Annotated in this window: 54 protein-coding genes; 37 read left to right on the top strand and 17 right to left on the bottom strand. The window is 71.6% G+C overall.

The genetic code is table 11. The annotated features are described in order from the left end of the window. The 17 genes from ACWC2T_RS39685 to ACWC2T_RS39605 all read right to left on the bottom strand — a co-directional run. Nucleotides 1-780: DUF317 domain-containing protein (locus ACWC2T_RS39685; protein WP_450675182.1), on the bottom strand; the 780-nt coding region annotated here is incomplete at its 3' end. Between the two features lie 33 nt (nt 781-813). Beyond that, nucleotides 814-1,443: an HAD family hydrolase gene (locus tag ACWC2T_RS39680; RefSeq protein WP_450675181.1), complete on the bottom strand. Its 630-nt coding sequence runs from the start codon at nt 1,441-1,443 to the stop codon at nt 814-816. Further along, nucleotides 1,440-2,507, bottom strand: a complete 1,068-nt coding sequence (locus tag ACWC2T_RS39675) for an MFS transporter (protein WP_450675189.1) — start codon at nt 2,505-2,507, stop codon at nt 1,440-1,442. The genes ACWC2T_RS39680 and ACWC2T_RS39675 overlap by 4 nt, the downstream gene beginning before the upstream one ends. Before the next feature lie 71 nt (nt 2,508-2,578). Continuing rightward, complete coding sequence (locus tag ACWC2T_RS39670) at nt 2,579-3,787, bottom strand: ATP-grasp domain-containing protein (RefSeq protein WP_450675188.1); 1,209 nt, start codon at nt 3,785-3,787, stop codon at nt 2,579-2,581. A gap of 93 nt (nt 3,788-3,880) precedes the next feature. Next, nucleotides 3,881-4,201 carry a hypothetical protein gene (locus tag ACWC2T_RS39665; protein WP_450675180.1) on the bottom strand — a complete coding sequence of 107 codons (321 nt, stop codon included), beginning with the start codon at nt 4,199-4,201 and terminating at the stop codon, nt 3,881-3,883. Nucleotides 4,202-4,233: 32 nt separating this feature from the next. Next, complete coding sequence (locus ACWC2T_RS39660; protein ID WP_450675179.1) at nt 4,234-5,487, bottom strand: MFS transporter; 1,254 nt, start codon at nt 5,485-5,487, stop codon at nt 4,234-4,236. Beyond that, the gene (locus ACWC2T_RS39655) at nt 5,484-5,969 is read right to left on the bottom strand and encodes a hypothetical protein (RefSeq protein WP_450675178.1); all 486 of its coding nucleotides are present in this window, start codon (nt 5,967-5,969) and stop codon (nt 5,484-5,486) included. Before ACWC2T_RS39655 ends, ACWC2T_RS39660 begins: the two co-directional genes overlap by 4 nt. After that, entirely contained in the window at nt 5,966-6,817 is an 852-nt protein-coding gene (locus ACWC2T_RS39650) for a winged helix-turn-helix transcriptional regulator (RefSeq protein ID WP_450675177.1), read from the bottom strand. Before ACWC2T_RS39650 ends, ACWC2T_RS39655 begins: the two co-directional genes overlap by 4 nt. A gap of 40 nt (nt 6,818-6,857) precedes the next feature. After that, nucleotides 6,858-7,268 (bottom strand): hypothetical protein, encoded by a 411-nt coding sequence (locus tag ACWC2T_RS39645; protein WP_450675176.1) that lies wholly within the window; start codon nt 7,266-7,268, stop codon nt 6,858-6,860. A 13-nt stretch (nt 7,269-7,281) separates the two neighbouring features. Continuing rightward, on the bottom strand, nt 7,282-7,734 hold the full coding sequence (locus ACWC2T_RS39640; RefSeq protein WP_450675175.1) for a hypothetical protein: 453 nt from the start codon (nt 7,732-7,734) through the stop codon (nt 7,282-7,284). Then, on the bottom strand, nt 7,731-8,186 hold the full coding sequence (locus tag ACWC2T_RS39635) for a hypothetical protein (protein ID WP_450675187.1): 456 nt from the start codon (nt 8,184-8,186) through the stop codon (nt 7,731-7,733). Before ACWC2T_RS39635 ends, ACWC2T_RS39640 begins: the two co-directional genes overlap by 4 nt. Nucleotides 8,187-8,311: 125 nt before the next feature. Then, on the bottom strand, nt 8,312-8,659 hold the full coding sequence (locus ACWC2T_RS39630) for an SH3 domain-containing protein (RefSeq protein ID WP_450675174.1): 348 nt from the start codon (nt 8,657-8,659) through the stop codon (nt 8,312-8,314). 152 nt (nt 8,660-8,811) lie between these two features. After that, nucleotides 8,812-9,522, bottom strand: coding sequence for a hypothetical protein (locus tag ACWC2T_RS39625; RefSeq protein ID WP_450675173.1), 711 nt, complete (start codon nt 9,520-9,522; stop codon nt 8,812-8,814). A 68-nt stretch (nt 9,523-9,590) separates the two neighbouring features. Beyond that, nucleotides 9,591-10,292, bottom strand: a complete 702-nt coding sequence (locus ACWC2T_RS39620; protein WP_450675172.1) for a hypothetical protein — start codon at nt 10,290-10,292, stop codon at nt 9,591-9,593. An 18-nt stretch (nt 10,293-10,310) separates the two neighbouring features. Next, complete coding sequence (locus ACWC2T_RS39615; protein ID WP_450675171.1) at nt 10,311-10,790, bottom strand: hypothetical protein; 480 nt, start codon at nt 10,788-10,790, stop codon at nt 10,311-10,313. Beyond that, nucleotides 10,787-11,347 (bottom strand): DUF4913 domain-containing protein, encoded by a 561-nt coding sequence (locus ACWC2T_RS39610; RefSeq protein WP_450675186.1) that lies wholly within the window; start codon nt 11,345-11,347, stop codon nt 10,787-10,789. The genes ACWC2T_RS39615 and ACWC2T_RS39610 overlap by 4 nt, the downstream gene beginning before the upstream one ends. 253 nt (nt 11,348-11,600) lie before the next feature. Beyond that, on the bottom strand, nt 11,601-12,356 hold the full coding sequence (locus ACWC2T_RS39605; RefSeq protein ID WP_450675170.1) for a DNA-methyltransferase: 756 nt from the start codon (nt 12,354-12,356) through the stop codon (nt 11,601-11,603). Between the two features lie 523 nt (nt 12,357-12,879). Between ACWC2T_RS39605 and ACWC2T_RS39600 the strand changes: the two genes are divergently transcribed. From ACWC2T_RS39600 to ACWC2T_RS39420, 37 genes are all read left to right on the top strand, one after another. Continuing rightward, nucleotides 12,880-14,010: a C40 family peptidase gene (locus tag ACWC2T_RS39600; RefSeq protein ID WP_450675169.1), complete on the top strand. Its 1,131-nt coding sequence runs from the start codon at nt 12,880-12,882 to the stop codon at nt 14,008-14,010. Between the two features lie 136 nt (nt 14,011-14,146). Beyond that, nucleotides 14,147-14,461 (top strand): DUF6112 family protein, encoded by a 315-nt coding sequence (locus ACWC2T_RS39595; RefSeq protein ID WP_450675185.1) that lies wholly within the window; start codon nt 14,147-14,149, stop codon nt 14,459-14,461. Then, nucleotides 14,462-15,151 (top strand): hypothetical protein, encoded by a 690-nt coding sequence (locus ACWC2T_RS39590; protein ID WP_450675168.1) that lies wholly within the window; start codon nt 14,462-14,464, stop codon nt 15,149-15,151. Nucleotides 15,152-15,186: 35 nt separating this feature from the next. Then, on the top strand, nt 15,187-16,557 hold the full coding sequence (locus tag ACWC2T_RS39585) for an SCO6881 family protein (RefSeq protein WP_450675167.1): 1,371 nt from the start codon (nt 15,187-15,189) through the stop codon (nt 16,555-16,557). 83 nt (nt 16,558-16,640) lie between these two features. Next, on the top strand, nt 16,641-18,113 hold the full coding sequence (locus ACWC2T_RS39580) for an SCO6880 family protein (RefSeq protein WP_450675166.1): 1,473 nt from the start codon (nt 16,641-16,643) through the stop codon (nt 18,111-18,113). A gap of 140 nt (nt 18,114-18,253) precedes the next feature. After that, entirely contained in the window at nt 18,254-18,745 is a 492-nt protein-coding gene (locus ACWC2T_RS39575; protein WP_450675165.1) for a hypothetical protein, read from the top strand. After that, entirely contained in the window at nt 18,742-19,197 is a 456-nt protein-coding gene (locus ACWC2T_RS39570) for a DUF6238 family protein (RefSeq protein WP_450675164.1), read from the top strand. The genes ACWC2T_RS39575 and ACWC2T_RS39570 overlap by 4 nt, the downstream gene beginning before the upstream one ends. 28 nt (nt 19,198-19,225) lie before the next feature. Further along, nucleotides 19,226-20,740 carry an ATP-binding protein gene (locus tag ACWC2T_RS39565; protein WP_450675163.1) on the top strand — a complete coding sequence of 505 codons (1,515 nt, stop codon included), beginning with the start codon at nt 19,226-19,228 and terminating at the stop codon, nt 20,738-20,740. Nucleotides 20,741-21,158: 418 nt separating this feature from the next. Continuing rightward, nucleotides 21,159-21,584 carry a hypothetical protein gene (locus ACWC2T_RS39560; RefSeq protein ID WP_450675162.1) on the top strand — a complete coding sequence of 142 codons (426 nt, stop codon included), beginning with the start codon at nt 21,159-21,161 and terminating at the stop codon, nt 21,582-21,584. After that, nucleotides 21,581-22,087, top strand: coding sequence for a hypothetical protein (locus ACWC2T_RS39555; RefSeq protein WP_450675161.1), 507 nt, complete (start codon nt 21,581-21,583; stop codon nt 22,085-22,087). Before ACWC2T_RS39560 ends, ACWC2T_RS39555 begins: the two co-directional genes overlap by 4 nt. Before the next feature lie 163 nt (nt 22,088-22,250). Then, nucleotides 22,251-22,565: a hypothetical protein gene (locus tag ACWC2T_RS39550; protein WP_450675160.1), complete on the top strand. Its 315-nt coding sequence runs from the start codon at nt 22,251-22,253 to the stop codon at nt 22,563-22,565. A 44-nt stretch (nt 22,566-22,609) separates the two neighbouring features. Next, the gene (locus ACWC2T_RS39545) at nt 22,610-23,386 is read left to right on the top strand and encodes a hypothetical protein (protein WP_450675159.1); all 777 of its coding nucleotides are present in this window, start codon (nt 22,610-22,612) and stop codon (nt 23,384-23,386) included. Nucleotides 23,387-23,572: 186 nt separating this feature from the next. Next, on the top strand, nt 23,573-24,112 hold the full coding sequence (locus tag ACWC2T_RS39540; RefSeq protein ID WP_450675158.1) for a hypothetical protein: 540 nt from the start codon (nt 23,573-23,575) through the stop codon (nt 24,110-24,112). A gap of 266 nt (nt 24,113-24,378) precedes the next feature. Further along, entirely contained in the window at nt 24,379-25,116 is a 738-nt protein-coding gene (locus ACWC2T_RS39535) for a glycosyltransferase family 2 protein (RefSeq protein WP_450675184.1), read from the top strand. Then, nucleotides 25,109-26,218: a hypothetical protein gene (locus ACWC2T_RS39530; protein ID WP_450675157.1), complete on the top strand. Its 1,110-nt coding sequence runs from the start codon at nt 25,109-25,111 to the stop codon at nt 26,216-26,218. The genes ACWC2T_RS39535 and ACWC2T_RS39530 overlap by 8 nt, the downstream gene beginning before the upstream one ends. A 32-nt stretch (nt 26,219-26,250) precedes the next feature. Further along, the gene (locus tag ACWC2T_RS39525; protein WP_450675183.1) at nt 26,251-26,712 is read left to right on the top strand and encodes a hypothetical protein; all 462 of its coding nucleotides are present in this window, start codon (nt 26,251-26,253) and stop codon (nt 26,710-26,712) included. Then, nucleotides 26,709-27,047 (top strand): hypothetical protein, encoded by a 339-nt coding sequence (locus ACWC2T_RS39520; protein ID WP_450675156.1) that lies wholly within the window; start codon nt 26,709-26,711, stop codon nt 27,045-27,047. Before ACWC2T_RS39525 ends, ACWC2T_RS39520 begins: the two co-directional genes overlap by 4 nt. Before the next feature lie 84 nt (nt 27,048-27,131). Next, nucleotides 27,132-28,238 carry a hypothetical protein gene (locus tag ACWC2T_RS39515; protein WP_450675155.1) on the top strand — a complete coding sequence of 369 codons (1,107 nt, stop codon included), beginning with the start codon at nt 27,132-27,134 and terminating at the stop codon, nt 28,236-28,238. A 301-nt stretch (nt 28,239-28,539) separates the two neighbouring features. Further along, nucleotides 28,540-29,037 (top strand): hypothetical protein, encoded by a 498-nt coding sequence (locus ACWC2T_RS39510; RefSeq protein ID WP_142218833.1) that lies wholly within the window; start codon nt 28,540-28,542, stop codon nt 29,035-29,037. 101 nt (nt 29,038-29,138) lie between these two features. Next, the gene (locus ACWC2T_RS39505) at nt 29,139-29,576 is read left to right on the top strand and encodes a hypothetical protein (RefSeq protein ID WP_450675154.1); all 438 of its coding nucleotides are present in this window, start codon (nt 29,139-29,141) and stop codon (nt 29,574-29,576) included. A gap of 62 nt (nt 29,577-29,638) precedes the next feature. After that, the gene (locus tag ACWC2T_RS39500) at nt 29,639-30,367 is read left to right on the top strand and encodes a hypothetical protein (RefSeq protein ID WP_450675153.1); all 729 of its coding nucleotides are present in this window, start codon (nt 29,639-29,641) and stop codon (nt 30,365-30,367) included. After that, nucleotides 30,364-31,203, top strand: coding sequence for a relaxase/mobilization nuclease (locus ACWC2T_RS39495; protein WP_450675152.1), 840 nt, complete (start codon nt 30,364-30,366; stop codon nt 31,201-31,203). Before ACWC2T_RS39500 ends, ACWC2T_RS39495 begins: the two co-directional genes overlap by 4 nt. A 14-nt stretch (nt 31,204-31,217) precedes the next feature. After that, nucleotides 31,218-31,916, top strand: coding sequence for a hypothetical protein (locus ACWC2T_RS39490; protein WP_450675151.1), 699 nt, complete (start codon nt 31,218-31,220; stop codon nt 31,914-31,916). Nucleotides 31,917-31,944: 28 nt separating this feature from the next. Further along, complete coding sequence (locus tag ACWC2T_RS39485) at nt 31,945-32,697, top strand: hypothetical protein (RefSeq protein ID WP_450675150.1); 753 nt, start codon at nt 31,945-31,947, stop codon at nt 32,695-32,697. A gap of 357 nt (nt 32,698-33,054) precedes the next feature. After that, nucleotides 33,055-33,438, top strand: a complete 384-nt coding sequence (locus ACWC2T_RS39480; RefSeq protein ID WP_055709484.1) for a hypothetical protein — start codon at nt 33,055-33,057, stop codon at nt 33,436-33,438. Continuing rightward, on the top strand, nt 33,435-34,238 hold the full coding sequence (locus ACWC2T_RS39475) for a DUF317 domain-containing protein (protein ID WP_450675149.1): 804 nt from the start codon (nt 33,435-33,437) through the stop codon (nt 34,236-34,238). Before ACWC2T_RS39480 ends, ACWC2T_RS39475 begins: the two co-directional genes overlap by 4 nt. 29 nt (nt 34,239-34,267) lie before the next feature. Further along, nucleotides 34,268-34,624 (top strand): hypothetical protein, encoded by a 357-nt coding sequence (locus tag ACWC2T_RS39470; protein WP_450675148.1) that lies wholly within the window; start codon nt 34,268-34,270, stop codon nt 34,622-34,624. Then, nucleotides 34,621-35,439, top strand: coding sequence for a DUF317 domain-containing protein (locus tag ACWC2T_RS39465; RefSeq protein ID WP_450675147.1), 819 nt, complete (start codon nt 34,621-34,623; stop codon nt 35,437-35,439). The genes ACWC2T_RS39470 and ACWC2T_RS39465 overlap by 4 nt, the downstream gene beginning before the upstream one ends. 598 nt (nt 35,440-36,037) lie before the next feature. Continuing rightward, nucleotides 36,038-36,793 (top strand): DUF317 domain-containing protein, encoded by a 756-nt coding sequence (locus tag ACWC2T_RS39460; protein ID WP_450675146.1) that lies wholly within the window; start codon nt 36,038-36,040, stop codon nt 36,791-36,793. 36 nt (nt 36,794-36,829) lie between these two features. After that, complete coding sequence (locus tag ACWC2T_RS39455; RefSeq protein ID WP_450675145.1) at nt 36,830-38,638, top strand: type IV secretory system conjugative DNA transfer family protein; 1,809 nt, start codon at nt 36,830-36,832, stop codon at nt 38,636-38,638. Nucleotides 38,639-38,794: 156 nt separating this feature from the next. Then, entirely contained in the window at nt 38,795-39,394 is a 600-nt protein-coding gene (locus ACWC2T_RS39450; RefSeq protein ID WP_450675144.1) for a hypothetical protein, read from the top strand. A gap of 105 nt (nt 39,395-39,499) precedes the next feature. Next, entirely contained in the window at nt 39,500-40,033 is a 534-nt protein-coding gene (locus ACWC2T_RS39445) for a hypothetical protein (protein ID WP_142218832.1), read from the top strand. 107 nt (nt 40,034-40,140) lie between these two features. Then, on the top strand, nt 40,141-41,016 hold the full coding sequence (locus tag ACWC2T_RS39440; protein WP_450675143.1) for a hypothetical protein: 876 nt from the start codon (nt 40,141-40,143) through the stop codon (nt 41,014-41,016). A 47-nt stretch (nt 41,017-41,063) separates the two neighbouring features. Continuing rightward, nucleotides 41,064-42,278 carry a DNA cytosine methyltransferase gene (locus ACWC2T_RS39435; RefSeq protein ID WP_450675142.1) on the top strand — a complete coding sequence of 405 codons (1,215 nt, stop codon included), beginning with the start codon at nt 41,064-41,066 and terminating at the stop codon, nt 42,276-42,278. Next, the gene (locus ACWC2T_RS39430) at nt 42,278-43,402 is read left to right on the top strand and encodes a DnaB-like helicase N-terminal domain-containing protein (RefSeq protein WP_450675141.1); all 1,125 of its coding nucleotides are present in this window, start codon (nt 42,278-42,280) and stop codon (nt 43,400-43,402) included. Before ACWC2T_RS39435 ends, ACWC2T_RS39430 begins: the two co-directional genes overlap by 1 nt. A 62-nt stretch (nt 43,403-43,464) precedes the next feature. Further along, complete coding sequence (locus ACWC2T_RS39425; protein WP_450675140.1) at nt 43,465-44,838, top strand: DUF317 domain-containing protein; 1,374 nt, start codon at nt 43,465-43,467, stop codon at nt 44,836-44,838. 30 nt (nt 44,839-44,868) lie between these two features. After that, the gene (locus ACWC2T_RS39420) at nt 44,869-45,012 is read left to right on the top strand and encodes a hypothetical protein (RefSeq protein WP_450675139.1); all 144 of its coding nucleotides are present in this window, start codon (nt 44,869-44,871) and stop codon (nt 45,010-45,012) included. Nucleotides 45,013-45,203: the final 191 nt, after the last annotated feature.

Here is a 45,203-nt window from a genome sequence, read left to right as displayed (position 1 = left end):
GGCCCCGCCACGTAGGTCGCGCGGCGTCGGCGCCGACGGGCGCGGCGGGGAGATGGGAGTGAGCCGGGCCATGCCGTCGACGTAGCTGTAGGTGGCATCGCGCCACCGCGGCAGCGGTGCGGGATCGGAGACGCACTCGGCGACGGCTTTGAGCAGGGCAACGGGAGTGTCGGTGCTGGCGGTGGCGTACCAGGCGGGACGGTCGATGGAGGTGCCGGCCCACAGCTGCCAGCGGGCGTCGCGGGTGGCCAGCTCGGCTTCCGGGTCGAGGCGTCCGGTGGTGAACTCCAGCCCGGCGAGCCCGTCGGGCGACTGGATCGCGAACACTCCCCAGCGGGGGCGGTCGATCTGCCAGCCGCGGTTGATCAGGGGGACCACGGCGAGGAATGGGTCGCGGTCGGCGCTGCGCGGGTCCGACGTCGCGAGATAGGCGTCCGGGCCCTGTGCGTACGCGTCGGCGAGGGCCGTGGTGAAGGCTTGGACGAACTCCGTCGGACAGGAGTCGTTGAAGCACACTCCCCACGTTGGCGGACCGAAGGGATCGTTGTAGGCGTTGATGCGCCACAGACCGTCGTCCTCGCCTTCGGGGAGGTAGCCGAGGCGGACGCGGCGGTCGGGCGCGTTCAGATAGGCATTACCGAGGTCGTCGCGCTCCAGGTGCCAGCCAAGGTCGCGCAGCGGGGCGAGGGCGGGGTCGCCACACCCGGTCGTGCCGGCGAGATAGCGCGGGGAGACATAGACGTCCCCGTCGATGGTGCGAAAGTCGTCGTGAAGTGGCACTCGACTCCTGAGAGGTAGGGGTTGCGGGGTGGTTCAGCCCGTGGGGAACAGTGCTGCTTGGAGGTCGTTGGGCCGGCCCGTGTAGTGCAGCGTTTGCAGCCCCAGACTGCGGGCGGCGCGGCAGTTGTCCGCCCGGTCATCGACGAACAGCACGCGCTGCGGGTCGACACCACCGCTGGCGGCCAGGGCGTGCAGATAGGCGGCCGGATCGGGTTTGCACACCTCGAGCCGGGCCGAGTACAGGGCCTGGGTCATCAGGCGGCGCCACGGGTGGGTGTCGAGGACGTCGCTGAGGTGGCGGGGCGCGTTGGACAGCAACACCATCGGCAATCCTGCCTGGTGGGCGCGGCGCAGGACATCAACGACGTGGTCGTCGGTGGTGGTCCACATGGCGGTGTCGGCGGCGCGCAGTTCGCGCAGCAGCCGCGGGCCGGGATGGCGGCCGAGGACACGGGCCCAGTACGCCAGGTCGCTCAGCTGGCCGGCGTCGTAGGGCTCTCGGGCACTCCAGAAGGCGGTCTGGAAGGCGGTGAGGTCATCCTCGGGCCAGGCCGCGGTGCGGGCGAGGTGACACCACTGGCCGGTCGTGGGCTGCACGCCGATGACGCCGTTGTAGTCGAAGATCACGGCATCAAGGCCGGGGTGCGCGGTGTTCGGGTTCAAGGGGTGGGGTGCTCCAGGGCTCGGTGGGAAAGGGCGGCGACGGCGGCTGCGAGCAGGGCGGGCAGCAGCAGCGCGGTGGGCAGAGTGGTGAGGCTCGCGAGGGCGCCGATGAGGGCGGGCCCGGCGAGCAGGCCGAGGTAGCCGATGACGGCGACCGTGGCCACGGCTCTGGGGCCCCCAACACCGGCTGCGGTGATCAGGCACGGGACGGTGGTGGACAGACCAAGGCCCAAGGCCGTCCAGCCGGCCAGTGCCAGCGGCACCGTGGCGGCCAGGACGCCGGTGGCCAGCCCGGCCGCCGCCAGAAGCGCGCCGACACGGACGATGGTGGGAGCGCTGAAGGCTTGGGTGAGGCGGTCGCCAGTCAGGCGTCCGGCGGCCATGGCCGCGCTGTAGAGGGCGAACGCGGCAGCGCTCACGGTCGCGGGGGCGCCCAGGCTGTGCAGGTGGACCGCGGCCCAGTCGGCTGCCGCCCCCTCGCCTAGCAGGCTCGCGGCGGCCAGAGCACCGAGCAGCACCAACGTCCTTGCCGAGAGCTTCGGTTGAGCGCCTGCTGGCGCCGGAGGCCGGTCGGTTCCGCTGAGAGAGCGGGTGACCGGTGTTACGCCGAGGGCAAGGCCCGCGAGGAACACGCCGGTGGTGAGGAAGAGGGTACGGTGCGGAGTGTGGGCGGTGGCGGCGGCCAGGGCGGCACCGCCGAGCGCGCCGAAGGAGTAGGCGGCGTGCAGGCCGGACATGATCGGCCGGCCGGCGGCGTTCTGGCAGCGCACCGCCGCGGAGTTGGCGGCCACGTCCGCCACCCCGTGGGCGGTCCCGAAGGCCCATGCCGCCACCAGCAGCGAGGGCAGGGTGCGGCACTGGCCCAGCAGGGCCAGGCACCCGGCCAGAGCGACGGCGCCGGTGGTCAGCAGGGCAGGAAGACGGTGCGGCCCGGCCAGCCGGCCACCGGGCTGCAGGCCGGTGACCATGCCGAGCGCGGCGGTCAGCAGCACCAGCGCCAGGTCGGCGGTGCTCAGGTGGGCGGTCTGCTGGACGGCCGGCATCCGGGCGCCCCACAGCGCCATCACCACACCGAGACCGGCGAAATACCCGGTCAGCAGGCGACGGCTGGTCCGTACGGCCGCAGGTGTCCGCCTCACGCGGCCGGACCCGCAGCGGCGGGGGTGAGCTGGATGGTGAGGGAGCGGGCGGCCTGCTCGGCGCGGGCGCGTGCCAGATCGCCGGTGGGTGCGGTGGTGATCAGGTAGCCGATCCGGGCGGTGAACATGTCCCCGCCGTCCGCGGGCAACAGGAGCTGGTCGCCGGGGTGGTGCTGGAAGTGGAGCTTGTCCAGCCACGGCGGGCGGGCACCGTCGAAGCGCAGCTCGGTGAGGGTGCCGGAGGTCTCGGGGTAGAGCAGGTGGATCGCGGCGGCCGAGGACCTGGTGGGGGTGAGGTCGGGTGCGCGGTCGCAGGCGATGTCGGCGGCGGCGCGCGGCAGGTCGATGCCGGTGGCGAGGCGGACCAGGTGGCCGATCATGTCGCCGGCGATGCGGCCGTTGACCTCCACCAGCCGGGGCTGGCCATCGACGAGGCGCATCTCGACGTGGCTGACGCCGTCGGTGATCCCGAGCGCGCGGATCGCGGCTCTCGCGGCGGGGGCGACCACGTCGAGGAGCGGGTCGGCGGCGTCGACCGAGTGCGCCAGCTCCTCGAAGAACGGCGGTGCGCTGACGGTCTTGCGGGTGACGGCAACGACCGTGGTCTGGCCCCGGTAGGTGACGCATTCGACCGAGACCTCCGGCCCGTCGAGGTACTCCTCGACCAGCACGCGTCTGCTCTCCAGCCCCCGTCCGGCCGCCCGGGCCGCGAACGCGTACGCTGCGGCGAGTTGCTCGGGGGTGTCGACGCGGATCACGCCGATGCTGGCCGCGTGGCTGGCTGGTTTGAGTACGACCGGGTAGCCGATCCGCTCGGCCGCCGCTTCAGCCTCTTGGTGGGTGCGTACGCTCACCGAGGCGGCGGAGGGAACGCCGTGGCGGGCGAACAGGGTCCTGGCGGTGGCCTTGTTGCGGCACGCCTGCATCACCTCTGGGGCGGTGGTGGGCAGGCCGAGCTGGCGGGCGAGGCGGGCGACCGGGACGAGGTACCACTCGGTCCAGGTGAACGCCCCGGCCAGGTCGTAGCGGTCGGCCAGGGTGCGGCCCGCGGCCAGCAGCGCCGCCTGGTCGGTCGGGTCGGGTACGACCATGCAGTCCCGGATGTACGGGACCTCCCACGACGGCTCCTCACCGGTGATCAGGACGACGTCGTAGACGGCAGCAACGCTTTCGAGGCAATAGCCGCGATACGCCTCGGCTTCCATGTCAGCTGCGGCAACGACCAGAACGACGGGACGGTCGGACAAGAAGGTGCTCCTCAAGAAATCAAGTCAGGGATGGGCGAGGGGTGGAGTGGTTCACGGGCTGCGCCGGCGGCGGACCTCTATCGCGGAGGACCACTCCGGGTGCTCGGCGAGCAGCCTGCGGGCGTACAGGGCCGTGTAGTTGTTGTTCAGGCCCTTCACTGCGTGCGGGTGGCGCCAGCGCAGGGCCTCGAACGGTGCCTTCATCCCGACCCGCTTCGCCCCGGCCGCAAGGCGCTGGTCGACGAGCCACTCCAGCTCGCGGTAGACCCATGGGTGTTGGGAGTCGAAGGCGTGGAACTGCTCGCTGATCGTGGGCTCCTCCCAGTACGGGAGGGCAAGGACGGGCAGGTTGTCCTGCGTGAGGGTGGACATGAGCGCAGGGGCTCCTCTCTCAAGCCGGGAGGTCAGGCAGGAAGTGCGGGCAGGTTGCGCAGCCGAGCGAAGGCGGCCGTCAGACCGAGGGCCTGCAGGAGGGCGGCGGCGGTGATGGTGGGCCCGAGCTGGGCGGGCGGCACGGCGGCGACGAGCAGGCCAGCGGCGGGGAAGGGCAGCAGGAGCAGCAGGATCGTCACTGCCAGGGTGCTGCCGAACACCTCGGGCGGGATCAGGTGGGAGCGCAGGGTGCGCAGGACGACCGTCAGGCCCCCTTCGCCGGCCATCAGCACCGCTATCAGCAGCAGGTATGCGCGGTAGGTGTCGGCTTGGGAGAGGGCGAGGGTTGCTGCGGCGGCCACGGCGGCGGATGCCGCGCCGACCGGCCACAGGCCCCAGCGGTCGATCGCCCGCCGTGCGGTGGTGATGGAGAGCAGGGAGGCGACGGCCGCGGCGGACCAGATCGCTCCGGCGTCCGCGCTGGAGCGCCCCAGCTTGGTGACCACGATCACCGGCATGGCCGCCTGGAGCAGGGCCACGGCCGTGTTGGAGACGAGAAGGCCGCCGACCAGCCAGGCAAGGGCAGGTAGCGAGCGCAGCGTGGCCCAGCCCGTCCGCAGCCCGCTCGCCGACTGCTCCCTGGTGGCGTCGCCGCGCGGGACGGCCCGTTCGCGGGGGCTGAGCACGGCGGCCAGGAGGGAGAAGCCGGCGAGCGTGGTGAGCATCGCGGCCGGGCCGCCGTGCTGCAGCAGCAGGCCGGAGACCAGGGGCCCGGCGAGCATCGCGCTCTGGTCGATCCCCAGCAGGACGGACTGCACCCGGTGCGCCCCGTCCGTTCCAGCCGTCCGGCTCGCCTGGCCGCCGGCGGTCTCGGCCGCGACGTAACTGAACTCGGTGGCAACGCCCGTCACCGCGGAGAGCGCCATCACCGTGGCCGTCGCCTCCGTCGTCGCGGCGCCGGCCACCGTCAAGACGACGGCTGCGGCAAGGACGACCAGGGCGCGGATGACGCAGGCGGCGCGGAAGACGCGCCCGGTTCCGTGGCGGTCGACGAGCGTGCCGGCCACCGTGAACGCGGCGAGCCTGGGCACCCACTCCAGCGTGAACGCCAGGCCCGTCAGCGCCGCCGACCCGGTGGTGGCCAGCACCAGCAGGGGGATGCCGTAGGTGGTCATCGCGAACGCGGCACCATCAGCCGTGCGCGGCAGGTAGACGCCGCGCAGGAGCGTCGGGGAGGGGCGGTGTGTGGGGCGGTGTGCGTGCCTCGGGGCGGTGCGCGCCCTCACGCGGCAAGCTCGTGCTCGGCGAGCCGGGCGGCCTGCGCGTGGTCGTGCAGCCACTGGCCCAGCAGGTCGCGCGGCCCGGCAAGGTCCGCAAGCGCCTGGTCACTGAGCAAGTGGTCGGCCGCCGGGGTGTCGGCCAGGAGGGCGAGGGTGTGCTGGATGCGGCCGGTGAAGTCCGCGACCGGTGCCGGGTAGGCGTGGCGCCGGGCCCAGTGGGCGATCGCGTCGTAGACGTCGGCCAGCTCCGCGCCAGATGTGGTCAGGGCCAGCCCGGCGCCGGGCCGGATACGGACAAGGCCGAGGGCGCGGGCGACGTCGGTGGCCTGCCGCAGATGGTGCTCGGTGAGATCGGCAAGGGTGCGGGCCAGTCCGCGCGGCGGGATGGGCCCGTTGTCGTCGATCTCGGTGATCAGGCGGACCAGGCCCGGCGAGGACAACTGCGCGCAGAACCGCCGGACATCAGCCGTGGAGAAGGAGGTGCTCATCGGCGCGGACCTCCCGCCAGGACGGCCGTCGCCGGGCGTGCGGCGGGGGCGTGGGAGAACAATGCACGGTGCTGCCACGCCGGAGGTGCGGGCGGGCCGGTCCTGACCGGCGCCGGCGCTGCCGGCGGGGCGGGCAGCCGGGAGGGGTGGCTGACCCAGGTGCGCGGAGCCGGCGCATTGCCGGCTCGGCCCCACACCGGGTGCCGGGCGGCCTGCGCGAGGGTCTCTCCCGCCGACCACGCGGACAAAGCCCCGAACACGGGCCCCAAGCCCTCCCCTGCCGCGGACAAGCGGTAGGGCTGACCGATGCCATCGGTATCGACCAGGCCGTCGGCAACCAGCTGCCGCAGCGGGGGATAGATGTTGGTCCAGTCGCTGCCGGGCATGACGATCCGGGCCAGGGAACGGCCGCTGGCCTCGCCTCGGGACTTGAGCACCCACAAGATCGCGGCGGCGTGCCGGCGGGTCAGGAGGGAGAGGCTGTCCTCGATCTGCTCGATGGCCGACAGCGGCTTCTCCGGCTGCTCCAGGTGCTCCTCGGCCCAGGTGGCGATCATCGGCAGAACCGGCAGCAGCGCGGCTGCGCGATCGGTGTGGCCGTACGTGACGTGCCGTGGGCTGTGCTCGGTACGCTCAACAAGTCCGTCATCGCACAACGTCCGCAGCTTCGGATGAAGCTGGCCGTTCTGCAGCCAGGAGATCTTGCCCGCGATCTCGCTATAGCGCAGCGGCCGACCGGCCAGCGCCAGCAAGATCCGCACGTTCCAACGCGGGGTGATCATGGCGAGTGCCTCGGTGACCCGGGCGACGTCGGCGCCGGTGTCGGGGGGCAGAGCGGTGAGGGACAAGGGAGGAACTCCTGGGTGAGGTAAGAGGGATGCCCGAAGGTCAGCGGGTGGGAACAGCGCTCGTGGCCCGGGCGGGAAGAGCGGGCAGAGCCGCTGCGGGGGCCGACGACGGTTCGGGCCGGTCGGCGGGGGCCAGGCTGCCCAGGACGGCGGAGACGGTCTTGGCCTGAACGTCGCGTACGGCGACCGCTTCGGCGAGCCGACGGGCGCATTCGAGGAGGTGCGACACCTCGTGAGCGCCGATCTGCCGTTCAGGATGAATGAGTTGGGCGAGGCGCTCGCGGTGGAAGGTGATGCTCTGCTCGGCGAAGGCGAGGTCGTGGTGGCCGGTGAGGAGGGCGGCAAGCATGCCGGGCGGCTGGCCTTGGGCGTGGGCTTCGAGGACGGCGAGCGGGGCGCCGTACAGTTCCTCGATCCGTCCGGCTATCTCGGTGGAGATAAGGCGGGGCAATCGGCGCAGGCTTTCACGGTCGGCGGGCCCTGGCCGCCCCGGCACGCTGCGGTGCCGGGGCGGCCGGGCTGGAAGGCGGCAGGGTGGTGGTGACGGTCTGCTGTGCCATGCGGACGGGCCGCGGCTGCTGGGCGGGAGGCGGCATGGTGCGCAGCAGGTCATCGAGCGCGGCCCGGTAGCCGTCGCGGGCATCGAGCGCCGCGTCCAGCCACTGCGCGTCCATCCGCAGCTGTTCGGCGGACAGCTCGTCCATGTCGCGGTCGGCCGACATCGCCTCGTGCACGCGGTCGCGGACCCGGGCCACCTGTTCCTCGGCCAGGGCGAGGAACGAACGCAGCTCCATGGCACGGGTCACGGCAGCCGAGGCGTCCGGATCGATCGCCCTCTCGTACAGTTCGGCCGCCGGAGCGTCGAAGATCTCCTCAAGTCGGCCGTCGAGGCTGCTGGGCTTGTGGCGCACACTCACCGCAGGACCCCTCCTCTTGCTGCCGGTGCCGGGGTCGTCGCGGGCCGGACCGGCGCGCTGGTTGGCACCGCCGGGCCTGTGCGAGCACCGCGGCTGAAGCGGGCGAGCCGTTCAGCGGCAAGCCCCTGCTTCCCTGGGGCAGCGGGGTCGAGGAGCCAGCGCACGACCATGGCACGCCCGTCCCGCGCGGCGACGGCCGCGTTGACGCGGTGGGCGAGGTCCATCGTCGGGTCGTCGACCTCGCTGGGCTGGGTCTCCAGCGCAGCGAGCAGAGCGTCTTCGGCACGTTCGAGCGCCGCCTGGGATTCCACGAGAAGGCCGTGCCACTTCACGACGCCGGTGGCCTCGGCGTTGGCGGCCGGCGCCACGGCGACCGCGGCCTTCAACTCGGCCATGCTCATGGCGAACCGCGCCTCGATCTGCTCGGTGAGGACGCCCACGACATCCTCCATGCCGTCGGACACAGGAGAACTCCTCTCCGCCAGGCACAACGGCCCGGTTGTTCTTGGGGGAAGGGGTTTTCACGAACGAGCGGTGAACTCCGCGGCTGCAACCGCGTGTTGCTGGTACGCGCCTGTCAGTCGAGGCACATATAGACGGTGCGGTAGACGTAGGTGCCGGACACCCAGCCCGTCACGCCGGTGGACTTGTCGGTGATGTAGTGCCAGCCACCGCTGCTCTTGTGGACGGTGAACTTCTGGCCCCGGTAGAGCACGCCGACGGCGGTGGACTTGGCGGATGCCTTGGAGCGAATGGTCACGGCCTGAGTGCCGATGACCCACGGACCGGGCCGGTCGCACGGCCGGGAGGCCGAAACGCGGCTCGGAGCGGACGCCGGAGCGGCCGTGGCCGTAGTCGCCGCGACCATCGGCAGCGCGAGCGCGCCGAGCATCGCAGCGGATATCGCAATTCGGGTAGAGCGCATGCGGAAGAAACCTCCGTAGAAGGACAGGGAAATGTGTGGAGAGACCAGCCGGGGTTGCTGTCCCGGCGGCCGTATAAGAATCCGGAGAAACGTGCTTTTGGCCAACCGCCGATCGTCGGCTATATTCCGCCGCCCCGGTCCCCGTTGACGCTTTAGCGCGCCCGGCTCGGCGGGCGCAAAATGGCGCTCTTCGGCACGGCAGCAGAGCGGGTGGATGACGCCACAGGCCGCACCGGCGCCAGGGGGCCGGCCTCGCCGCTGAGCCGGTCGTCGCACCACTCGAGAGCATCTGCGGCCGTGGCGAAGCCTCCTTCGCGCAGGGTGTAGGTCCACGCGTCGGTGTCCAACTCCTCGACCACGATCCGGAACGGGGAGGCAGCACGCTCATCGAGGGCGCGCAGGGCGACGAGGATCACCATGTCGTCGGGGTCGTCGCTGGTGTAGCTGTACCCGAGGGCGTAGTGGTCGCCGTCTCCGGCCAGACGCCGCTCCAGTGCCCTCGTCACCTCATCCGCCGGAGCCGGGCGCATCCCTGCAGCGAGCGCGATGGAGTCGGCAGGGCAGCCGCGGTGGATGAGCCAGGACTGCGCCATCGCCGGCAGCGGAAGCACGGCGTGCTCAAACTGGAACGTCCGCGCCTGCATGTCCCGGTGGATATGCAAGGCGGCGTACTGCGACAGACCGGGGTGGTCCCAGGTGGCCGTGGGGTCGTGCAGGACGTAGAAGCTATGGGCGCCGTCGGCTGTGTGGTGCTCGGCCAGCGGAACGAGTTCATGCTCTATCCATCCGACCTTGTGGAAGAAGGCGTCGGAGGTCTCCTCGTCAGCGGTGAAGCCGTCGAGCCGGACGTCGAGTTCAGGCATGCGCCCAGGGGTTGCAGGGGCGGGTTCGTTCGAGGGCATAGCGCCTTTCGTTGGGGAGTGGGCGCGGGTCAGCGCCGGTGTGCGGGGGTGGACGGCCATGCGCCCGGCCGGGCCGCCGCCTTCGGCGCCTGGGTCGTCTTGGGGCGGCGGGCGGCGACCAGGGCGGCGCGGCCGGTGTCGGTGAGGGCGACCGGCTGGCCGGCGTGGACGGGATGGCCGGTGTCCCGGCACAGGAGGCCGGCGGATTCGAGCCGCTGCAGCTCGGCGTAGGGGATGCGGGTGCCGGAGGCGGTGGCCACCGACATCCGCCCCGTCAGCAGATGCTGGTAGAGCTTGGCGCCGCCGGCGATGGCGAGCAGCACCGCCTGGTCGGCAGCCGATATCGGGGCTGCGCGCCCCACCGGCTGGGTGCGGGCGGCGGCTTCGATGGGCTCCAGGGCGGCGAGTACCCGTCGCGCGGCGGCATCGCGCTGAGCGGCGGCCTGCTGAAGCTGGTCCACGGTGCGGTCGATCCGGGCGAACAGCGCGCTGTCGACGGGGAACTCGCCGCTGGCCAGGCGGTGCAGGAGGGTCCGGTGGAAGATGACGCCGGTTTCGGCCCGGGCAAGTTCGCGGTGCAAATCGACCAGGCGGGTGTGTACCTCGTCGAGGACGCCGCGGTCCCGGTACGCCCAGAGGGTGTCGACGTCGTGGCCGGTGACGGCTTCGATGCGCTCATCGAGCGGGGACACCGCACGCCGGGCGGGTGCCGGCGCGGGGTCAGGGGGCATAGACGTGCCTCCTTGAAGTCAGCGGGCCTGATAGCGGGAGGGGCTCTGTGCCGGGCGGGGCAGGCCCGGCATGGCGGAGGGCAGCGGGATCGGCCTGGGCACCGCCGTGCGGGTCGTCAGCTGCGGGGAGCGGGCGCGGGCTGCGTGGGTGCGGGCGCTGAGCGGGCGGCGGGTCATCCCCAGACGGCGCCCGACGGTGTCGTAGACGTCGTTGCCGGCGCGGGGCCTGACCGCGATGACGTGGATCTCCTGGCGGTGCGCGGACGTCTCGGGTGCCGGGCGCACGCCGTAGACGACGCGCCACTCCTTGCGGGAATCCACGAACAGCTTGCGGTAGCCCTCCAAATCCCCCGTCAGCCGAAGCCCGAATCGCTGGGCGTTGGCCACCTCCTGCAGGTAGGCAAGGGTCAGGTCGCGGATGTCGCTGGGCGCCTGGAGCAGGTCACTCAGCGCGCGGGGGTCGAAGCTGAGGCCGAAGGCCGGCTGCCCGGTGCTCATGACGCCGGCTCGCCAGCCGTACCAGGACCGGACGAGGCGGACTCGGCCGCGTTCGCCTTCTCGGTGCGGGCCGAGGGCGGCGGGCCGGGCAGCAGCCGGTGCGCGGGGCGGTCCGGAGAGGTCATGCAGGCCGACAGCGGCCCGCCGGGCGCGCGGATCGCCGCGACGGCGTGGGTGAGGAAGTCCCGGTGCCACACGAACAGGCCGCTGAGGCCCGCTTCGGCGTCCTTGTGCTGCTGGTAGGCCAGCCACAGGGCGTGGAGCCAGGCCACGACGTCGTCGTGCTCCTGCCACTGCAGACACCACGGCGCAGCCGTGGTGACCTCCGCGCCGTAGACCGGCAGGAGGAAGTCGTCGACCCAGTCGGACAGTGCGTCGAGTTCGTCCTCGTACTCCTCGCCCTCCAGCTCCAGGATCGGACGCGGCTCCGGTGGCGCTGCCGCCGGGGGCGGGCCGCCGAGCCCCGGCATGCCGAACGCGGCGAATGGCGAGGGACTGGGGGGCGGCGCGGAGGCGAGGTGGTCGAGCTGCCGGGCCTGCTGCGCCGACTGCTCCATCAGCCGGCGCACGCTCGCCTCGATTCCCTCAAGGTGAGCGTCCGGCACGCGAACCGGATCCATCTCTGCCTCGGCTGGCGGTTCTACGGATTCAGGCAAATCTGGCCTCCTGGAAGGACTGGGGGAAGGAAGGGCGTGACGCGAACGAAGCAGGCAGGCAGAACCGCAGACGGGATTTCACCCACGCACCAGGGTGCGGCGCGCAGGCGCGTAACCCTCTCCAAGTGCCGGTAAGAGAGAGACGGTTGGCGTGTCAGACCGTCAGGCCCACGTCGTTCTGGGTGAGGGTCTCGCGGACGGTCTTCGTGAGCCGGTCGGCCGCGATCGAGGCGTAGTGCTTGGTCTTCTCCACGCCGATGAAGTCCCGCCCCTCCAGCAGAGCGGCGACGCCGGTGGAGCCGGAACCGGCGCAGAAATCGAGCACCGTGCCGCCAGGCGGTGCGATCTTGACCAGCTCGCGCATCACCTCGACCGGCTTCTGGGTGATGTGCTGGCGCTGGGCGCCTGACGGCTGCGAGGCGGAGTACAGGCCGGGCAGATAGACGGGATTGGCCGAGCCGTCGATCGCGCCCTTCGACGCCCAGACAATGAACTCGCAGTTCTGGGTGAAGCGGCCCTTCTGGGGCCGCGCCTGGGGCTTGTGCCAGGCCAGCACGCCCCGCCACAGCCAGCCAGCCGCCTGGATCGCGTCGGTGGTGACCGGCAGCTGGCGCCAGTCGGTGAACAGCAGCGCGGTGCCCCCGGTCTTCGTGAGCCGGTGTGCTTCGGTCATGATCTGGGTGAGCCAGAACCCGTAAGAGCGCTGGTCCATGTTCTCGCCGGTGAAGTCAGGCAGGGTGTGCTTGGCGTCGGCAGAGGTGTACTTCTGCTTCGCGCTGCGCGAGGTGCGCTCCTTCGCCGTGCGCCCGCCCGAGTTGTAGGGCGGGTCGGTGATCACGGAATCGACGCAGTCGTCCGGCAGACCGGCAAGGACGCTGAGGGCATCGCCCTGGTGCAGGGAAAAAGACAAAGAGAAACCCCGATTCGGGTGGGAACAGGCCGAGATGAATAACCCGTCGCGCACGTGAGAAGCCGGTGGGCCGAAAGAACGTGGGCATGAAGAAGCCCAGGGCCACACACCGGGGAGGGCGAGGGGAGTCCCAAAACTGTAGAGGCGAATCGGCCGCCGACCAAGAAGTGCGAGCGTGAGGGGTCGAATTCCGACCCCTCACGCCCACTTTTTGGTCGACCGCCAATCTGGGCCTAGTGTTTTAGAACCGCCCGGCGCACACACCGCCGCTGGCCCACTCCCATCCTTTGCCGCGCGGAGGTTCCCCCTTTGCCCCGGCACACCTGACCCACCACTGGTCCGCTATGCGAGCGGCAACTCGCTGCGGACCGGCCTGACCAGATCGCCCACCCCGGCCGCCGCGGCCCCTTTCCACCACGCCTTGCGCACGCGGCGGACGGACCTTGCGCCCGAAGGACTGCTTCATGACATCTCGCCACCCGCCCCTGCCCGAAAACGCTGGCCTGCGGCCGGGCTGCCGCGGTTGAAGGCGCTCGCCGCCGGCATCGGCGTCGTCGTCCTCTCCCCGTTCCTTCTCGCCGGCACCGCCGCCATGGCCGCGGCGGCAAGCGACGCCGGCCAGACCGCCTCCTGCAACAGCACCGGCACGTCCATCGACACCGCCGCCGTCGCCAAACAGGTGGCGGCCATCCTCGGCGGCAAGGGCGCCGCCAAGGACGTCCACGTCGAGGGCCTGGAGCTGCCCAACGAGCAGATCCCCAACGCCAAGACCATCGTCGCCACCGGCATCTCGCTCGGCGTGCCCGCCCAGGGCCAGGTCATCGCGCTTGCCACCGCCATGCAGGAATCCCGCCTGCGGAACCTCAACTACGGCGACCGCGACTCGCTCGGTCTGTTCCAGCAGCGGCCCAGCCAGGGCTGGGGCACTCCCGAGCAGATCCGTGACCCCGTTTACGCCTCAACCAGGTTCTACAAGGCGCTGCTTGAGGTTCACGGCTGGCAGCAGATGACGGTCACCCAGGCTGCCCAGGCCGTCCAGGCGTCCGGTCTTCCTGATGCGTACGCACAGTGGGAGCCGCTCGCCCGCGCCCTGCAGGAAGCCACCGTCAAAACCCTGCCGGGCAAGGGCAAATCCAACACGTCCAAGAACACGACCAGCACCGCGCAGACGGCTTCCACCGGCTGCACCCCGGGCCAGGACGGTTCCCCGTGGGGCACGATCCCGGAGGGCTCCGTGCCCAAGGGCTACACCATTCCCAAGGACGCCCCGCCGAAGGTCCGCACCGCCATCGACTGGGCCATGCACCAGCTCGGCACCCTGTACCAGTGGGGCGGTGACTGCACCAACCCGCACGGCCCCGACCCGATGGGCCGCTGCGACTGCAGCTCCCTGATGCAGCAGGCGTACGCCCACGCCGGCGTCCAGCTCAGCCGCACCACGTACACACAGGTCAAGGAAGGCAAGGCCGTTTCGCCGTCGGAACTGAAGCCGGGCGACCTGCTGTTCACCCGAGGGACCGCGGCCGTGCCCGAACACGTCGGCATGTACATCGGCGCAGGGCTCGTCATCGAGGCACCGCGTACCTCCAAGCCCGTCCGGATCACTCCGCTCGCGGACTGGGACGTCCTGGCCGCCCGCCGCATCGTCTCCTGACCCGCCGCGCCTCCCGCCCGGCCGCCCGAGCCGGGCGGGACCGGCCGGCCCCTCTCGCGCTCCGCGCCCTCTTCCTCTCTTCTCCCCGCCCTTCGCCAGGCCGGTAACCGGCCCTTGGCATGCAAGGAGTTCCGCCATACCCATGTCTCTCGCAGACCGTGCTGTCTCTCTCGCTTTCGACCCTGGCGTCAGCCCCAAGGAAGGCGGCCTGCCGGGCCTGTCCGTTCTGAAGGACGTCGTCAGCAGCATCAACCTCTTCGGCATCGTGGCCGTGGTCGGCGCCCTGGCCGTCTCGCTGGGTGTGTGGGCCTGGGGCCACCACACCGGCGGCCACCAGGCCGAAGCCAACGGCAAGAAGGGCGCCGTCGTCGCCGCCGGCGCCGCTCTGGGCCTGGGCGCCGCCAACGGCATCGTCGCCTTCTTCTCCGCCCTGGGATCGCAGGTCCACTAGATGCCGAACCCCTTCACCTCACTGTCGGGCTACGGCGCCACGTGGTCGGCCAAGCGCCGCATTTTGATCATCGCCGTGGTCATCACCGCGCTGCTCGCCGTCGCCGGCACCGCCGCCTGGTTCACCGGCAACGGCGGAGGCCGCCACGAAGGCAGTACCGCACCGTCCGTGACGGACAGCACCGCGCCCTCCGCGGATCCCGCACCGTCGGCGACGTCGTCGGGCACCGGGTCGGTGCCCAAGCCGCCGCGGATCAGTGATCCCCTCGCCTACGCCAAGGCCGCCGCGCTGATGCTGTGGTCGTACGACACCCGTACCACCAGCCGCGACCAGGAACTGGCCGGCATCAACGCGTGGATGACCACCGAGGCGAAGTACACCGACTGGTCCTCGGTCACCGGGCAGGTCCCGGACCCGGTGCTGTGGTCGCGCATGCGCGACAACGCCCAGCGCGCCAGTGCCAAGGTCACCGACGCGCACTACCCGAGCGCGTTCAAGCAGGCCCTGGCCGATGACCCCTCGGCGATCACCGAGGCGTACATCTACTACGTCACCGTCACCGGCACGCAGCAGATCGCCTGGAAGAAGGGCGGCAGCGGCGCCGAGGACCGCGCCGTGACCCTGGCCGTGCAGTGCCGGCCCTCCCACGACTGCTCCCTGGTCGCCATCGCCCCCAGCGTCGCGCCCTGACCCCGACCCCCGTCTGAAAGGAGGGCCACCTCCCCTTGGGCTTCTGCGACCTCCCCCTCGCGGACAAACTGTGCGCCGTCGGCGACGCGGTCGACTTCGCCTCCGACCCCGGCAAGGCAATCGGCAACTGGATGGCCAAGAGCGCCGGTGAACTCGCCGCCGCCGCAGCCGACCTGGCCGCCAAGGCCGTCAACGCCACCACCAAGGTGGACCTGAACGCCGCCTGGTTCCGCGACAACTACGAAATGTTGCTGCCGATCGGCCTGATCATCCTGGTCGGCACCTTCTGCGCCCAGCTCATCAGAGCCGCCGTCAGGCGTGACGGACAAGCCCTCACCCAGGCATTCACCGGCACCATGTCCGGCGTCCTGTTCGCCTTCTGTGCCATCGCAGGCACCACCGTCGCCATCGAAGTGGTCGACGCGCTCTCCGACGGCCTGTTCTCCTCCGCGCACCTGTCCATCGAATCCGCTGTGCGTCGCATCGTCCTGGTCAGCCAGATCGGTGCCCTGTCCGGACTGGGCTGGCTGGTCGCGGTCATCGCCGGACTCGGCGCCGCAGTGGGTGCGTTCTTGTACTGGTGCGTGATGATGGTCCGCAAGGTCGGCATCCTCGTCCTGGTCACCCTCGCCGTGTTCGCCGGCGCCGGTGGCGGCTGGGAGGTCGCCCGCCGGTGGCGCAGGGGCTGGATCGAGGCCACCGCCACCCTGGTGATCAGCAAACTGCTGATGACGATCATCTTCGTGCTCGGCATCACCGCCATGGGTAAAACGGACTCCAAGGACGGCCTGGCCGCGCTCGCGGACGTCATGTCCGGCATCGTGATCATGGTCTTGATCCTGTTGTGCCCGTACGCGACGTTCAAGTTCGTGCACTGGGCCTCTGAGGGCACCAACGGCGAGGACATCCACCGTGCCGGCGGCGCCGGCGCCCAGATGGCCCGCCAGCACGCCGAACGCGCCGGACGCAAGGCCGCAGCGGCAGCAGCCACCGCCGGAACCGGCGGCGCGGCAGCCGGAGCAGGCGCCGCCCCGCAGGGCCCCGACGCGGTGCCCGGCGGCTTCCCCGGCGACATCGCCCCCACCAGCAAGGGCCCCGGTCAGGACAGCAGCAAGTCCAGCAGCAGCTCGGGCGAGTCCTCTGGCGGCGAGGGGGTCAAGAACGGTCTGGAGAAGGCCGTCCAGCCCCCGCCGATGCGGCCGAGCGATGACACCAGCGGCCAGGTCGGCGGCAGCCCCGGCTCCGGCGGCCCGGGATCACCGTCCGGCCAGGGCGGCGGATTCATGTCGGTTCCGCCGACCGGCGTGGGCACGCCCCCGCCGCAAGGCGCACCGCCGGCTCCGGCCCAGGGCGGTTCGGCCACCGGGCCCGCAGCACCGCCGTCTCCGCCGCCCACCGGCATCTGACCCTTCGCCCGTTGAGGCCGGGGGCGGGACGCACCACCATCCGGTGCGTCCCGCCCCGCGCGCCTCCTCCCGGAACAGCACTCATGTCTGATCTCTCCGTTGCCCCCCTCACGGTCAAATTCCCCCACCGATCCCGGCGCGGCATCCTTCTGGGCTTGTCCCTGCCCCAGCTCACGCTGGTGTCCAGCGCGTTGGCGCTGTTGCTGGTGACGGTGATGAGCACCGGCCTGGTCGGCGCCATCGCCCTGACTCCGCTGTGGGCGGCGGTCGCCGCCCTGGTCGCGGTCCGCCGCCACGGCCGCTCCCTGATCGACTGGGCCCCGATCGTCGCCCGCTACGCCCACCGCCGGCGCACCGGCCAGAGACTGTGGCTTGCCCGGCCGGTCTCCCGCCCGAGGCAGGACGGCCTGCTCCACCTGCCCGGCACCACCGCCTCCCTGCGCGTGGTCACCCCCGGCGATTCGGCAGGCGGGGCCGCCGCGGTGCACGACCCGCACCGCCAGACCCTCACCGCCGTCGCCCGCGTCTCCTCCCGCGCCTTCGCCCTGCTGGACCCCGCCACCCAGAACCACAACGTCAACGGCTGGGGCCGCGCGCTCGCGGGCATTGCCCGCACCGGGCATGTGGCCACCGTGCAGGTCCTGGAGCGCACCGTGCCCGACTCCGGCGACACCCTCGCCCGGCACTGGGCCCAGCAGGGCCGCCCCGAAACCCCCGTGGCCGGACAGGTCTACTCCGAACTCGTCGCCTCCGCAGGCCCGGCCGCCGCCCCGCACGAGGCATACCTGGCCATCTCGTTGGACATGAAGGCCGCCAAGCGGCTCATCAGCCAGGCCGGCGGCGGACTGCCCGGCGCGTTCACGGTGATGGAGCAGACCACCGCCTCCGTCGCGCAGGCCGCCCGCAGCGCCGGACTGATGGTCACCGGCTGGCTCACCGCGCGGGAGGTCGCCGCGGTCGTCCGCACCGCCTACGACCCGAAAGCACTCTCCAGCCTGCAGCAGTGGTCGGAATCCGGCCGGGCCGAGGCCGACCCGGCCGCCGCCGGCCCCGTCGTCCAGGTCGAGGAGTACGACCGGGTGATCACGGACACCGCCCGGCACGCCACCTACTGGATCGAGAACTGGCCCCGCACCGAAACCAGCCCCGGCTTCCTGCACGGGCTGATGTTCACCGCCGGCGTCCGCCGCAGCCTGTCCCTCATCTACGTCCCCCAGGGGCTCGAGTCGGCGCTGCGCGACGTGCAGCGCAAGAAGGCCGCCATCATCGCCGACGCCAACGAACGCGCCCGCCGCGGCCAGGTCGACAACGAAGCCGACTCCATCGAATACGCCGACGTCAAGACCCGTGAACGCCAGCTCATCGCCGGCCACGCCGACGTCGCCCTGACCGGCCTGCTCACCGTCTCCGCCGAGACCGACGCCCTGCTCGACGCGGCCTGCGCCCAGATCGAGACCGCCGCCGTCACCGCCCAGGTCGACCTGCGGCGTCTGAACTTCCAGCAGCCCGATGCCTTCGCCGCCGCGGCACTCCCCCTCGCCCGCACCACCCTCTAAGCCCCCCGGGAACCGCACTGACACCGATCAACGACCCCGACGGTCTCCTGCGCGAACTGCAGGCCCTGCTGACCTCCTGCGAGGAACTGGCCGCCCGCCACCGCGCCGTCCTCGACCAGTACCGTGACCCCGACGGGGAGGTGATCGAGGAGAAGCTGCGTGAATACGACGACGACCGTATCACCACGGCGATCGAGGCCAGTGACCACCTCGACACGGTACGCAGCCGCCTCGCCCATCTCCTCGGCCCGCCGGCGCCCCGCCCTTTCACCCTGACGTTTGCCGGTCATGAGCGGCACGCAGGCGAAGCCCCCACAAGTTTCGTCGTCAACGCCATGAACCTCGACGACGCCGCCCGCATCCTGGCCGGCCTTCCCAGCTGGCATGAGTGGTACCTGGCTGACGCCGGGACCCCTGACGGTCAGGGCGCGGACATCATCTACCTACCGGAGCAGAGCCATCCCGGCCTCCCGACGCGCGGCGCATACGTGGACCTGCGCGACGAGCAAGAAGCCGCTGCGGTGCCTGCGACCGGCGTCACCCGAACATCACGCGCCCGCCTCTCCGTTCCCGTAACCAGCTCGCCTCTGACCCCCGCTCCCGCCTCCCCGGCGGCAAGGACCTCCCATTGACCCAAATCCGTCCCAGCGAGCCCGACTCGCACCCCTACCTGCGTGCTGCCACCGCAGGCATCCGCCGTCACACCCGCGCCCTCAGCCGCCCCGAGCCTGCGCATCCGCCGGACCGGACGCACCTCGACACCCTCCACGCCCACCTCACAGAACTGCACCGGCTCCTCGACCAGCTGGCCGAGGCGGCACGGCCCCCGCATCCCGCAGCCGGCCGGCACCTTGCCGCAGCACGCACCGGGCTGTGGCAGGCCACCACCGACATCCACGCGGCCTTCCACCTTCTGCCGGCCGCGTCCGCAGACCCCGCCGAGTGCCGCCCCGGGCAGCTCCCCGAAGGGCCTCCCTTCCTCACCATCTGCCAGCGCCATCTCGCCGCCGGGCACATCGTCCGCCGCAAGACCACCCCCACCGACCTGCACCGCGCACCGCACACCACCTCGTGCGCGCGATGAGCACCACCCGCCGAATCGAGCGCCCCCGATGAACCACCGGCCCGCCCGCCGCGCCCGCCGCGCCTCGGCCTCCCCCCTGTTCACCCCCCACGGCACCGACCGCGCCGCCCGCAAGGCCGCCCGCCGCCAGCTCGCCGAAGCCGAAGCCAAGGCCCGCGCCCAGGCCGCCGCCCACCCGGCCGGCCAGGAACCCGCCGAGCAGGAAACCCCCGCACCGGTCTACCCCCTTGCCGGGCGCCCCGGGCCGGCCTCCGCCCGCGGCAACAAGCTGCGGCTGCCCGCCCACCGCATGACCACCGCCACCGCCTCCGGCGCATACCCCTTCCTCGCCGAAGGCGGACTCGGCGCCGAGGGCATTTACATCGGCCGCGACGTCCACGCCGAAGCCTCCTTCTGCTTCGACCCCTTCGCCCTGTACGGCAAGATCGAGGGCTTCACCAACCCCAACGTCCTGCTCGCCGGCGTCATCGGACAGGGCAAGTCCGCCCTGGCGAAGTCCTTCGCCCTGCGGTCGGTCGCCTTCGGATACCGCGTCTACGTCCCCTGCGACCCCAAGGGCGAATGGACCCCGGTGGCGACCGCGCTCGGCGGCACCTCCATCGCCCTCGGGCCCGGCCTGCCCGGCAAGCTCAACCCCCTGGACGCCGCCCCCCGCCCCCACAGCGTCTCCGAGACGGACTGGGCGGGCGAGATCCGCAAGCGCCGCCTGCTGCTGCTCGGCTCCCTGGCCCGTACCGTGCTCGGACGGGACCTGAAGCCGATGGAGCACACCGCGCTCGACGTCGCCCTCGACGCCGTCGTCACCCACGCCGCCGCTACCGGCCGCACCCCGCTGCTCGGCGACATCGCCGCCACCCTCAACAACCCCGCCGCCCTCGACACCGCAGGCGGCAGCATGTCCGGGCACCTGGGAGATGCCGCTCGCGACCTCGCTCACGCCCTGCGCCGCATGGTCCACGGCGACCTCGCCGGCATGTTCGACGCGCCCAGCACCGTGGCGTTCAACCCGAACTCGCCGATGCTGACCATCGACCTGTCCCGCCTGGGCGGCTCCGGCGACGACACCGCCCTCGTTCTCGCCATGACCTGCGCCTCCGCCTGGATGGAATCCGCCCTCACCGACCCCCGCGGCGGCAGACGGTGGATCGTCTACGACGAAGCCTGGCGCCTGATGCGCCACCCCGGCCTGCTGCAGCGCATGCAGTCCCAGTGGAAGCTGAGCCGTGGCCTGGGCATCGCGAACCTGATGGTCATCCACCGCCTGTCCGACCTGCTCACCGCAGGCGACGCCGGATCCCGCGGACGCGCTCTGGCCGAGGGCCTCCTGGCCGACTGCTCCACCCGCATCATCTACCGGCAGGAAACCGACCAACTCCACGCGGCAGCCGCCCTCTTGGGCCTGACCTCCGTCGAGACCGACGCCATCGCCCACCTCAACAGGGGCCGCGGACTGTGGAAGGTCGCCGGACAATCATTCATCGTTCAACATCTTTTGCATCCCCACGAGCTGTCGCTGTTCGACACCGACGCACGGATGCATTGAAAAGTTCCCCTTTGTCCATAAGGAGCCCGCAATAGAAACCCATCCCATCACCGAACTCTTTCCCCAGCTCGACGAGGACGAGCTGCGTGCTCTCGCCGACGACATCCAAGCACGCGGCTTGCTGCATCCCATTGTTCGCGACCCCCAGGGTCGTCTCCTCGACGGACGCGGCAGGCTCGCTGCATGCGAAATCGCCGCCGTGGAACCAAGGTTCACGACCTACGAGGGAAGCGACCCCCGCGGCTACGTCCTTTCGGTGAACCTCCGTCGCCGCAACATCACCAAGGGGCAGGCGGCGATGATCTCCGCCAAGGCCCGTTCAGAATCTGAACACCAGCCGTGCTCAGACTCTGAGCACTCCACACGTTCAGTTTCTGAGCAGACCGGCCTGTCCCTGGGACGGATCAGCCAGGCCAACGTGGTGCTCCAGCATGCCGCGGACCTCGTGGAGGCGGTCATCAGCGGCGCCATGGGCCTGGACGAGGCGTATGCCATCGCTCGGGAGAACAAGGCCAAGGCCAACTCCGCCGAGGTGCAGCTCGCCCGACTGCGGCAGGAGGACCCCGAGCTGGCCGACCGGGTCGTCGAGGGCCACCTGACGCTCGCCGGCGCATGGGCAGAGCGCACCGAGCGCGTCGAGGAGGACAAGCGCCAGCGCCGCGTGGCCACCCGGCTGCTGGACGAGGTGGTCCCGCCGCTCGCCCAGGCCCGCGGTACCCGGACGTTCAGCCGGTACGACCCTGCGTTCGCCAGCGGCTCGCCAATCACCCGTGAGACCATCGCGCACGCCATGACAGCGCTGGCCGAGATGGACCAGGTCTGGCAGGAGCGTGACCTGCCGTGACGAGCGCCGCCGACCTCCGCCTGCAGCAGATCGTCGAGCAGAGCGCGGTTGCTCTGACCGACGCCACCGGCCGGTTCCACAAACGCCACCTCACCGATGCGGTGCGCGAACAGCTCGCACGCGAGGACCTCGACCCGCACATCAAGTCCGCCGCCCTGGACAAGCTCGCCCAGAGCCTCGTCACCGGGTTCGGCGAGCAGCGCAATCCACGCCGCAGGCGGACCAACCGGCTCTTCCATCCCCAGTACGTCATCAAGCTGGGCAACGGAATCTGGGTATGGATGGCTCGCGCCACCGACTCCGACATCGTGGAGTGGCGCCGACTGTCGAGGAAGAACCGGGCGCGCGTCGACCTCGCGGACAACGAGGTCCAGGACTACGCGGACGAAGTCCTCGCCGCCTTCCGTGCCCATACCGACATCGTCTACCTCGAAGACCTGGAGCGTGCGGTCTTCGGCTATGAGGAAGACAGCGCCGATCAGGCCGGCCTCCTCGGACCGTGACCAGCACGGGTTACGACATCCGTCCTGGCCGACAACGGACGCACGAACCTTCAGGCATTCCTCGCCAGTTCCTCACACCACCGGCACGAAAGCCGAGCCGAACCCGTAGCCGACGAGCCGAAGGCATCAACCGCCCCGCCTTCTTCAAGGAGAAATCCACCCGATGCAGCGCCCACCGAACCTGACGGACGCCGAATGGGCCGAATGGCTCCAGTGCCAGGAAGAGGAGGACGAGCTGCTGGCCCAAGTCGCCGACCGTGAAGCCCAGCTGGAAACGGGCCTGATCAACGCGTACGACGAGTACGAGTTCACCTGGAAGTACGCCGGCGGCGACCGCCGGTCGCACGAGGAGGAGCCGTCGACAGCCCAGCCCGACCCGGCCACCCCGCCTCGCCACCCAACGCCCGCCTATGGCTGCAGCCCGGGTCTCCCGCCGGGCCCGCCGCGCACCGCCCGCGCCCTTCGCCTCCCGTTCTGAGCCCACAACTCACGCCATCGCCCCGGCGGCCCCCCTTGGAGCACATGAACGCCTACCGCACCGACCTGGCTACCTTCGCCGACGCGCTCGCCTCGCGCCTGCCCGGCGAATGGACCAGCCAGTACCACCAACACACTCAATACAAGGACCAGTTCCCCCTCAGCGACCGCGTCTGGGACTGCGGACATGTCCAGTGGGCCCTCACCGAATTCGTCCTCGGCCACCACTGCACGCTGACCGGTCCGGACGACCAGCAGTTGTGCGTCATCGACCGACCGCTGCACCGCCACCAGTTCCTCGTCGCCCCCCTCGCACCCGAGGACGGCGTCAAGCCACACCACTTCGACGGTGTGGCCGAACCGAACGGAATCAAGGTCACCAGTGATCCGGCTCGCGCTGCCGCCGCGGTCATCCGCCGGGTCCTACCCCGCTACCGGTACGCGCTGGCCTTCGTACGTCACAACGCGGCCCGCCAGCCGGAGCCTGCGCACCGGCCCGGACCGCCGCAGGTGGCACGCGTGGTCACCCTGACCTGGTATTCGGACGGCGCCCTCGGCACGCCGTACGCAAGCGTCCCCGAGGACGCCCGCACGACGCTGTACACCCTCGGCTTCCAGTACCACCCCCACCAGGCCGCGTTCCTGCTGCCCGCCGCATACGGCGAGGACGGCCGCGCTGTGCGCGTGCAGGCCCTGGTGCACCAGCTCGCCCACCGCGGCATCGGCGTGAACCTCCGCCACATCACCGCACCCACCACCACCTCCCCTGGCCCGGCCGTCCCCGCACCGACCAGCGTCTTCGCGCCCGGCCGACACCGGTAAGCCGACCGCCGGCCGCACCCGCCCCTTCTCTCTTCCACAACCTGGGGAAAACGGCCGCACCTGGCTCGGCATAACCGGAACGCCGCGTCTTCAACTACCGCGCGCCTGCCCGGATACGGCTGTCGCCGCACCCGCACCGCGGCAGCCGTATCCGGGCGCCCCGCCGCTTCAAGGAGCCCCACCCCGATGCAGCACCCCGACTTCGAGCTGTACGACAACGTCGGCCGCGATGCCGACCAGATCACCGCCGCCCGCTACGGCATCGCCACCCGAGACGACCTGCTGCGCTGGGCGAAGCGGGACGCCGAGCCGTTCCTGGCCCAGCACCCGCTGCCCAAGCAGGACCTGCCGAGCCCCGACCTTCGCCCCTACCTCGATGCTCTCGCCGCCGCCGAGACACCAGCGCAGGCCAGTGCGGTCACCCGACACCTGCTGGATGCGGCCGAACCGGTGCTCCAGGCGGTGAGCGACTACCTGGTGGCCGCCGCCCGCTGGCGCGGCCAGAACCGCGGTGCGGAACCGGGGTCCCCGCCCAAGATGCTCATGGCAGCGGCCAGCCGCAGCCTGTCCGTGCTGGCCATCGCCGACCAGGCGGACCTGGCGGCCCTGCGCGCCGCATACGACCCGGCACCGACCCCGCCGGCCCCGCCCCACAGGCCGACTGGGCCCGGCCTTCCCCCGGCCCCGCCCGGCACCCCTCCCGCCAGCCCGACACACGGCCGGTAGCCACCACCAGAAGAAGACCGCGGCCCCATCGTGGACTGGACCACCGATGCCCGAGCCCGTTTCAGCGACAGCTACGCGCGGTGGAAGCCCAGCCAGCCCATTCCCGCCACCGTCCGGCTCCGCGCCACTCAACCCAACGCCGCGCCTGCCCAGCCGGCAGCCGCGCCCGCCTCCACGACCCGGTCCAGCGCCCGCCGCTAGCCCCGCTCCGCCCGGTCCTCGCCCCCGCCCTGGAGAACTCCCTGTCTCAGTACACCCGCCCTAAGATCACGGTCGTCATCGCCACCCAGCTCCGGTCCGACCGCCTGCAGTACCTGGCCGCGATGCACGCCAGCCTGCAACGCCAGGGCGTCCCCTGGGAGGCTGTTGTCACGATCGACGGCGCCGACCCCGCCCGACTACCGCAGCCGCTCGCGGCAGACCCCCGCGTCCGCACCCTCGCGCTGCCCCGCGCGGTGGGAGCCGCCTGTGCCCGCAATCTTGGCCTGAACGAGGTGCGCACCGAGTACGTCAACTGGGCTGACGATGATGACGAGTTCACCACCGACGCCATGGCCGCGCGGCTGACCGCGCTGGAGTCGACCGGGGTTGGCTGGTGCGCCGGATGGAGCGAGGACCTCCACTCCGACGGGTCGACCACACTGTGGCGCTGCCCGACGCCGCCCGGTCGGCACGAAGCAGGGGATGTGTGGACGTACTGGCGCTCGCCGGCGCACACCATCCCGATCGGGCCGACCACGATCCTCGCGCGCACCGAGCTGGTGCGGGCCGCCCCGATGGGCGGCCTCGTCCAGGGGGAGGACTACTGCGCGGCTGTTGGCGTCACCAGCCTCGCTCCCGGGATCCTGCTGCCCCAGGCAGTGTACCGATACCGCAAACATGCAGGTCAGATGACGGCCCAGCAGGGCTATGACCAGTTGGAATCCGCCGCCCGCGAGCACGCCTGGCAGTACGGTCGCAGCCTGCGCACCGCCCTCCGCCGTGAGGTGCCCTCCCATGGCTGACGCCCAGATCGTACTCGCCTACAGCCGGGATGCCGGCATCGTCGCCATCCCATCCGGCACGAAGTACGAGGCCGCGCGCACCGCACTGGAGACATCCGGGTTCCAGCGAGGCGACGCCGGCGTATATCGCCTGGCGGCCGACGCCCCGGACGCCTCCCGCGCCACCGTGGCCGACCTGGTCCGCTCGGCCGATACGCACGGCGTGAAGGTGACGACCAGCAGCCGGCGCTTCATCGGAGACGCCGCCCGGGACATCGCCCGTGTCCTGCCAGGCCAGTGGGACACCCAAGTCGAGCTGTACTGCCACCCCGTGTGGCAGGAGGACCTCGTGCCACATCTGTGGGACAGCGGCGAACTCGGCCGCGCCGTGCAGACCGAACGGATCCCCTACGCCGCCACCCTCACCGATACGGCATCGGACACCACCCTGCTGCTCATCGAGCGCCCCGACCACCAACTCCACTACCTCGTGGGCGCCTTCGCCCCGGAGCCATTCGGGGAAGGGTACGGCGATCCACACGCCCCGCGCAGCATCGTCCTGCCGCCCTTCCCCGGCCGCGCCGCGAGGGAGATCACCGGCCGGTACCTGCCCGCCTACGACCGCGCCGTCCACGCCCGCCGGATCACCACCGTCGCCGGCGCCCTCGACCGCATCCGCACCGAGCACGACACCTGGGCCGCGATGGTCGCCTCCGGCCGGTACAGCGATGCCACCCCGCTGGGCATCGACGCGCTCGGCGCCGCGACCGCACAGTTCCTGGACAGCGCCTGGCGGGACTTCCTGACCGTCGTGGACCACGCTCCCGCGCTGCTGGACCGCTGCCGCCCCACCGCCACCCCGTGGCCCGAGGACACCGAGGCCCTGGCACATCTGGCCGACGCCCTCGGGGAGGCCGAGGCCGTGCGCGAGGAGCTGGCCTTCGCCCCGCTCACCCGCCCGGAACGCAACCTCCGGACGTGGCCGGCCATCACCACCTGGCTCACCCACAGCGAGCCGTTCCTCCGCCAGGCACAGGCGGCGACCCCGCACCCGGGCTCCGCCCTGACCGTCTCGGCGCCGCCCCGCGCCCTCCCGCCGGGCCGGCCCGCACCCCGCCGGTGACCCGCCTCTTCACCGAAAGGCTCCCATTGCCCCTGCCCCCTGACGCCTACTTCGCCTTCGGCACCCATCCGCACCACGGCTTCGTCGCCACCGTCACCCAGGCGATGCCCGCCCACCTGGCCCACTGGTTCCTCACCCGCGAGACCTTCGAGCCCGTACCCGAACGGCCCGGCATGTACCGGCTCACCGAGCCCGAGCGTGACGGCATGCGACGCACCCGCCAGGCCGTCCACGATCTGCGCCGCCACGGGTATGCCGTGCACGCCGACTACCTTCTCGACCCCGTCCTCACCCCCGGTCCGCGTCACAACCCCATGGCTGTCCCCGAGCACACCGAGCGGCGAGGCCGCATCGCGCGGGCCGCTGCCGGGCGCTCCCCGCAACGCGGCCCGGCACTGACCACCTCCCCGCCCTCGGCCCGGCCGATCCCGCCCAAGCCCGCCTACGCCCCCACCGTCCACCTGACCGCTTCCGCCACCGGACGCTCCCGATGACCGCCGAGCCGATCCGCATCCTCCGCGGGCAGGGTGGCGAGGTGGAAGTGGAAGGCCCGTTGGACCCTCTGGCCGCGGAAATCCTGCGCCGAGCACACTTCCTGTTCCAGCCGGCGCTGCGCGGCTACTGGATCCGGCTCCCGTTCGACCTGGGGCGCGACTGGGAGAACGAGCACGCGACGTGGGCGGCACAGATGCTCACCGCGGCCCGCTATTCGGTGGACCTCGACCCCGACCTGCGCGCCGCCGCCCCCGAGCAGGCCGCACCGCCGGCACCGGCACGTCCGCCGGTCATGACCGCGCAGGCCCCGCCCCGGCGCCGTGCCCGACGCTGACCTTCCCGACCACCAGGAGGAGCGATCAACCACACCCTCACGACCCGCGAACTCGCGGAGTGTGCACGCGGCTTCCGGCTGCGGATGGCCGTCATCGACCGCGAGACCCAGACCGCGCTGGACACCACCCAGGACCGCTACGGACGCACCGTCCACCACCACGCCGCGGCAGCCGCCCGCGCCCGCCGCAACGCCGCAGCCGCCGAAGCATACACCACGCACCTCGCCCCGCACGCCGCCGGACTGCTGGAGGCAGCCCGCAGCACCCTCGACACACTGCCGCCCGCCCGGCACACCACCGCCTGGCGAGCCCTGCTCGACTCCCTCACCGCCTCCCACGCCGAGATCACCCGAATCCTCGGCCGCCCCGCCGCCCCCGGCTCCACCGCCGAGCGCGAGCAGCACCAAGCCCTGTGGCCCCACCTCGCCCTCTGGGCGGACCACGGCTCACTCGCCGCCGACCTCGCCGACCAGCACCACCGGCCCGAAACCGGATCCGGCCTGACCGCCGAAGAAGCACAGAGGTGGACACACCAGGCTCAGGCCGCGCAGCGGCGGGGCGAGTTGGACCTGATCGAATCGTGGTACGCCGCCGACGGCCAGCGCATCACACTCGCCTACCTGGTCGAGGACGACACCTCGACCGTCATCGCCCTCACCGGCGACCCCGACGCGCCCGGCTGGCAAGTCATCGGGCACTACAGCGACGAGTACGCCGCCGGACGGGCGCTGCCCCGCCCCGTCCCACCCGGAGTCCTGCGGCCGGACACCTCGCGGTTCAACCGCCCGGAACCCGCACCCGAAGTGCCCCTGCACGAGCTGCTCCAGGACATCACCGAAGCCCGCTCCGCCGGCGACGTCTCCGAGACACTGCTCACCGCCACCCAGCACGGCTACGATGCAGGCCCGATGGTCCGCCTCCAGGAACTCCTCCACACCGCCGGCCATTTCGCCGCCGCGTTGGAGACCGTGCAGGGCCGGCAGATCGCCGCCCGCCTCGATGCCCTCGGCCGGCAACTGGACTTCCTCACCCGCGAAGTCAAGGACGCAGCCGAGGACCTCGGCGCCACCGTCGCCGTCCTGCCACCGCACCGCACCCCCACGCCGCCGCGGATCCGCCCGCGCCCCGCCCTGGACACCACACTCCCGCCGCCGCCTCCCCGCACCACGGCCCCCGCACACCACACGTAGCGCACCCCCTCTTCCCGTCCGGGCGGCGGCAGTCGGCCCTGACCGCCTCGACGGCCCCGGCACCGCGCCGCATCTCCAGCGCGGTGCCGGGCAGCCCGCCCCTCTTACCATCTCGTCCGCGGCGCCCCTGGCCGTTACCGGCACTCGCCAGGCCGATGACACCGGCATTCACCGTGCCGACGCCGGTGAACACCCCGAACCACCGGCATGCGCCTGTCCTGTCCCCGCAGGGCCGTGCCGCACCCCTGGCCGCGCCTGTCAACCGCGCCCACTACCAACCGACTTCAAGGAGAAATCATCTATGGCTGTCCGTACGCAGTGGAATGTCACACACGCTTGCGGTCACGAGGTCGTCCATGACCTGTCCGACCGCCCCGCAGACCGGCGCGCCGGATTCGCTCGCTGGCTCGAAGGCAAGGACTGCACGACGTGCTGGAAGGCGGCACGCGACGGCGACACCGCCTCCAAGGAACAGTGGCTGGCCGCCAAGCGCGCCGAGGAGCAGCAGGCCGCGAAGGAATGGGCCGAGCGCTTCGACATGCCGCCGCTGGAGGGCCCGGAGCGGGCCCTGGACTGGGGCGAGCGGTCCCGCCACCAGCTGATGACCGCCGCGCACACCGCCCTGGTGATCGAGGGCACGTGGGACGAGGCGGACTGGGCGGAGCTGGAGGAGAAGGCCCGCTCGGTCACCAGGGCCGGATGGTGGATCGATCAGAGGGACGCGCAAGGCGCTGACCTGCTGGAACTTCTCGACGCCGCCACCGAGCAGGACCGCGGGACGGAGAACCCGTTCCGCTGACGGCGACGGACCATACCCGACGATCGGCGGTTGGCCAACCGCTCCTTTCTCCGGACGATTGTTGCTCCCACCGCCACCCGATCCGCGTGGAGAGGACCCGCATGATCCCGCCTTCTTGGACTCCTCCTGCCCTCCCGGCGTTCTCGCCGACGCCCGACCCGCTGACCCCCGCCCGGGACATCACCCACGCCCACTTCCAGGCAGGCGACCAGGTCGTCGTCATCAAGGGCGTAGCCGGCGGGGAACTGTGGGGTGATGCGGTACACGTCGTCGCCCCGTCCTGGCACACCCCGACCGACGAAGACGGATGGCGGCTGCGTGACCCCACCGGCGGTGCGCAGACGTTCACCACCGCCCACCCCCGCTACCTCGTGCACCTGGGGCGCCCCTGCCCTGACTGCCTGATCTACCTGCGCGCTATGGAGGACTACCTCCTGCCGAAGTACGGCGGAAACGACGCGCTGATCGACTGCGGCTGGTACACCACCACGGCCCTGAACCAGCTCGTGCACATCGCCGACGCGCGGGGCGGCCGGTGAGCCTTCCCCGGCGCCGTCCCGGCCGTGCCCTCGCCATCCTGCGCGCCCGAGCCCGGGCCGCCATGAACCCAGCGGACCCGTTCTGGCCGTCCCGTCTGGCAGCGGACTTGCGCGAACTCGACGCGGACTGGCGGGAGTCGGCCGAGGTCTGCGCGGATGCCGCCTGGACGGCTCGCACCAGCGGACACAGCGTCTTGAGCCTGCTGAACCCGGTCCAGGTCATTGCGACCGGGGCGGATCCGGTGACCGACCGCACCGTGCGGCACCTTTATCTGAGCGCCCTGCGCTACGACTTCCGCTGCCCCTCCCTCCAAGCCTTCGTCGAACAGCTCCCGCAGACTGCCCGGGAGACGCTGGACTGCTACAGCCGGGCCCTGTACGCCTTCGCGCTGCTGGGCCAGTCCCGCCCCGACGGCCTGGTGGTGATGGACGAGGTCCTGGCCGAGGCCGGGGACCACGCCAAGACCGTGCACGTCCTCCTCCACGGCCTGTGGCTCGGCCAGCACCTGGACCATGGAGCCGAACGGCTCCTCGCCCTGAGCAGTCGGCCGCCCTTCGAGGCCGGGCAGGGCCCCATCGTGCTCTTCCGCAGGGCCGGCGCACTGCGCCGCCTCGGCCGATACGACGACGGGCTCGCCACGATCGACAAGGCCCTGGACCTTCTGCCACCGGGCGACACCGCGGTCCACGCCGACCTGGTACGCGAACGCTCCCTGATCGCCGCAGCCCACGACCTGCACCACCACCACGAGCACCAACTGGCCCCGGCAGCAGGAGGTACACCGGCGTGATCCCACGCGTCAACGAGCGGACCAACGCCCCGCACGATCCGCTCAGTGAGGCGTTGGGACGGGATGTGCCGATCGAGGGGGGTCTGCCGGAGCACTCCGTCGTCGCTTACTGGCCGGGCCTGGACTCCTACACCCTGGAGGACGAGCAGGCGACGTGGACTGCGGCCCAGTGGGCCGAGCATCTCGAAGACCCGCTGCTGGAGCACCCGTTCGCCACCAGCCCGCGCGGGGACCGGCGGGCGATCTTCCACCTCGTTGTGCGGCTCCATCCCGACGACCGTGACCTGGCCGCTGCGGAGTGGGCCGAGGCCGCCCACCGTCTGGCCCGTGCCGCCGGCGTCGAGAGGCCCGGCGACACAGGCGGCTGCCACTGGATCGCGGTGCAGGGCAAACCCGGGCGCCTCGATGTGATCGCCAACCTGATCAGGCTCGACGGCTCTTGGCAGCAGCAGCCCGCTGACCTTGGGCGACGTCTCGCGCACGAGGCTCGCCGCATCGAGCAGGACCTGCACCTGATCGCTCCCGCACCCCAGGCCCGATCGGTGCCGACGGCCTCGGCCCAGCTCGCGGAAGTCCTCACCCAGCTCGCCGATGAGCATTCCGGCCCGCTGGCCGCCGTACGGGGCCTGGTCGAACACACCGCCCACCGCATCGCCCGCCACCCCGGCGGCGCCGGAGCCGACGCGGCCCACCGCCTGGAGCTGATCGCCTACCGCCTCCACGGCATCCAGCAGGACCTCGACGCCACGGCCGCCCACCTCACCACCGCGCCCCGCCCGCGCACTGCCACTCCGGCACCGGCCGCTGCCCGGGCCACCGCACGACGATCACCGTAGGAGAAACGTTCCCTTTGCCCCTTGCCGACCGGTTCCTGACCATCCACCGGGACCCGCACTCTGAGGAGGTCCTCGCCCGCGGCGGAGATGCCGAGGCTCACAGCGTCCTGCAGCGCGCGGGCTTCATCCCCGTGGTCCGCGTCCACGAGTCCTACCACCGCGCTCCCACCGGCCTTGACGAGGACGACGAGAGGCAGCTGGCGGCTGAGGCCGTGGCCCGGCTTCGGGCCGTCGGCTACCACGTCGACTGCGACCTCGGCTTCGACACCGACCGCCGCCCGGCCCGCGACCTGCCCCTCGGCGCTGCGGTCGCCCAGCTCGCCGAGCGCATCCGCCAGGCCACCACCACCGACGAGGCCGCCGGCGCACTCACCGAGCTGACCGCCTCCCACGACGGCATCCTCGCCGCCATCGACCAGATCCTCACCGCCACGGCCGAGTTCCACGACGGCCTCGGTGATGCGGCCGATGCGCACATCGCCCGGCGCCTGCGCTACCTCGCCGACGAACGGCTGCATGTCATCCGTACCGACCTCGCCCACACCCGCGACGCGCTCGCCGACCGGCACGCCCCGCACCACGGCCGCAGCACCTGCAGCGAACAGGTCCCCGCCCACGAGCGTGAACGGTCCGCCGTGTGCGCCTGCCCACCGCCGCCGCGCTCCGCTCCCGTCGCGCCCCCGCCGCCCGTGGCCTCGCGGGTGCGCCGCTGACCCCGCCCCACCTCGTTCAAGGACACCATTGCACGACCACGAAGATTCCGGGCGCCTCGCCTCGTTCGCCGACGTCCTCGCCGGCGAACTCCCCGACACCTGGACCAGCACCCACCACCCCACCGCGCACAAGGACGATCTCGCCGAACTGGCCGACCGCATCTGGGACATGGACCTCGTCGCCGAGTCCCTCGCCCAGCATCCCCTCCGCGAGGCAGCCGTCCTGACCCGCACGGACGGTGCTCAGCTCGCCGTACTCGACCGGCACGACAAGCGCGACGGATTCCTCATCGCCGCCATCGCCCCTGCCAGCCTCCCCGACGAGGCGTACCGCGGCATCCGTGAACCCAACGGCATCGCCGTGAGCGATGATCCGTTCCACAGCGCCGAGCTGGTCGCCGGCGACCTGCTGGCTCGCTACGACGCAGCCCTCGCCCAGGCCCGCCACAACGCCCGCGCCGACGTCCAGCCCTCGCAGCCGGACCGCGTCGTTTTGACCTGGCAGTCCGACGGCAGCCTCGCCGCCGCGCCCGCCGGCGAAACAGCCGCCGCAGTGCTGGCCGCCAACGGCTTCGTCCACGACCTGCAGACGGGCATATACCGGCTCAGCGGCGACGACACAGCGGTGCAGGCCCGGGCCGTACGCGCGGCAGGCCGGCAGCTCGACGCCTGCGGCATCGCCACCGCGCTGCAGCACCCTTCCGGCCGGATCGCGCCCACCGCGACACCGCCTGCGCCGCCGCCTGCCCCGGCTCGCGCGTCGGCTATCAGGGGCAGATGAGGAGATCCTCCTCGCGCGCAACCGCCCCGTAGCACAGCCGATGGCCGGCGTCGGCAGCATCAATGCCCGCCCTGCCGTCCGGCGCGGCCGGTAGCACCGATCGGCGGCCCCGGCGCCCGGGCCGGGGCCGCCCCGCCCGCATCCCCGACCGGAGCCCCCTGTAACACCCCATACTCCACCACCGATCCGTCGGCATCTCACGCCGCGCCTCGCGACAGCGCTGTTCCGCCCCTACCTGCGCACCTGCATACCCACTGGCCCGCACCGTCTGGCTGGCGCACGCCCCGAGGCGCTCCCCGGCGATGCCGGGCGCACCGGCCACCACCGCTGATCCCCAACCCCCTGCCCAGGAGGAGCATGCCCGACCCCATCTCGTACCCGCTGCGCCTGGCTGATGAGATCACCCGTCAGCTCGGCCAGCTCGCCGACCACCTCGCACACCTCCCCCCGCATCAGGCCACGCAGGTCATTGCCCGCGTGGTGGACGCCGAAGACGGAGTCCTCGGCGGCGTCACCCGCCTGGTCGCCACCAGCAGCGTGTTCGCCAAGGTCCAAGCCGAGCGCGGCGCGCTGCCGCCGGAGGTGTGGCTCGCCCTCGGGCGCGCCGCCAATGAACTCGACGCCATCGGCGGGGACCTGGACGAACACCACGACCACCTGCACCAGGTCAGCACCCTCACCGGCGTCGGGACTGCGCAGCCGCCACAGCCCGCCCCACTCGTCATCCGGCGGCGCCGATGAGCAGGAAGCAGTGGCAGGGCTGGGGCCCGGGCGAGCAAGCCGAACAGCATTACCTCGTCGAGCCCCGCGCCGTCGCCGGCGGCGGCGACCTGCGCCACGTCTCAGAGTTCCTGCGCGCCTCCGGCTGGCGTGATGCCTCCAAGCCGGGCGGTCCGCTGCTCATGGAGAGCCCCGACCGCGCCGTTCGCATCAGCTACGACCCCTATATCCAGCCGGGCGGGTGGACCATCCACGGCAAGGCGACCGGGCAGCAGGAGGAGTGGTGGGCGACACTCGGCCGGCAGACGCCGGTGGAGATCGTCGCCGGGCTGACCGACGCTCTCACCCGCCCCCGCTCCGCCCACGCCCCCAATGTGTGGGAACCGCTCCAGGACCAGCACTGGAGCACTCAACCCAACGCGGGGCACTACACCGCGACCAGCCCGGACGGATCGGCGTGGATGCAGTTCCACCAGGACGGACGCGGCAGCGCGATGTGGTGGTCCGGAGCACGGGACCACCAAGGCAACGGGTGGACCGCGAGTTTCAGCGCCACCACCCCGATGCACCTCGTGCAAGCCTTCTCCGCCGCCCTGGCCAGTCCCGAGCCGGTGATGCGCCCGCGCGGACGCGTCCCGCACAGCGCACAGATTCGCACCACCTCCGTCTCCGTCTTGCCCTCCCAGCTCAGCGCCTGGCAGCAGGCCCGGATCACCGCCGCCCGCGCCGCTACCTGGGCCCGCAACTCCGTCCGCGGCAACCGTCCCCGCACCACCGCCCGTCCGTATGCCCACGCCGGCGGCGCCCGCGCCCGCCGCTGAACCCCACCATCCCGCCACCGAGGAGTCCCGTGCCCGCACTCACCCCCGACACCATCCGCACCGCCACCGAAACCCTCTGCGACCTGACCGAATATCTGCGCGAGGGCGCCGACCTCGACGAGGCCCTCGCGCTCGTCGAGCCGCTGCTGGACGAGTACACCGGCATCCCCGTCCAGCTCGGCGACACCCTGCGCGCCCTCGCCCGCGCCGTGCAGAACCACCCCAGCTCCCCACACACGGCCGAAGCCGCCCTGCTGATCGCCGAGTTGCGCTCTGCGGCATGGGAGCAGAGCGACCAGCACACCCTCCACTACGTCCTCGACGACCTGCGCAACCTGTCTGCGAAGACCCCGACGACCGCCCCGGGGTGCTGCCGGTGCCGGTGAGCGAACGGCAGCTCGCCGCCTTCGCCGAAACCCACGCCTGGCGAATCCCCTTCGACACCGGCCCCCGCCACCTGGCCGGCCCCGGAGACGGCCGCCACGTCACCCACGGCCTGGCGGCAGCCGGCTGGACCCACACCTCCGACCCGCTCAGCCCCGAGATCGTCCTTCGCAGCCCCGACCACCGGCACAGCCTCCAGTTCGACCCGCAGTCCGCCACCTCCGCCTGGTGGCGGCTGCGGGCCGAACCCACCGGCACCGAGCCCGGCTGGTACGCGGAGTTCGGCGAACTCGTGCCCGCCGAACTCCTCGGCAGCCTCACCGACGCCCTCATCACCCCACCACCCCGCGAACAGCCCAGCCCCTTCCAGGTATTGGAGTCAGCAGGCTGGCAGCTGGACACCCACGCGGCGCACTCACCGGACGGCATGTGCCACGTAGAACTGCTGCGGCGCGATCTGGAGGATTGTGAACCGGCGCGCTGGAACGTGGAAACCTGCGAGCCGGGATACGGCACCCCGAGGGGCCCGCGGATCTGGCACGCCTGGTTCGACAGCCGCACCCCCGCTCACCTGGTCAACGCCTTCGTCACCGCCCTCGCCGACCCCGCCCCCCTCCAGCGCGGCATGTACGACCGCACCGCCCACTACAGCGTCGTGCAACAGCCGAGCCCCCTCACGCCGCAGCAGGTCGTCGCAGCGCACACCACCCGGCTCGACGCCTTGCGCGCCCAGGCGCGCGCCGCCCGCCGCCGGCAGCCGAAAACCACGGCAGCCCCGGCGAAGACCAGCACCACCCGTGCGACCGCGCACCGCTGAGTAAGGACCGCACCATCACCCTCGAACCCACCGCTCACCGCGACATCCTGCACCACCTCGACCGCTTCGTCGACGACAGCAAGAAGATCCTCGACTCCTGGGACGCCTACTCCGACGAGCACACCGACCCCGACGGCTGGCCCCACGACGAGACCGCCTACGGCCTGCGCGCCAGCCAGCGCGACGCCGACACCGCCGCCGCGTTCGAAACCGTCCGCCCCGGCGCCCGTCACCTGCTCGCCACGGCCGAGACGCAACTCGCACACCTGCCCGCCCACGCCGTACAGAACCGCTGGGCCTGGCAGCTGGGCGTCCTGCACGCCGCCCTCGACCACCTCGACGCGCTGCACGACCAGTGGGAGCAGACCCGCGACAGCCTTCCGCTTCACGCCCGGCCCGGTACTGCGGCCTTCGACGACGCCCTCGCCGAACATCACGCCGAGTGCTGGAGCTACCTCGACGACTGGGCCACCCACGGCCACGTCCTTGGCGACATCAACGCCGCCGCCCGGCACGCCCCCTCGCCCCTGGCCCCACCGCCGACCGCGACCTCCGTCCGCTCGACCGGCCGCAGCGGCCCGGTACGGAGGTGAGGCGCGTGCACGAGACCATCGAGCAGGCGCTCATCTCCCCCCGCTACCTCGCCGGCGGCGGCGACCCCGCCTGGGTCACCGTCCCGCTGCACCGCGCCTGCGGCTGGAGCTACGGGCACGACCCGCTGATGCCCCGCGTCATCCTCACCAGCCCCGACCAGCAGGCCACCCTGCACATCGATCCCGACCCGGACGAGCCGTGGTGGACCGTGCGCCACGCCCGCTCCGGCGACCAGCCGGCCTGGTCGGCGACCTTCGACGCCCGCACCCCGGTCGAGATCATCGCCGCCCTCACCGACGCCCTGACCGCCCCCACACCGCCGGCCTCCGGGCCCGAGCCCTACGACGTGCTGCGGCGGGCGGGGTGGCACACCGCCGGCGAGAGCCTGGCCTCGCCCGACCGTATCGCCGCCCTCGAGCACGTGGGCGAGGACGGCCCGTGGTTCGCCGACGCCCGCCTCGACCAGGACGAGGGCGGCCTCATCTGGCGGGCTTACCTCAGCAACACCACACCGCAGCACCTGGTCGCCGCCTTCGCACAGGCCCTCGCCGACCCGACACCGGTGCGCCGCTCTCCCGGCCGCGTCCCCGCACTCGCCCGCAACCACGCGCTCACGCGCACCGTGCAGCTGCCGGTCGGGGACATCGCCTTCGCACTGGAGCAGCGCATCGCGGCCCTGGCCGCCCGGCGAACGGACGCCGCCTCGAACACGCCCGTCCCGAAGCCACCGCGCGTGCCAGCCCCCCGCCGCACCCGCTGACCGTCGCCCTCCCGACCACCCCCTGGAAGCGCCCTCTTGCCCAACACCCCCGCCCCCTCCGGCAGCAGCACCGACGGCTACGACATAGCCTTCCGCGTCCTGCTCGGCGCCATGGCCATCGCCGTCCCGCTCGCCAACCTCGCCTGGCTCGGCGGCAACACCACCGCATGGCTCACCGACTCCGGCCCCTGGGCCCCGTACCAGCCCGTCGAAGCCCTCCTCCACCCCAACCGTCTCTGGCCCTACCTGGGGGATACGGCGCTGCTGGTCGGTGCACGCATCGTCCCCGGCGCGGTCCTGATCGCCCTGGGCGTCGTCGGCGCCGTGCTCTGGTCACGGCACCACGGCGGCAGCGGCGGGCGGAAGAAGAAGGTCGCCGGGATGGCGAAGCCCAAGGACATCGAGCCCCTGCTCGCCAAAGCCATCACCGCCAAGGCCCGCTCCCTGCGCCCGAGCCTGAAGGACGCCAAGACCATCCAGGCGGCCGACACCGGCATCCTGCTCGGCAACATCCAGGGCACCCGCCGCGAAGTCCGCATGGGCTACGAGGACGTAGCGGTCGCCATCATGGCGCCCCGTTCCGGCAAGACCACCAGCCTGGCCATCCCCTCCATCCTGGGTGCCCCCGGCCCGGTCCTGCTGACCTCCAACAAGGCCGCCGGCGACGCTTACACCGCCACCCTCGAAGCGCGAGCCAAGGTCGGCCGGACCTGGTCGATGGACCCGCAGCAAATCGCCCACGCGAAGCGGGAGATGTGGTGGAACCCGCTTGCTGACGCCAAGACCCTCGAAGGCGCCGGCCGGCTCGCCGGGCACTTCCTCGCCGCCTCCGTCGACGCCTCCCAGCAGGGAGACTTCTGGTCCAAGGCCGGATCCAACATCCTCTCCCAACTGTTCCTGGCCGCGGCCCTGGACGAACGGCCGATCACCGATGTCATGCAGTGGCTGGCCTTCCCCGCCGACCGCACGCCGCTGGACATCCTGCGCGACCACCAGTTCACCGCCGTCGCCGCACAGCTCAAGGGCACGGTCGAAGGCCCGCCCGAGACCCGCGACGGCATCTTTGAGACCGCCCGCCAGTACGCCGCCGCGCTCCTGAACTCCGAGATCGCCGCCTGGGTCACCCCGCAGAAGGACGTGCCCGAGTTCCGGCCGTCCGAGTTCGTCACGTCCCGCGACACCCTCTACCTGCTGTCGAAGGACGGCGGTGGTGGCGCGAGCGCGCTGATCGCAGCATGCGCGGACTCGGTGATGCGGGCCGCGACCGCTCAGGCCGAACGCGCCGGCGGACGTCTCGACCCGCCGATGCTCGCGATCCTCGACGAGGCCGCCAACGTGTGCAAGATCTCGGACCTGCCGGACCTGTACTCCCACCTCGGATCCCGCGGCATCATCCCGATCACCATCCTGCAGTCCTACCGCCAGGGCCAGAAGGTCTGGGGGGATGCTGGCATGGACGCCATGTGGTCCGCCTCCACCATCAAGGTCATCGGCTCCGGCATCGACGACCCTGACTTCGCCGACAAGCTCTCCCGGCTGATCGGTGACCACGACGTGGAGACCAAGTCCACCTCCACCTCGGACTCCGGCACCTCCACCAGCATCAGCATGCGCCAGGAACGCATCATGCCGGCCGACGCCATCCGCGCCCTGCCCAAGGGCACCGCGCTGTGCTTCGCCACCGGCATGCGCGCCGCCATGCTCGACCTGCGCCCCTGGTACCTCGAACCCGGCGCCGACGAACTGTCCGCCGCCTCCGGCCGCGCCTCCAAGGCCATCACCGCCCGGGCCGTCGCCAAGGCCGCACCCGCACCGAAGCAGGACGACTTCAGCATCACCGCGTAACCCCCACCTCACACACCCGGCGCTTCGCAAGGGCGCCAGGGCTGCCGTCCCCCCGTCGGCACCGCGTCATGCCGGCATGCGGCACGGCTCACTCAGGCGCCCTTGCGACGCCCGGCCCCCTCACCCCGCCGAATTTCCCACGGACCTCAAACCGCCATGGCCTTCACCGATCACCACGCCGTCTTCGTCGGCTCCACCGACGACGGACACACCTTCGTCGTCGTCAACCAGCCGATCCGATCGGCCCACCGCATCCTGACCACCAGCGGCTTCACCGCCCGTGAGCATCAGGGCCGCACCCTGTACCTCCTCCCGCCCAGCACGTCCCGCGAAGAGGCGCACAACCGGACCGGCGAGGCCCTTCACCAACTACTTGCCCACACCATGGACTTCGTCGACCTCAACTGGACCACCCGCTACCACGAGTCCGGCCCGGCGCCCAAGCCGACCGTCCACTTCGACCTCTCCGACGGCCACATCACCGCGACCGCCCACACCCAGGACGCACGCGGCGTGCTCGAACAGCACGGGTTCACCCCGACCGCCGCGGGCTACACCCTCCCTTACGAACTCGGCGAACGCGAAAGCGTCGGCATCGTCGCCCGCGCTGAGACACACCTGTGGTCCCTCGGCCTCCCCAGCGAAATCCGACTCGGCCTGCCCACGCCCAAAGCCATCACCACCACGCGGGGCCGCACCCAGGCCACCACGCCGACACCGCCGCCCGCACCTCAGCGGCACCGGCACACCCGCTGACCACCCGGCGGGCCCGCCCAAGCCCTCGCCCCCACGCGCCCGCCCGCACCACCGGCGACAACATCCGCGCCACCGCCCCGCGCTGACGCTTCCCTTCCTGGAGCCATGACCTCTTCCGACACTCCGACAGCACACGACCTCGCCCGCGCCCTCGCCGACCAAATCCATCCCAACTGCCCACCTCGCGACGTGATCGTCAGCTTCAGGGTCCGCCCCCAAGCCGCAGCCGAGTTCGGTCACCGCTCCCGCGGAGGACCCGTCACGAGCTTCGCGCAGTCGCTGCACGCCCGGCTCTACGGCCTACCCGCTGACCCCGATCCACTGCCGACCGCGCTGGACGAACTCCTCCAGTCCACCCACACCGCACAGACCGGCGACCAGCAGGCCGCCGTTCTCGCCCAGCTCGCCGAGCAGCTGCGCAACGCGGCCGAGATCCTCCAGTGGGCCCAGTACCACGCCCACTGGCAGAAGCTCCCCGCCGATGTCTTCGACTGGCTGAAGTCAGCCAAGACCGCCGCCCAGCAGCTCGCCGACGGTCTGGACCAGGCGAGCCCCGCCTTCGCCGGCCGCCCGGCTTCCCCACCGGCACTACCCCCGGCGCCGCCCGCCGCGCCGGCCACCGCCCCCGCCCGGCGCTGACCTCCACCCCGCGCCGGTCTGCACCCTCGTTCACGCAAGGACCCACGATTTCCGCAACCCCCGCATTCAAATCAATTTCTCTAGGCGCCGGCGTCCAATCTAGCGCGATGCTTGCCCTGTCCGCCGAGGGCATCCTCCCGAAAGTCGACTACGCCATTTTCGCCGACACAGGCTGGGAACCCAGGGCCGTTTATGACCACCTCGAACGCCTGGAAAAGGAGATAGCCGAACCGGCAGGCATCCCCATCTTGCGCGTCACTTCCGGAAACATTCCCGACGACGCACTCGACCCAGATCACAGATTCGCTTCCATGCCGCTCTACATCCTCAACCAGGATGGCAAGCCAGGGATGACCCGACGGCAATGCACAGGCGAATATAAAATCAAGCCAATCAAAAAGAAGGTCCGTGAACTCCTAGGCTACCCGTATCCTGCCCGCATCCCGAAGGAGATTTTCGTCGAGCAGTGGGTCGGCATCTCCACCGACGAATTCCACCGGGCCAAGGACGCCGACGTCAAGTACATGCGCAACCGCCACCCGCTGATCGATCTGGGCTGGTCACGAGCCGACTGCGTCCGTTACCTGACCTCACTGGGACTGGCCGACACCCCGAAATCAAGCTGCCTCGGATGCCCTTTCCACGGAAACGCCCAGTGGCGCAGCATCAGGGACAACTCTCCGTCGGAGTGGGCGGATGTGGTGGCTTTCGACGCGGCGATCCGCAAGGGCAATGCCCGCGCCAACGCGACCGGCAACCGGCTGCTGGGCGAGGCATTCCTGCACCGCTCCCGCGTCCCTCTCGACCAGGCTCCGATCGACCACGTCACCGCCGCCGAATGGGCCGCCCTCCAGCACGAACTCGGCACCGACTCCCCGGACACCGAGGAGCTGGAGCAGGGTGTCACCGACGGATGCTCTCCATGGACGTGCCGCGGCTCCGAAGTAATGCCCACAAAGGATGACTTCGGGCTGGCTTCGTGATAATTGACCTATTCAGCGGCCCAGGCGGCTGGAGTTCGGCGCTGACCATGCTGGGATTTCGGGACGTGGGCCTGGAATGGGACGAGTGGGCCTGCAAAACCCGCGCCGCGGCAGGCCAGCTGACGATCCGCACCGACGTAGCCCTGTATCCGGTCTGGCCTTTTGTGGGGAAGACTTCGGGGCTAATTGCGTCACCACCTTGTCAGGCGTGGTCGCGGGCCGGCAAGCGCCTCGGGCTCATCGACCAGCCGCTGGTCCACCAGGCCGTCGCCGACCTCGCCCAAGGCCGCGACACTCGCGCCAGGCTGCTGACCTCGTGTCGCGACGAGCGCTCCCTGCTCGCGGCCGAGCCGATGCGCTACCTGCATGCCCTCCACGGCGTCGGCGAGCCGGAATGGGTGGCGATGGAGGAAGTCCCGGACGTGTTGCCCCTGTGGCGCCAGTACGCAGCCGTGCTGCGGGGCTGGGGCTTCTCGGTGTGGACCGGGATCTTGAATGCCGCCGACTACGGCGTGCCACAGACGAGGCGGCGGGCGATCCTGCTGGCCTCCCGTACGCGCACCGCCGCGCCTCCGCCGCCCACGCATGCGGACGTCGCCGAACCGGAAACGCTGTTCGGGCCGGGCCGCTCTCGGTGGGTATCCATGGCTGAGGCCCTCGGCTGGGGCGCTACCGACCGTCCCGTGCCCACCGTGTGCGCCGGCGGCGGGCCCGGCGGCGGTCCCGAGCCCTTCCCCTCGGGGTCACGCAAGTCCCTCGCCAGCGCTCGCGACCGCGGTACTTGGAAACCGCACACCGTACCGATGGTGCTGAAGTCGCCTGCTGGGATTGCGGGTTGGGCTGACGATGAAGGGATCCGGGAGAACCAGCTCGCCGATGCGTCGGCCCCGGCGTTCGGCGCCGGGACGCACGGCTGGTCGTGGTCGTTGCGCAGCAACAATCAGGCGAACGCGACGGTGCGCGGCGTAGACGAGCCCGCCGGCACCTTGTTCTTCGGGCACCGGGCCAACGAATGCGTGTGGGTCGCCGAACCGGCATCCGGTGGTGAGGGCGAGGAGCGTCCGGTTCCGGAGTCCATCCGGATCACCGCCCAGGAAGCCGGCATCCTGCAGACCTTCCCCGCCGACTACCCCTGGCAGGGCAACAAGGGCCAAGTCTTCAGCCAGATCGGCAACGCCGTCCCGCCCCGGCTCGCCGCCCACCTGCTCGCCCCGCACCTGGGCAAGACCCTCACCCCCGACGACTTCACCCTGGCCGCTTGATGCCCCGCCCCACCGACCCGTACGAGGACGACGACTTCGACGACCTGCCGCCGAACCCGGCCGTGCACTACGCCGAGCAGTCCCTGCTCGGCGCCCTCCTGCTCGAACCCCACCGGCTCGCCGACATCGGCCCCCTTCAAGCCGACCACTTCAGCAACCACACCCACGGCGCCCTCCTCTCGGCCATGCGCAGCGTGCCGCCACCCGACCCCGAGGCCCACCGCACCGAGGTGGCATGGCTGAACACCGTCATGGAAGCCGCCCGCCCCGAAGCACCCGGTCTGACCGCCTCATACCTCCACACCCTCATCCAGGTCTGCCCCCGGCCCCAGCACGCACCGGCGTACGCACGGATGATCCGGGCCGATCACGCCCGCCGGATGCTGCGCATGCACGCCGAACGCCTGGCCTGGACCGCGACCGATGCCACCCTGCCGGACCCGGCCGCCGCCACGCTGGCTCAGGCCGATGTGCTCGGACGGCTTTTGGAGGATCTCTCCGGGCAGTTCGCCCCGCACCCCGGCTCGCTTCCACGCACCCCGCTGCCGGCAGCACCGCCGCGGGACAGCGGCGAGGAAGCCGTGGACGAGGAACGGCTCCTCCTCGCGACCGCCACTGCGCACCCAGCAGAACTGAAGACCATGCGGTGGCTGCAAGCCGAGGACTTCGCGCTGCCGCTGCACGGCGCCCTGTGGCAGTGCCTGACCTCACTGGTCCACCGTGGTGACCCTGTCGATCCGATCACCGTGCTGTGGGAGGCCCAGCACCGCGGCCTCCTCGCCGACGGCATCACCCCCGACGACCTGATGACCCTCGTCTCCACGCCCGTCGGCTCACCCGAGTACTGGGGCGAGAAGGTCCTGCAACGAGCCCTGCTCGCCCGCGCCCGCACCGTCGCCGCGCGGATCACCGCCTACACCGAGGACCCCGCCAACACCCCCCACCAGCTGATCACCGGCAGCCGCCGCGCCCTGGCCGACCTCACCGCCTTGCGCACCCGCTGGACTCACGCCATCGCCCCGGCACCGGCCGCCAAGCCCCGCCAGACCGGGGCCGCGGCGACGCCCCCGCGGGCGGGCCCTCCCCGGACAGCGGCCCCGTCCGCTGCACGCGTCTCCCGCTGACACCGAACCGCCTGTGGTCGGGCCCCTATGGTCCGGCCACAGGCCGACACGAGGAACACTCCTTGACGGACCCCGCCATCGACGCACACGTGCGCCTCGACACCCACCCCAGCCACTCCAGTGCGGTGGCCGCGACCCTCACCGGCACCCGGCACCGCACGGCCCACGCTCTCCTGGCCGCCCGCGGATTCGAACCTGTCGACAACCGCACCCTGGTCCTCGCCCGCATCGACCACGAGGAGCCGTACTGGGCGGAAAAGGCCGCCCAGGCACTGGCCGCCGAGGGCATCACCACGGAGATCACACCCCAGTTGCGTGAAGCCATCGCCACGGAATGGACATGGGCCAACTACCCGCTGCCCTGGCTCACCCGCGAGGAGATGCGAGAGGTCTCCAACGAAGCCCAGAAGATCTACGACGACATCCGCCACGGCCGCCTCGTCATCCACGCCCACGCCGACGACAGCGGCACCACCGTCGCCGTCGGCACCTACCGCGACGGCAGCAAGAGCGTGTACCTCCACGGCGAGAATCACCTGCGGCAGGTCGCCGACGTCTACGGCTCGCCCGCCCAGGCCATCGCCGCCTTCGAACGCCTCCACGGCGACACCCTGCGACCCGGCCCCGCGCCCACGACCGACACCGAACGCCAGACGGCCGAAGCCCTCACCGCCCTGCGTGCGCCGGCCGCAGCCGAGCCAGAGCCGCCCGTCCAGCGGTCGGAGACGGTTCCCTCCTACGCCGCGGATCCCGGCGACCACGACGCCATCCTCCATCAGTTCCTGGCCGTGCGCGACGACTGGGAGAAGTGGCGCACCTTCGGCGACGACACCACCCACGCCATCCACGAATCACAGACCCTGCGCATCGAACGCGTCCACGAAGCCGATCCCCGCGAGAGGGCATGGACCATCGCCGCCTACGAGAGTCCCGTCTCCGACCGGATGTGGCACCTTACGGCAACCGGCGCCACGCCGGCCCCCGTCCTCGAGACCCTGCTGACGCGTCTCGCCGAGGGTGACGCCTGGGACACCGCCATCGGCAGCCCCGTCACCGAGACGACGGTTGCCGCAGCAACCCGCGCGCTGACCGACGCCGGCTGGAAGCACACCGTGAACGGACGCTGGATTCGCTGGGAAACACCCCAAGGTGACGCCGGCGTCCAGTTCGACGCCTTCGCCGCCCAACATCCCCACAGCACCCTCGCCACCTGGACCCTGTGGGCCGGCCCCACCATCGACCGCCCCACCTGGGAGATCCACGCCTCCCCCTACACCCCGGCCCCGCTGCTAGCCCACCTCACCGAGAACCTCGCTCACGGCACTGGCACCCGACAGCACAACCCGACCAAGCTGAAACATCCCGCGAGCTTCACCACCGCGCCCACGCGCCTTCTCCCGACACCGGCCTCATCGCAGAGCAGCCGAACCCGCTGACCTGCGGTTCCGCGTCCGAGGCGCGAGGCCATGGCTGGCGAGCCGCTCACCCGCCGTGTCCTGCCCTCCGCCACGTTGGAGCGGGTCCTTCACGCGGTGCAAGTCTCCGGCAACCCCGTAGTGCGGGACGTACGCATCCCCGTCGGCGACAACGTGGTGTGGACCGTACGTTGAATGGGCACGGCGCCCGTGTGGGGCGCCGGCGGGGCGACCGACGGCATGCGTATCGCCGCAATGCCCGCACTCCCTGCCCGAACAGTCAACCCGTGGTCCTAGCTTGATCTTTAACCTGTGCGGCGGGGCTTCGGGGTGGTTGACCTCTTCTTTTGTCCCTGTGCTGGCGTCTTCTTGGGTGTGTGCACGTC

Source organism: Streptomyces sp. NPDC001393 (assembly GCF_053597455.1).
Note: the sequence above shows the minus strand (reverse complement) of the source record. Positions and strands in the feature narration are given on the sequence as shown.

Coding starts and splice junctions, on each gene's coding strand:
- ACWC2T_RS39675 (WP_450675189.1), bottom strand. CDS start 2,507: ATGGCGCTGTGGGGCGCCCGGATGCCGGCCGTCCAGCAGACCGCCCAC.
- ACWC2T_RS39670 (WP_450675188.1), bottom strand. CDS start 3,787: ATGGAAGCCGAGGCGTATCGCGGCTATTGCCTCGAAAGCGTTGCTGCC.
- ACWC2T_RS39665 (WP_450675180.1), bottom strand. CDS start 4,201: ATGTCCACCCTCACGCAGGACAACCTGCCCGTCCTTGCCCTCCCGTAC.
- ACWC2T_RS39655 (WP_450675178.1), bottom strand. CDS start 5,969: ATGAGCACCTCCTTCTCCACGGCTGATGTCCGGCGGTTCTGCGCGCAG.
- ACWC2T_RS39635 (WP_450675187.1), bottom strand. CDS start 8,186: ATGGAGGATGTCGTGGGCGTCCTCACCGAGCAGATCGAGGCGCGGTTC.
- ACWC2T_RS39630 (WP_450675174.1), bottom strand. CDS start 8,659: ATGCGCTCTACCCGAATTGCGATATCCGCTGCGATGCTCGGCGCGCTC.
- ACWC2T_RS39625 (WP_450675173.1), bottom strand. CDS start 9,522: ATGCCTGAACTCGACGTCCGGCTCGACGGCTTCACCGCTGACGAGGAG.
- ACWC2T_RS39620 (WP_450675172.1), bottom strand. CDS start 10,292: ATGCCCCCTGACCCCGCGCCGGCACCCGCCCGGCGTGCGGTGTCCCCG.
- ACWC2T_RS39615 (WP_450675171.1), bottom strand. CDS start 10,790: ATGAGCACCGGGCAGCCGGCCTTCGGCCTCAGCTTCGACCCCCGCGCG.
- ACWC2T_RS39610 (WP_450675186.1), bottom strand. CDS start 11,347: ATGGAGCAGTCGGCGCAGCAGGCCCGGCAGCTCGACCACCTCGCCTCC.
- ACWC2T_RS39590 (WP_450675168.1), top strand. CDS start 14,462: ATGCCGAACCCCTTCACCTCACTGTCGGGCTACGGCGCCACGTGGTCG.
- ACWC2T_RS39580 (WP_450675166.1), top strand. CDS start 16,641: ATGTCTGATCTCTCCGTTGCCCCCCTCACGGTCAAATTCCCCCACCGA.
- ACWC2T_RS39565 (WP_450675163.1), top strand. CDS start 19,226: ATGAACCACCGGCCCGCCCGCCGCGCCCGCCGCGCCTCGGCCTCCCCC.
- ACWC2T_RS39550 (WP_450675160.1), top strand. CDS start 22,251: ATGCAGCGCCCACCGAACCTGACGGACGCCGAATGGGCCGAATGGCTC.
- ACWC2T_RS39545 (WP_450675159.1), top strand. CDS start 22,610: ATGAACGCCTACCGCACCGACCTGGCTACCTTCGCCGACGCGCTCGCC.
- ACWC2T_RS39540 (WP_450675158.1), top strand. CDS start 23,573: ATGCAGCACCCCGACTTCGAGCTGTACGACAACGTCGGCCGCGATGCC.
- ACWC2T_RS39530 (WP_450675157.1), top strand. CDS start 25,109: ATGGCTGACGCCCAGATCGTACTCGCCTACAGCCGGGATGCCGGCATC.
- ACWC2T_RS39520 (WP_450675156.1), top strand. CDS start 26,709: ATGACCGCCGAGCCGATCCGCATCCTCCGCGGGCAGGGTGGCGAGGTG.
- ACWC2T_RS39515 (WP_450675155.1), top strand. CDS start 27,132: ATGGCCGTCATCGACCGCGAGACCCAGACCGCGCTGGACACCACCCAG.
- ACWC2T_RS39510 (WP_142218833.1), top strand. CDS start 28,540: ATGGCTGTCCGTACGCAGTGGAATGTCACACACGCTTGCGGTCACGAG.
- ACWC2T_RS39505 (WP_450675154.1), top strand. CDS start 29,139: ATGATCCCGCCTTCTTGGACTCCTCCTGCCCTCCCGGCGTTCTCGCCG.
- ACWC2T_RS39500 (WP_450675153.1), top strand. CDS start 29,639: ATGAACCCAGCGGACCCGTTCTGGCCGTCCCGTCTGGCAGCGGACTTG.
- ACWC2T_RS39480 (WP_055709484.1), top strand. CDS start 33,055: ATGCCCGACCCCATCTCGTACCCGCTGCGCCTGGCTGATGAGATCACC.
- ACWC2T_RS39475 (WP_450675149.1), top strand. CDS start 33,435: ATGAGCAGGAAGCAGTGGCAGGGCTGGGGCCCGGGCGAGCAAGCCGAA.
- ACWC2T_RS39450 (WP_450675144.1), top strand. CDS start 38,795: ATGGCCTTCACCGATCACCACGCCGTCTTCGTCGGCTCCACCGACGAC.
- ACWC2T_RS39445 (WP_142218832.1), top strand. CDS start 39,500: ATGACCTCTTCCGACACTCCGACAGCACACGACCTCGCCCGCGCCCTC.
- ACWC2T_RS39440 (WP_450675143.1), top strand. CDS start 40,141: ATGCTTGCCCTGTCCGCCGAGGGCATCCTCCCGAAAGTCGACTACGCC.
- ACWC2T_RS39435 (WP_450675142.1), top strand. CDS start 41,064: ATGCTGGGATTTCGGGACGTGGGCCTGGAATGGGACGAGTGGGCCTGC.
- ACWC2T_RS39430 (WP_450675141.1), top strand. CDS start 42,278: ATGCCCCGCCCCACCGACCCGTACGAGGACGACGACTTCGACGACCTG.
- ACWC2T_RS39420 (WP_450675139.1), top strand. CDS start 44,869: ATGGCTGGCGAGCCGCTCACCCGCCGTGTCCTGCCCTCCGCCACGTTG.